The sequence below is a fragment of the Pseudoalteromonas sp. DY56-GL79 genome (assembly GCF_041414765.1).
Taxonomy (GTDB): domain Bacteria; phylum Pseudomonadota; class Gammaproteobacteria; order Enterobacterales; family Alteromonadaceae; genus Pseudoalteromonas; species Pseudoalteromonas piscicida.
Genome location: NZ_JANHZS010000018.1, coordinates 1 through 57671, shown reverse-complemented (window position 1 = coordinate 57671; position 57671 = coordinate 1). Strand labels below are relative to the sequence as shown.

The following is a 57671-nucleotide window of genomic DNA, read 5'->3' as shown; positions in this document are numbered from 1 at the left end:
GTACGTCATACAAACTATGTAACAAACTATCAGGAGCTGTCATCGGATTAAACACACTTTTCTTATACATTGTGGCATTTTGCTCCAAGTACTTACGCAAAGAACTCGAGATATTCAAATGTGATAACTCAGACCAAGTTTGAATGATACCGTTTTTATAATCTGATTCTGGTAAAGAGTGCTTAGATAACTTATCGACATCTTGCCAATCTTGTATTTGGCTCAATAGTAGCCGAGCATCATAGTCGCTTAGTCCCTTATGCGTCAATACTCGCAACCACCTTTGTTCCGATGGATAACTAAGATTGAGCAGCCCTCTTAAATCTTGAAGGCGGATGCTCGCATGATCCCCATAACGAAAATCTTCACCATAAAAATTCCAGACGCCAGTTAGTGCTGGCAGATCATTTGAAAAAGGCGAAGTTGGTGACTTTGACTCTGTTAATAACGCAAAAAGAACCGTTGCTTCAGCATCATAATTATCAACCAGAGCTTGTGCTCTGTTGTCGAATGCAGCTGCTATTTCAACTTGCTGCCGTGCTGTTTTAGTCATGAACAAACCAAGTAAACTAAGCACAGCGGTGATAAGTAAAACTTGTAGTAAAGCTATTCCTTGTTGCATCATAACATCCCACTCTCACTAAAGTGACCTTTCCAACGGCTAGGCTCTCTATCTAGCTGGGAAAAAAGTGTAAAGTCATCAATATTCAATTTAATATACTCTGGCGTTAATCCTCGCTCTTGCGAGCGATAGTTTTCAAACCAGTTTGGCGCTGTGCCTGGCGTTCTACTTGACTTGAGCGTCAAATCCCGCCATCCGAAATAACTTAAATCAGCTCGCTGAAGGTTGCTAAGCAACACTTTACTATTGCTGAAGTCCAGCGATTGCTCCATAGACGTTAATATCGTTTGTTCCAAGGCAATGGCCTGATACACCAACTGAAAATCATTTTTGTTCTGTTGGATCACCAAGCGAAATATTTCAGGTCCACCATTAATCAGGCCATTACTCGTCACCGCCAATAACCTTGATTCAGAACCTACAAAAAAGAAGGTGGGCTCCCCCGTTTTATCTCTAACAACATAGGGAATGACCCCTTTAAGTACCTGCTCAAGCTGTGCTACTACTTTCGCTGTTTGGGCTTGCTGCTGAAAATCACCAAGCTCTTTATCCCATCGACTTGCAAACTGGAAATACGCAAAGGTACCTGTCGCCATTACTAAACTTAATAAAGTAATTGATATCAGCAGCTCAACTAATGTGAACCCTTTTTGCTTAACGGCCACGCCAACTCACCTCTTTAAATTGGTATTGACGGACTATGCCTTGAGCTTCAACCTCAAGCGAGACTTGCCATAACTTATATTGATTGCTCGTTGTTTGTAGTTGGATCGCAATATCTGAGGTACCTGAAATCGAGTCACCTTTTTCCTTAATTGCTGAGGCATCCCAGCGGAATGATACCCCTCCATTAGTGCCTGTACCTTCCAATCTAGTTTGATTAAAAGGAGCATGCCTTATGTCAAATCGTACAGTGTCCAATACTCCCGTAATTGCAGTTGAAAATTGAACATACTTTGATGCTTTCTCTGAACTAATAAATGCACCTCGGTAAAGCATGGAGACTGTAGTGATCACCGCCAATAAAATAACAACTGAAACGAGAAGCTCAACAAGCGTAAAGCCTTTTTTATGGTGCATCATTACCCTGCAACTCAATTTGAAAAGGCTGTCCAAGGTAATGAGTAGTAATGCTGTCGGTTGAGATCATACCGAAGCGATTAAGCGTAATTTCTTGCTTAGGGAACTGTATGTACTTTAGTTGCTTGCTTTCGACTGCTGTTTCGCCTTGAAAAACAATACCGTTATCCTTTTCTAGTACCACCAAATAATCTCTTTGCTCTAGAAATGCTTTATTGGCTCTATTTCGCAACCAGTTTTTTACCTCAACTAATTCCATTTTTGCATCTGAGCGGTTAATTGCTTTTAGAGATAAAGGCGCTACCAAAGACATGATCAAGCCCATAATGGTAAGCACAATTAACAACTCAATCATTGTGAAGCCGCGCATAGTATTCATGCTTAAAAGCCAACATCATTGAGTGAGATCATACTAAGCATCATCACAACCACGACACCACCAACAAAAACCCCCATAAAAAGGATCATCAGAGGTTCTAGAAGCGAAGTGATTCTATCGGTCCAAGTTTCAAAATCTTGCCTTGAGCGACTCGCAATTTCATCAAATACAGTTTCTAATTTTCCAGATTCCTCACCAACTTCTAGTAGGGAAATATAAAAAGACGGATAGAGAGAAGACTGCTGTAGTGAAGGAGTTAATTGATTTCCGCGTTTGACCTTTTTTCGAGCGACTTCCAATTCAGCGTAAAGCTGCTGATTCCGGATATTACCAGTTGCGAGTGCTAGCGCTTTATCAATTGGTACCCCAGCCTTTAGCATTAAGCTTAAACCGGTATTAAAACGGATCCTTTCAACCGTTTTTACCGCAGTACCACAAATGGGAAGCTGTAATACAATTCGATGCCACCAAGCAATTATACGTTCATTCTTACTGGCAAAATAAACTCCCGCAAAAGCAGTAACGAGTCCTAGAAATAGTAATGATTGATTTTGGTTAAACCATGCACTAGTCCCGAGCATTGCTTGTGTGTACCAAGGTAGTTGCTCAATATTCGCGAACATATCAGCCATTTTGGGAATGATCACATTAAAGATAAATAAAATACTGAGTACACAGACAAAAAAGATGACGACAGGATAAGTAATCGCGCTAACAATTTTTTTTCTAAGGTCACGCTTAAACTTTAAATCCTGAGACAGCCCTGCGAACGTACCAGCGAGATCTCCAGATGCTTCGCCGAGTTCAATCAAATTGCAATAGAGACTATCGAAAACTTTAGGATGTGCTCTGCAGGCTTGAGAGAGACTACTGCCTTTTTTTAGGCTTTGACTAAGATCAGACAACAGCTTAGCTAATACAGGCTTAGCCTTCGTTTTTCGAATAATGTCCAGGCCTCGGTCGATCCTGATACCTGTTGCCAGTAGTAAGCTCAGTTCAGACGTTACAAACTCCAAATCAGCTAAACTGACGCGTTCTTCAAAAAAGCGGTTTCCCTGACGTGATGATTGTTGCTCTTTCAACTCATAGGGGAGTAAACCTTCTTTTTCTAGCTGTAACTGAGCTGAGGAAAGGCTATCCGCTTCGATAAGGCCATCACACTTTCCTCCCATAGAGTCGAAAGCCTTGTAGCTAAACGAAGCCATTAGCCAGCAACCCTCACAACTTCATCAATGGTAGTTTGACCGAGGATCGCTTTATAAAGACCATCCTCAAGTAAAGTGCGCCGGTTTCTGCTCGCGTTATGCACCTTTGCTTTTTGAATGAAATCAGCATCTTTTGGAGTACTCTTAATAGTATCATCACATGCTAAGTATTCAGTTATAGCTAAACGCCCTTTGTAACCTGTATGTGCACATTTCTCACAACCAGTACCACGCTGTAGATTAATTTTATCTAAGGAAAATTTGGTCGCAATATTGTCTAGATCGTATTGTTTGATTAACTCAATACTGTCCGGATCGCTTGTCGCGCAGTGTTCACAAACCTTGCGTGCTAAACGTTGGGCAACCACAGAGATTAATGCCGCATTTAGCAAAAACTCTTCAACTCCTAAATCTAGAAGACGAGTATATGCGCTCGCCGCATCATTCGTGTGTACCGTTGAAAACACTAAATGCCCAGTCAATGCGGATTGTAATGCAATTTGTGCAGTCTCTTTATCCCGGATCTCACCTAGCATAATCACATCTGGGTCTTGACGAACAATTGAGCGAAGACCAGCAGCAAAATCAAAACCTATTTCACTATTTACCTGAACTTGGTTGATACCTTCAAGCTGATACTCAACAGGATCTTCGAGTGTTATAATTTTAACGTCATCATTATTTAGTGCGTTCAGGAAAGTATAAAGTGTTGTCGTTTTACCCGAGCCCGTAGGTCCCGTTAACAAAACAACCCCCGCGGTCTTCTTTATATCTTCTCGGATACTTTGTTCTATATCTTGAGATAACCCTAATACAGACATTTCATATCTGACACTTTCTTTCCTAAGAAAACGCATTACGATAGACTCACCATCATTAAGTGGTAAAGCCGAAACCCGAATATCGATGTCTTGATTAGCAATCTTCATTTCAATCTTGCCATCTTGCGGACGCCGACGCTCAGCAATATCCATACCTGATAAAATTTTCAGCCTAGTAACTATGGGTAACTGTTTGCTAGCGGGAATAACCTCTGCTTCGTGCAATACCCCATCAACACGAAACCTTGCTCGATAGCGCCCCTCATATGGCTCAAGGTGCATATCAGAAGCTCCTTGTCGAAGCGCTCGGCTTATTAACGAGTTTAGTAAGTTAACTGTCGGCGCTTCCGTTGCCAACTCTTTGAGCTTTTCTTCTTCTGCGCTGAAAATATCTGATTCAACTTCTTCAGATGTATCAAGTTTTGATTTAAGTAAGTTAATATCTGATGCAGAAGCTAAGATGATATTAGGGTTAATCTTATGCTTGAATAGCCATTGATTCATGAAAGGATCTAAAGGCTCTAGTACCGCAAAACTCCAATTGCTTTCATCAGTGCTTAGCGGTACCCAATTATGCTCGAGACAAACCTCAATATCTGAAGAAATTTTTATTTCTTCACTATCGAAATCATTAAGCTGCTCCGAAGTAATCATTGGTAGATTTAGATACAGCGCATATAGGTCGAGTAACTGATCCTCTGGTAAACTACCCATATTAACCAATATTTGTTCAAGCCTACCGCCATATTTTTGTTGGTAGCTTAACGCTTTTTCAATATCACTAAAATTTACGTCAAAGCGTTCAGTTAGAAGTTGATTAAGTTCCATAAAATTACTGATGAACAATATCTGCGTTAGTTTCTTCACCACCTTCTTGGCCATCAGCACCCAGTGACTTCAATAAGTAGGGCGCGCCATTATCTCCAGGAACTTTATAAACATATGCGTTACCCCAAGGGTCCATAGGGACATCTTTTGGTAGATACGGTCCATCCCACCTTGCCACATCACTGCTTCTCAATTCCTGCAATGATTTTGGATAGCTACCAACATCTAGTCGATAAGTATCAATTGCAGTTTCAAATGATGACATTTGAGCAGCTGCTATTTTACGCTCTGATGAACTCAACCTTTTGAAAAAGTCAGGCGCGACTAGTGACATTAACAAGCCTAAAATTACGATCACAATTAACAACTCCATCATGGTGAAGCCGTTATGTTTACTCTTTGTCTTCATATTGTTTGTCATTGAACTACTCTTTAATTCTGTTTTTGATAAAGACGTGCTTTCTTAAAAACCGTGCTACCTTCCATGCATGTTGAATACAAGCAGAATAAGCAACAAAAATACCGATAAATAAGACTAACATAAACCAATGGGGAATACCTATCAACTCTCCAACAATCCCTATCGACGCAAGAAATACAGCCAACATTGATATCGTAATTAAGGCCTTTCTGGAGCTAAAACCTATACGCATAAAGACATGATGTAAATGATCTCTGTCTGCTTTGAATGGAGAATGGCCTTTTTTAACACGCCTAATGATAATTGCCATCATATCCATCAGTGGAATAGCAATTATCCAAAGCGCAGTAACTGGACTAAAAGCGTTATCTACTTCTGATTGAGTAGCTATCATTAACAACCAAATGACGCTCAGCCCAATGAACATAGAGCCCGCATCACCCATAAATATTTTCTTATTTCGGTGACCCAATACGCCTAGGTTGAAAGCGAGATAGGGAACTATGGTTGCAATAATGATTAACGGTAAAACCGATAACTGACCACCATTAACTCCCATTAATATTAAAATGGCTGCAAACGTTGTAATACTCATGGCACCAGCTAGGCCGTCTATACCATCAATCATGTTAAAGGCATTTATAGCAGCAATAACAGCAATGACTGTAAAAGGAATACCCAACAACCCTAAGTCAATAGACCCAAATCCAAACAAATTGCCCAAGTTATGAATATACGCGTCGGAGCCCCACATCATAATGAGTGCAACTAAAGCCTGCACACCTAAACGGATCTTGACTCCTAATTGGCGATAATCGTCAATTACCCCAAGAAGGACGATAGCAGCAGCGCAAATTAAGTAAACTATCAGCTTTTTCTCAAGTGGCAAAAATACAATGATTGAAGCCAACACTGCCACAAAAATCGATACACCACCGATAAGCGGAATAGCACCCACATGCTTTTTTCGGCTACAGGGTACGTCAACTAAGCCAAAACGCTCAGCGACAGGCTTAATCATAAAAATTGAACAGTACGATGCTAAAAATGCAAAGAAAATGACCATAAAGATCCACATGCTTCCATCATTATCTAATTAACGCGCCATTGTAATAGAAATTAAATTTAAACTAAATTGCCAATAACACTAAATAACAACTCTATACCCTACCCAAAAATTACTTTCTGAGCACAAAATGTCTAAATAATAACAGAACAAACGCAAGCACGCTGCCTAGGAAAGTAATACCAAGACAAATCAATGCACGCTTTGGTCCAGCTTTTTGGATCGGTAGAATGGCAGGATCAATTGTCTTAAACACATATTGCGACTGTGTTTGCGCTAGCATCTTTGTCTGCTCTTGTTGCTCGATCAGCTGGTAAAATATCTTCTGCATATCTGCAACCGATGTTTCCGCTAATGCCTTTTTCAAATACTCTATTTTTACATTGGACTCTGCTACTGCCTCTGCTTTCATGTAATCGTTAATTTCCACAACGATGTTTTCCACCATTTCCTTCGCTAAGTAGGGGGAATAATGAGTCATTGCAATAGTAATTAGTCCTTTTTCCTTTTCTTCTATCACAGCTAAATTTTGTGCTCTGATATGTTCAAAGACTTCTTGAATGCCTGGTTCAGGCTTAAAAGGTGCTGCAACATCTCTGAGCCAAATACCTGCTTCTTTATCATAAACTTTAGCGTTATATATCAGCTGATTACTGCCCAGATCCCACCCCTCAGTAGCCATCAGCTTTGGCTTTAACTCATATTTTCCAACAAAGTTATTTAAAAACGAGCGGCTTTGCATTACTTGAAGCGCAAGTGCTGATTTATCGCCCTTTCCTCCACCTAAGTTCACCCCTGCCATTGCAGCTAAGCCGCCAAACTCCGATTTCAAATTTGAGAGCATGCCGCCTTGAGTATCTTCAACAGGTGAAAGTAATACTGTCGCTTTATAAGTATTAGGTAGAGAAAGTGCAAAAAACACACTGGATACAGCAAATACAGCAGTGATTAATATAATTAGCCACTTTCCCCTCCAAAGCACTGACAAAATTTCAGTCAAATCAACTTCATTTTTTTTAATGATATCAGCTTCAGTCATCTGTTTATTGTTATCCATTATTTGTTAAGCGTTGCAATTGAAGCCGCAGCTAAGCCAAGCTGATAAATAATCTGTGTCGCTGTACTCCACAGTGTCAAGCTATCAATATGTTGAGCGTCTAGAGGTACAACGATCGTGTCGCCTGGCGCTAGTTGGCCTCCATGGCTGCTGACTGCAAACCATGATCCTGAACTTGGTAATTCAACTGAACCATTGGCTTTAATGATATAAATACGCTCATCATCCGCTTTTTGCTTTAATCCACCGCTAGCTTTAATGTAGTCATCAACAGACTTGGATGAATCGAATAAGTGCGTTGCAGCCAGATTAACCTCACCAATGACACTAACAGAGTCTTGCATCGCTGGGATATATAACGCATCACCATCTTCTAACTGCAAAGATTGGGTTGAACGTTTATCAAGATCAATAACCAAACGTCCTAACGCTTCAACCTTCGATAAATCCTTTAATATTTGATCCATATCTTCATATGGCATAGAAGTATTTGCAGTGGCACTTTTTTGGAAAGTATTAGTAATGATATCGCGTCTTAACTCTTGAGTTAGGCGTTGAATTTGAGAGGTTTCTTTACGCTTGATAGATTCACGCGTAAAAATTGCTGCTTCTTTATGTGCAAATTGATTAAAACCACCAACTCTTTCTAGTAGGCTATCAAGTGTCTCACCACGCTTAATGGTGTACGTCCCAGGGAACTTAACCTCACCAACAACCTTAACTTGTAGCCTTTCTTGCCAATTAGGTCTAGGGAAAATGTTAACAGTATCTTTGCTCGTCAGTATTTGAGTTGGATTAGCCAACTCGTTCAAACCATTGAGTTGGATGTGTTCAACCTGTTTACCATCATTATAAACAACACGAGTTAGCTCAACCTGCTCGAGATACGCAGCTTCTAGAAATCCACCGCCAGCTTGCACCGCTTTTTGGAAATCTGCATTTTCAGATAATGGATAAACACCAGGAAACTTAACTTGACCGTTTACTGCAAACAATTTTGCAGGTTCGCTAGGTGTTGCCTGCCTCTGTAGCTTAGCGACAATTGGCGCAAGTAGCTTTTGACGACTAAATACCGCATAGTCTTCTTCTTCTACTTCTTCAGGCTCTTGAAAAAGTGCATCAATACTTGTGATTAATTTAACTTCTTCCTCAAGTTCAAATAGTTCATCTTCTTTCAAACCAATATATTTTAAGAACTCATCACGCTCAAATTGCTCCCATAACTTCACGTTTTCACGTAGTTTCAGTTGCTCTTTGTTATACGCGAGGTCTTCTAATAACTGTTCTTCTTCTTCTTTAAGCTGATAACGGCTAAATACGACGATTGTATCGTTAGACTCGAGCTCTATATCCCCCGCTTTACCGTTAAAAATATCTTGTAAAGAAAACTGATGGATAGCGATATCGCCTTCAAAGTTAACTTCACGAATAATCAATGAGTAGCCAAAATCTGCAATGGATAGCAAATCTTCACGTGGCGCACTGAAGATATCTTTGAGTGTCTTACCCTGATGCCATTCATAATGACCTGGGCTGGTTACCGCACCAACAACAGTAACAGTATTTTGAAAACGAGTTGAAGCAGCGTTGACTGAAATCTCATCACCGTTTTGTGGTTTGTAGCTTGTGTTTTCAGTAAAGTTGTAGTTTAGGGTAATGCGCCTTCCATCACCGTTGTAGCGTGAGACAACCACTTTCGATTTATTCGCATTAGCTTTGAAGCCTCCTGACATAGCCATCACACTCTCAAGCGAGTCTGATTCTTTAAGCTCAAAGATAGCTTGACGGTTAACTTCACCTTTTACTTTTATTTTCTTAGCTGCTGGCGGAATAAATACAACATCGCCAGGCTTTAAAACTACATCATCAGAGCTATCACCAAATAGCAATAAGTCATAGAGATCGAAGGTAGTAACTAGCTTACCAGCCCTTTTGACTTGGATTTTTCTCAGCGAACCATTATCACTCACTCCACCAGAAACAAACAGAGCGTGTGTGACAGTGGCGAGAGGAGACACTGTATAGCTACCAGGCTTATAGGCTTCACCTACTACCATAATACGCATAGGGTTAAGCTCACCCATCGAGACGAAAGCTTGAACACCGATCATTTCCTCAGAGATTTTTTTCGAGATCAGTGCTTTCAATTCCTTAAATGATAAACCAATTACATGAATTGGGCTTAGGTTAGGAATTGCGAGACGCCCTTCACGGTCGATTTGTACTTCGTGCTCTTCATTGGTTTTACCATACAGGTTGATTTTTACTGTATCTCCAATCCCAAGCAAGTATGTATCTGGAATAGCAGCCAACTCAGAAGGAATGAAAGTCGTAGGCTCACCAGCAAAGAGCTCATAACCAAAAGGCTTAAGCTCTTCTAACTTTGGTTTGAATTTATCCTCTTCCTCTTCCTCTTCCAGTAACCCCTTTTTGTCACGTGGTAAAATCGAAGATTCCTTCTCTTCGTTCTTTTTATCACCTTTTTTGTTGTTATCTAACACACTTACATCAAAACCATAACGTTTTGCTAAGGCTTCTTGTTGTGCTTTGGGGAGCTTTTTAAACTGCTCTATTTGCTGTTTACTGGGTGTTACCGCTATTGTTTGATGTGAGATCAAAAAAAGCATTGAGAGGAGTAATAGTCTGAGGAACTTCACGTAAATCTCTTCCATTGTGGATTTTTGTTAAACTTCAGGCATTCTACCGAAGTTTGGAAGAATTAAAAGGGCACTGAGGTGCCCTTTGACAAGATACTTGTTAGAAACTGTAAACCAAAGTAAGTGAGGTTTCTGTATCAGTATTTTCTTTATCGTCTGCTACGTCTGAGTTGTGGATGATGTTGTATGCCACTTTCATCTGTAGAGAGCCGTTGATTTTAGTCAACAATGCTGTTTCAGACGTTGTCTTGGTGTTGGTATCACCATATTCAATCGCGATAAGCTGTGTAAAACGTGCGTTTTCTGAGATCTGCCATTGATAATCTAGTTTACCAACACCGATGAATTCGCTTTCAGAAGTACCAGCTAGTAATTCACCATCATCGTCAAGTTCAGTACTATCGTCTTGATGCTCAAAGCGCTTTACACCGGGACCGATTTCAGCGTTAAGATACATGTCGTCGTTTTCGAATAAACGTTGACCGTAACCCACTGAAATAACTGCTTCACTGCGGTAAGCACCAAAGTAGTCTGAAACATAAGAGCCAAACACGAATAAATGGCTGTTATCTTCATTTAACTTGTAGTTACCTTGAACTGATGCTGAGTATTTTTCGTTAGTACGAGATGTAACATCTACACCCGCATCGTTTTCACGCGTGTCTTCTTTGTAGAAGCCCTCTAACTTGTACTCGTTATTCCAGTTAGTTAGGTTGTGCTTAGCTTTGATCCCACCTTTTAGGGTTGTTGTTTCTGTATTACCACTGGTGATAATCGCACCCACTTCACTGGTTACATCCCAAACTTTCTTTGGCTTCTTAGCTTTGCCTTCTGCCGCTGCATTAGCGCTTGCTGCAACAAGAATACAACAGGTTAAAACCTTTAATTTCATTTCTAACTAACCTTTTACTGATCTTTGTGTAGGTGAACATCCATTTGCGGGAATGGAATGGTGATATCGGCTTCGTCTAGCGCAATTTTAATATTCTCCACAAGTGTGAAATACGTTGGCCAGTACTCTTCTGTTTTAACCCAAGGGCGAACGACAAAGTTAACACTTGAATCCGCAAGCTCTAGTACCGCAACATTGTACGCAGGTTCTTTAAGAATTCTTGGTTCATTATCTAGTACAGACTTTAATACTGCTTTTGCTTCTCTTAGATCTGCGTCATAGCCAACACCAATAACAAGGTCAATACGACGTGTTTTTTCACGCGAGTAGTTAACGATCGCACCGGACATAATGGCAGAGTTTGGCATTACAATTACTTTGTTATCAGGAGTACGAAGCTCTGTAGAGAAGATTTCTATCTTTTGTACACTACCGGCTTTGCCGCCAGCTTCAATATAGTCACCTGACTTGAACGGACGTAGCATAATAATAAGTACGCCAGATGCAAAATTAGAAAGTGAACCTTGCAGCGCGAGACCAACAGCCAAACCGGCTGCACCTAGAATAGCAATGAATGAGGTGGTTTCGATACCAACCTGAGATAATGCCATAAGCAGTGTCGCGGCAAACACAATCGCATAAGCAATGTTGGCAACGAATGAGCCTACCGCTTTATCTACTTTGCGTTTACCAAATGCTTTTTCGGTGAGATCAGCACTGAGCTTAGCTAGTTTTAAGCCAACGAAGAAAATTATTAGTGCTATAACGCCTTGAAGCACATAGTGTAAGATTAAATCTGAGTTCTCATTAACCCATTTCCAAACAGCTTCCATACTCATCCCCCTTTTTATATTAAGCAGTTATTTATCATTAGATCGGCTGGATCATACATAGGATATATGAATATTTGCTGTATGCGGAAATAATCTCCGAAAAAAAACTTTTATTAAGTTTTTTCGATATTTCCCTTTGCATTTGCAAAAAACTTATGTATTATGCGCGCCACACCAGACAAGGTGTTCAAGTCTTTTGTGGCGGCTGTAGCTCAGTTGGTAGAGCCCTGGATTGTGATTCCGGTTGTCGTGGGTTCAAGTCCCATCAGTCGCCCCACTCTTTCTATAAATGTATTCCACATTTTTTATTTTTACACACATCGACCCCTACACACTAAATAGCAAGCATCAGACATCTGCGTAGCAGCGATTTTATATCGCAACTAAGAATAAAACCCTCGCTACATAAAGTAGCTCCTACACGACGAACACCAAGCAACAAGTACCAGATATCAACGTAGCAGCGATTTTACATCGCGACTTAAGAGTGAAACCCTCGCTGCATAAAGTAGCTCCCACACAATAAACACCAAATAACGAGCACCAGATATCAGCGTAGCAGCGATTTTATATCGCGACTAAGAATGAAACCCTCGCTACATAAAGCAGCTCCAACACGACAAACACCAGACAATAAGCACCAGACATCTGCGTAGCAGCGATTTTATATCGCGACTTAAGAATTAAACCCTCGCTGTATAAAGCAGCTCCTACACGACAAACACCAAATAACAAGCACCAAACATCTGCGTAGCAGCGATTTTATATCGCGACTTAAGAATGAAAACATCGCTACATAAAGTAGCTCCTACACGACAAACACCAGATATCAGAGTAGCAGCGATTTTACATCGCGACTTAAGAATGAAAACCTCGCTACATAAAGTAGCTCCTACACGACAAACACCAAATAACAAGCACCAGATATCAGCGTAGCAGCGATTTTATATCGCGGAAAAGATCTTGGCATTGAGGCGGTTTTGCAGGTAGGGAGTGATTTAGACATAAAAAAATGCCACCTTATTCAGGTGGCATCACACACGGGATTATTTCTACATACATAGAAATGCTTTACATTTTCTTGCTACGCTTTCTTTTTGATCTTATGACCTTTCACAGCGTAGAAGATTATAAATAGATAGCAAGGTAACATTACAAGGTGTGCAATTTGCTGTGATTCCACCGTACCTGAGGTGCCCTTTGCTAAACCTAAGAACACGGGACCGAATGCACCACCGGCAATACCCATAACCAATAGACCAGAGCCTACACTGGTTAGCTTGCCAAGTCCAGATAATGCGAGCGGCCAAATAGCTGGCCACATAATGGCATTTGCTAAACCTAAAATAGCGACCATCAATAGAATATCAGGCAACGCTGATAATCCAAATAGATTTGAAATGACAAATGAGTCTGGGCTACCAAATGAAATTGCGAGCGTGAGAAGCACACCAAGCACGGCAGATGCTGTTAACGCCCTCTCCTGCGATATTATTCTCGGGATCAATATAATACCCAAAATATAGCCCGTAACCATACAAGCCATAGTATAAGACGTCATCACACTATATTTTTCAACACCCAGCGCTAACGCAAATGAACCAATCGTATCACCAGCGATCACTTCAACCGCAACATACAAAAACAGTGCGATCACACCTAGTTTTAGATTAGGATGAGATAGCGCTTCTCTCACCGAGCCATGCTCTTCTTCATCATCTTTTTCTATTTCAGGTAGTGGTGCAAACTTAATACCCAAGGCAAAAATACCAATAAATGCAGCCAAACCTAAATATGGGCCGATAAGACCGTTTGCCATTGCATCGATATCAGCTTGAGTCAGCTCTTTACCTGCCATATCAGTAAAGTTACTCAGCACCAACGCGGTAAATACAAGCGGTGCAACAATACCAGCACCTTTATTCAGTATACCCATAATACTTACGCGTACAGCTGCTGACTCTTCAGGCCCAATACGCACCACGTACGGGTTTACAGCTGTTTGTAATAATGTTTGTCCAATACCCATGGTAAATTGAGCAAACAAAAACAATGCAAACATTTGTGTTTTAGCCGCTGGAATATATAGCAACGCCGCACACATCATCATTGCAATTGCGATGGCCATACCATTTTTATAACCCACCTTGCGGATAACTAGAGCAGAAGGAACCGCGGTAAATGTCACCGCAATATAAAAAGAGAAAAGAATAAATGAAGATTGGAGAGGAGTTAGTTTTAATACTTGCTCCAAGTATGGCATTAGCGACCCATTAAGCCAAGTCACAAAGCCAAGAATAAAAAACATGGCGGCGACAATTGCCATAGGGATCGCGTTACTTCGTTTTGTTGTATTCGACACGGTAGCTTCCATAAACATTACTCATCGTTTATTGTTTGTATGGCTTTTTGCCTTGTTATTTTTTGCTTTGCTCACTGCTTTTTTACAAAAATGACAGCGCTGACATTTAACTTTACGTTAAAATCTATTTCATTACCAGTTAGAATTTGAGCAAAATTATCACCAAAAAAGGGCCATTGCCCTTTTTTGCGATAAACTGAATACGAGGGTTTATTTCAACTCTGTGACACGGCTCGTATTTTTTTCTCCGGCTCGCGTTCTCAACAATACCTTACTTTCATCTGAGATACTCATCTGATCAGTATAAGGCTGCCAAGATTCACCATTGTCTAAGCTCACTTCGATTGCAAGATAAGGGAAAGCACTATTCGCTTCAAGTTTACCCAGCACCACTTTGGCACCAGGAACCGGAAGGTTTGGTTTAATGCCATCGTTTTGCAATTTTGCAATCTCTTTTAAAGACAAGGCTGCAGCGAAGGTTGAGAAGTCCTTGTTTAACTCTTTTTGGTTAATACGACGCCCTTCCCAATCCGCTTTATGCCAAGCGCGCTCTGCAAGCGAAAGCAAACGAGGGAAAATCAATCGTAACACTTGGTCTTCCGAGCGAATGGTCTCACTCCATATTTGCCCTTGCATACCAAGGATATTTTGCGGTCTTTTAAGCGCGGGCAACTCTCGACCAACTAAGGCTTCTAGGTTCACGATAGGCTCACGGTTTCGCGTGAAGTCCGCATTTGCATAAATATTATCTGGCATATACGAAAATGCTTTTTTCGTATCTGTGTAACGAGTTGCCCAATAATAGCCGCGCTCTTCAGGGTGCGCTTCGTAAGGGTGATCAAAGTACAAATGTGTACCGTGAGACAAAATAACTTGGTAATTGTTGTTTGCAAAGCGGTGGGCCCTGTCTGCAACCCCCCACTCCCAAATGTTATCCCAAGTATTTACCAAAAACTGTGGATTTGGGAATTCATCACGTTTAAAGGTCGTCGTGGTGTTATACATTAAACCATCTTCCCAAGCGGCTGGGGTGATCCCACGTTTAGCAAGTAATTTTGCAACTTTTTGAGTAAAGTATGGTTTTAAATCATTGGGTCCAGCCACTCCGTTGTCAGCTACCGCAAATAGATCATTACATGCTGGTGATTCAGTCCATGAGCCCTTTCCAACCTCATCGCCACCAAAATGGACTGTCGTTAGCATAGTGCCAGCATCGCGATACATTTCTTGCAGCTCATATACCACCTTCTCCATAAAGGCATAGCTTGAGTCCAAGCAAACATTAATAGAGTTATCAGTATAGAGTTGCACGGTTAGATACTTTGAAGTGTCATTAATATCGTTCAGAAGATAGGCTTTGGCCTCTTGCGCTTTACCTGCTTCCATCAATTTGTGATAACGCGCCTCCATCGACTTAATCGCAGCACGAGCATGCCCTGGGCTTTCGATTTCTGGAATGATCTCGATATGACGCGCAGTGGCAAATTTAAGTAACTCGACAAAGTCCTCGCGAGAAAGGTAACCATTTCCACTTCCCGTTTTGAAAGGACCTGTGCCCAACTGAGTCAGTAAGCACTCACGCTCTTGTAAATCAAAACAACGGAATGCGCCGACTTCTGTTAACTCAGGGAGCCCAGGGATCTCCAAGCGCCAGCCTTCATCATCTGAAAAGTGCCAGTGGAACTTGTTTAACTTATAACGCGCCATCTGTTCAATTAATTTAAATAACGCATCTTTACCATGATAGTTACGGGCATTGTCGTAATGCATGCCACGCCAGCTAAAGCGCGGAGAGTCTTTGATCTCTACGTGAGACAAGGTAATTTCATTGTTACTATCGGCTGGAAATAGCGCTAGCAAACTTTGAATACCGTAAAACACACCGGCGTTATCAATACCCGTGATTTCAATCACGTCATCATCAATATCTAATGTATATGACCCTGCTTGGTTGTAGTCATAATCGCGCCCTAGACTTTTCGCAACTTTAAGGCGGATCGTCGGGATATTCCCTTCAGGCACGTGATTAGCTTCAGCTTTTAAATCCAGTCCATACTCTGATAAGTCTTCTTGAAAAACGGCAACTTCTGACTTCAAACGTCCAGCAAAGCGGATCTGCCAGTTTTTGTTAAGAGTGATTTCGCCACGACTAAAGTCGATGTGCTCAGGCTTTGGAATGATACGTCTTAGCGCATCTTCTTTTGAGACGGAAATATTGCTTTGATTACGTTCAAAACGCAGCGCTGCGTTCGCTATCTGCGTGTAATCGGTCGGTGTATTGTATCTTTTCAGCTGGTTCTCACGCTCAAATGGCGCAACGAATTGCGTCATATCTTCTGTATCAGTATTTGTAAAAATGACCGGTTTATTTTTACCTGACACAATAAAGGCACGCGGCATAAAATCGCTGTATGCAGCAACCCAAGCCGAACCATCAAAAGCTAACTTGAGCTTTTCACCGGCTTTTAAGCCAGCAAACGAATCGGTAGGGGTGATACGATGAAGGTCGCCATTAATATGCTCAAAGCGCAGACCTTCAGCTGTTTCCGTTGAGATATGACGAACTGAGTGCAAATAGATTTGCCAATCGCTTTGTCCTTTTGGTAGATCAACTTTTGAATTGTTAGTCAGTGTAATAGCACCGCTAAAGCCCCCAGCACCATTACTGAAGTTATTTTCTACCGCAAATTCAAAATGCGTGTCACTTGCAAACTGCGCTAACTGCTGCTGCGTGAATGATGCTTGTGTATAGAACGAGCACCCAGCAATTATCGCCCCAAGCAAAGTCGTTTTTATTCTCATCTTTTGCTCCCAGTCTTCATGTTCAATTCAAAATGAACATCATTTAATCACTTATTGTTCCTAAACATCATATAAAAGTTAAAATGACAGCGCTATCATTATTTTTTCATATCCTTGTGTTAGACAAAATGAAGCTACTCTGATTTGGCTGTAAATACCATCAAATAGCGATGAACTTGCCTTGGAAATAGCGAGTGCTTGCAGAAAGTGCTGAATTGAGTGTGATATTTTGTCGGAAGTTCAGAGGGTTGCAATTGGATGTCGTAAAAAACGGCGGCTTTACTGAAAAAACACAATAAAACCGCCACGAATTCAAAATGTGAAATTACCAGATTTTCACTCTGTCTTCTGGTTTAAGATACATCTTATCGCCTTCTTTCACATCAAATGCCTTATAGAACTCTGGCATATTCGGCAGCACACCAATCACTCGATAATGACTTGGTGAATGCGGATCTGTCATCAGACGATTACGCAGCTCTTCATCGCGGTATTTGCGACGCCAAATTTGTGACCAGCCCATAAAGAAGCGCTGCTCTCCAGTGTAACCGTCAATAACCGGCGCTTTTTGATCGCTTAGTGAAATGTGGTACGCTTTATAAGCGACAGTTAATCCGCCTAAATCACCAATATTTTCACCCAGTGTCAGTTCACCGTTTACACCAGCATCCTCAAATGGTTTAAAACCATTAAATTGCTCAACCAGCTTTTGGCTACGTGCTTCGAATTGTGAAAGGTCAGACTCACTCCACCAATTACGTAGGTTACCATCACCATCGTACTTAGCACCTTGGTCGTCAAAGCCATGGCCTAACTCGTGACCAATAACCGCGCCGATTGCGCCGTAGTTTACTGCATCATCCGCTTCTAAGTTAAAGAATGGTGGCTGTAAAATCGCAGCAGGGAATACAATCTCGTTATTCACTGGGTTATAGTACGCGTTCACCGTTTGTGGTGTCATCAACCACTCGCTACGGTCCACAGGCTTACCTAATTTATCGATCATTTCCTGATTAGCAAATTGGCTATAGCGTACATAGTTACCAACAAGATCGTCAGGGCTTATCTCAAGTGCTGAGTAATCTTTCCATTTGTCAGGATAACCAATCTTCGGCGTAAACTTATTGAGCTTGTCTTTTGCTGCTACTTTTGTTTCAGCACTCATCCACTCTAGACCATCAATTGCCTGATCAAACCCTTTAATAAGGTTAGCAACCAACTCTTCCATACGCGCTTTCGCTTCTGGTGGGAAATAAGACTTTACGTAAATCTTGCCTAACATTTCACCCAGTACAGAATTACTTGCATCTACCGCTTTTTTCCACGTTGGTGCTTGTTCCTCTACACCCGTCAATGTTTTACCAAAGAACCCAAATTTAAGGTCAACTACATCTTTACTTAGTAGCTCTGCGTAGTCATTGGTGAAGTGGAACGTTAAGTAGTCTTGCCATGTCTCTAACTTTGAATCAGCAATGATTTTTGATAGCCCTTCAAAGAAACTAGGTTGGCTTACAATAAGTGAATCTGCTTTGATACCAAGCGCAGTTAGAAATGCTGACGTATCAAAGTCTGGCATTAATTGATTAAACGCATCATTGCTTAGCTTGTTATAGGTTTTAGTCGCGTCGCGGCTTTCAACACGTGTCCATTGCGCCTCGGCAATTTGCTTCTCTAACGCTACAATATTCAGTGCAGCTTGGCCTGGATTTTTATGACCAGCCTTTGCCAACAACTGTTCAATGTAAAGCTGATACTGCTCACGGATCTTACTGAATTTTTCGTCATCTTTCAGATAGTAATCGCGATCTGGTAAACCAAGCCCTGACTGGAACATATAAAGTGCATTTTCGCTTGAATTTTTGGCATCATTATTAACGTACCAACCAAACGGTGTACTTGCGCCCGTTAAACGCATTTTAGCAAAGATAGCTGGTAGCTCCGACTTACTCTTCAAGTCTTGAATTTCTTTCAGATAAGGCTTAACTGGGTTTAAGCCCAGCTCGTTTCTCGCCCCCTCATCCATATAGCTTTGATAAAACGCCCCCAGCTTCTGCTCATCGCTACCCGCTTTTGCAGATGCATTATTTGCAGCATCTTCCAGTACTTTACGCAGTGCTTTTTGCGACTCATCATAGAGCTGCGAGAAAGAGCCATAATTTGACTTATCTGCAGGGATTTTAGTTTTTTCTAACCAGTGACCATTCACATGAAAATAGAAGTCATCTTGTGGGCGCACTGATTTATCAATATTTTCTAATTCGATACCAGAATTCAAAACTGCCTTTTGTGCTTCGGCTTGTTCCGCTGGTTTTTGTTGTTGTGTTTGCGGTTGTTCACTACAACCAATCAATCCCAATGCAAGTGCAACACTTGCAGCGGTCAGTGATAATTTCTTCATTTTATTCCCCTGATAGAGTTTCGCTTGTAAACGCCGAATTCCATTCATCTAGATAAAATAATGCTTAAATTACTTATCCAAACCTCAGGTTAAATAATCAAGCAAGTCAATTGCATATAGGTGAATGTAATATAGACATAACCTTTATGGCTTGAAAAGAATTCCTTCTAACTGTGTTTCCTATCAAACCTCAGAGTAACGAGAATCGTTGGCTGATGTTTATTTACACGTAAGCGGTCATTCACTAGTCTACCTATGCACATAGTGAATGACTATGACTCTGAGTGCTGAATTTAGTAACAAAGTTTGTCACTAACTTTGGCGCGCTTGCAATAATTCCACAATTGCTTTGTTGGCCTCAGGAAACGCGAGTTCATGCAACTGCTCAACTGCAACCCATTTAGAAGGCTGCCCTTCTGCACCATGAGCTTCACCGGAAAAATCCTCAACATGATGAATGTATAAGCATACGGCTTTATCAGCATAGTCATGCTCAATACGCATTAGCTCAGATGAGTTATAGATCTCAATGCCAACCTCTTCTTGCAGCTCACGTTTCAATGCCGAAAAGACATCTTCACCCGCTTCCATTTTCCCGCCTGGGAACTCCCAAAGCCCACCTTGGTGTTGATCTTCACCTCTTAAACATACAAAGATTTGCTGCGCCTTTTCAATAACACCAACAGCGACTTCAACACGTTTTTTTTGCATCATTTACTCCATAAAAAAAGCGACTTAGCGTCGCTTTTTATACCAATTTAGATTTAGGGCCTGTTATTTTAGTTTGCCACAACACTGCTTAAACTTCTTACCTGATTGGCAAGGGCATGGCTCATTGCGACCAACTTTAGGCTCTGTGCGCTCAGCAACAACCGCACCCTCAGGCGTTTCGCCGCCCACGCGCTCAACTTCTTCGTGTTGATATTCACGCGGTGCTTGCTCACTCTTACGATGTTGTTCTTCAACCTTCTCAACATCTTCCTCAGCACGAACCTGCACTTTACTTAGTACGCCAACAACGTCAATCTTCAAGTTTTCAAGCATTTGTGAGAATAACTCAAACGACTCACGCTTATATTCTTGCTTCGGATTCTTCTGCGCATAACCACGTAGATGAATACCTTGGCGAAGATGATCCATTGCCGCTAAGTGATCTTTCCAATGCTGATCTAGGCTTTGTAACATAACCGCTTTTTCGAAGTGACGTAGCACATCAGGGCCTACCATCTCTTCTTTTTGCTTGTACGCTTTATCCACGTCCTCTACGATACGATCGCGTAGCATTTCTTCATATAGCTTGCTGTCTTCTTCAAGCCATTTAGCGATCGGAAGCTCAACATGGAAGTCATTTTTCAAGCGTTCTTCAAGTGCTGGGATGTCCCACATTTCCGCCAGACTTTGCGGTGGAATATACTGATCAATAGTCGCATTCAGTACATCTTCACGAATAGCCGTGATCGTCTCTGAGATATCGCCTTCTTCAAGTAGTTCGTTACGTTGTTCGTAAACCACTTTACGTTGATCGTTCGCAACATCATCGTATTCAAGTAATTGTTTACGAATATCAAAGTTACGCGCTTCTACTTTACGCTGTGCGTTTTCAATGGCACGGTTAACCCATGGGTGCTCAATGGCTTCACCACGTTGCATACCTAGCTTACGCATCATGTTAGTCATACGCTCACCAGCAAAGATACGCATCAATGCGTCATCCATCGATAGGTAGAAGCGGCTTGAACCTGCATCACCTTGGCGACCTGCACGTCCACGTAGCTGGTTATCGATACGACGCGATTCGTGACGCTCTGTACCAATAATATGTAAACCACCAGAAGCTAGTACTGCATCATGACGCTCTTTCCAAGCGGCTTTAATTTCTGCTACTTGCTCTTCTGACGGATTTTCTAATTTTTCAACATCCGACTGCCAGCTGCCGCCCAGTACGATATCGGTACCACGACCAGCCATATTCGTCGCAATCGTTACTTTGCCCGGTAGACCCGCGTCCGCGATGATATCCGCTTCTTGCGCGTGGAATTTAGCATTCAGTACGTTATGCTCAATTTTTTCTTTGCGAAGGAAGTGAGAAAGATACTCTGAACTTTCGATAGATACCGTACCCACCAACACAGGCTGACCACGTTCTTGGCAAGAACGAATGTCTTCAAGAATGGCTTCAAATTTCTCTTCTTGCGTCAAATATACAAGATCCGCACGGTCATCACGCACCATAGGTTTGTTGGTTGGGATAACTACCGTATCTAGGCCATAGATTGACTGAAATTCGAACGCTTCAGTGTCCGCTGTACCTGTCATACCTGCAAGCTTGTTATATAAACGGAAGTAATTCTGGAATGTGATTGAAGCCAAGGTTTGGTTTTCGTTCTGAATACGAACCCCTTCTTTCGCTTCAACGGCTTGGTGAAGACCCTCAGACCAACGACGTCCTTCCATCGTACGACCAGTGTGCTCGTCAACGATGATAACTTCGTTATCTTTTACAACGTAATCAACGTCTTTTTGATATAACTTGTGAGCACGAAGTGCTGCGTAAACATGGCTAAGTAATGAAATATTACCTGCTGAGTAAAGTGAGTCACCTTCTTCAATCAAACCACGTTCAGTCAGTAATTCTTCAACTTTGATTTGACCACGCTCGGTAAGGTGAACTTGTTTACCTTTTTCATCAATGGTGAAATCTCCATCGCCTTCCACGCCTTCTTCATCTTCTTTTTCTTGTTGCACAAGATCAGGTACAATTTTATTGATTTCGGCATAAAGCTCAGAGCTATCTTCAGCAGGACCTGAAATGATAAGTGGTGTACGCGCTTCATCGATTAGGATTGAATCCACTTCATCCACAACCGCATAGTTAAGTGGACGTTGTACACGTTCATCGACACTAAACGCCATGTTATCGCGCAAGTAATCGAAGCCGAACTCGTTATTGGTGCCGTAAGTGATATCCGCAGCATAGGCTTGCTTTTTCTGCTGTGGCATCATGCCTGGTACGTTACAACCTACAGTAAGGCCTAGGAATTCAAAGAGTGGACGGTTGGTCTCAGCATCACGCTTAGCTAAGTAGTCGTTGACGGTAATAACGTGAACACCCTTGCCTGAAACCGCATTTAAATACGCAGGCAATGTTGCTGTTAGTGTTTTACCTTCACCCGTTCTCATTTCTGAAATACGACCTTGGTGAAGCACCATACCACCAATCATTTGCACATCGAAATGACGCATTCCAAATACGCGCTTAGATGCTTCACGCACCGTAGCGAACGCCTCTGGTAATAAATCATCTAGCGTTGAACCTTGCTCAATACGCTGTTTAAATTCAGCCGTTTTTGCTTTCAGTTCCTCATCGCTTAATTTGCCGTATTGTTCTTCTAACGCATTGATTAAAGCGACTGTTTTTCTTAGGTTTTTGATGGTGCGATCATTACGACTACCAAAAATTTTGGTAAAAATATTTGCTAACATGTTTAAACCGTTTCACTCTGTGTATTGGCTGACCCATCTCTCTAAGCCAATGTGGTTAAGGTTGGGTCGCGCTTGTCCTGTTGGCGACAAAAGCCTTCCTAAATTACGGTTTTCATTTTGCCAATTTAGGAGTGAGCATTTTGTATCTTGCCGAGTTAAAATTATGCCCTATCATACCAGACTCTTTGTTTCTGCAAACCTTATTGGGTAAATAATACCAAGTTCAATTGCAAGAAATCTTTACTGTTGGGCGTAAGCGTACCGTTGCAAGTGATAAAGTTTAGTTAGCATCTAACTCGACTCATTTATTCGAGTACAGAGCTAAGCGCTTTCGACAACAAATGTTGGTACTTTTGGATTTCTCAAAAATTTGTCTCTGATATACTTAGAAGACTGAGAAACCACCAGTACGGAGTAATTTGACTCCGTATTATCCCGATATGGCGGTTATTTTTTATTTTTCAACCTATGGGAAGTAAGTCATTGGCTAAAAATCGCTACAATCCAAAACCGCTTGATGAAGTGATGGGTGGGTGGTCAGACAAGCTCAATCAATATGGCCAAAAAAGTGCCCAAGCGGCACAGTTACAGAGCTGTTTGGAAGACACTCTAGGCCCTATCCTGAGTAAGAAATGCCGTGTCGCTCACTACAAAGAGGGGACACTGACGATAGAAGCGGCTTCAGCAACGCTTGCTACTCGGTTAAACTTTTTGAAAATGGATATTCTCAGTGCATTTAGAAAAGTTGGCTTACATGACTGTGCATTGGTTAAAATTACCACCAATCCAGAAGCCCAACAGCGTCTTACCAACAAGGTGGAGTCCCAATCTTCGACCTATCAAACCAATCGAAGTATGAGCCAAGCCACTGGCGAGCATTTGCTAGCGCTAGCGCAATCCGCTCCACCGTCGCTTAAGGCGAAACTAGAAAGACTCGCTAAACACGCAAACACTACGCAAAAAAAATGACGCCTTAGCGTCATTTTTTCTCAAACTGTATTAGCCTAAGAGGCTTATGCCGTTGCGGTATTGATACCCGCTTCCATTCCTGGCGCTGGCATACTGACTGGCTCTTCGAATGTTGCCCACTCCCATGCTGACTCAGTTGCCATGATTTCACGAAGCAACATGTTGTTTAGGCCGTGGCCTGATTTGTAGCATGAGATCTTACCTAAAATGTTGTGACCTGCCATAAACATATCACCCACACAGTCTAAGATCTTGTGTTTAACAAACTCATCCGCATAGCGCAGGCCATCTGGATTTAATACTTTAAACTGGTCTAAAACAACCGCATTATCCATGCTGCCACCTAAGGCTAGGTTGTTTGCATGCATGTATTCGATATCACGCATAAAACCAAAAGTACGAGCTCGACTGATCTCTTCAGTAAAGCTTTGAGCGGTAATATCTAATCCAATACGTTGGCGGCTAGCATTGATCGCGGGGTGATTGAAGTCGATTTCAAAGTCGATGTGGAAACCATCGTAAGGCTCAATTTCAGCCCACTTGTCGCCATCTTCAACACGCACTTTTTCTTTGATGCGAATAAAGCGCTTGGCAGCGTTTTGCTCTTCAATACCGCCTTTTTGAATTAAGTAGATGAATGGCAATGCACTGCCATCCATAATAGGCACTTCGGCGCTGTCTAGCTCTACGATGAGGTTATCAATCCCAAGCGCAGCTACCGCGGCAATCAAATGCTCGGTAGTAGACAAGCGAACGCCGTCTTTATTTGTTAAACACGTACACAGTTGCGTGTCGCCCACAGCTTCCGGTGTTGTTTCAAAATCAACAACAGGGTCTAGATCAACGCGGCGAAATACAACACCTGTATTCACACCAGCTGGTCGGAGAGTGATCGTGACCTTTTCACCTTTGTGTAAACCTACACCTGTGGCTTTAACGACTTGTGCAATCGTACGTTGTTTAATCATATATTCGCCCACTTAAATTCTAGATAGGCGGCGGAGTATAACATAGTTCCACCAAACTGCCAATCTCTGTTTGTTTTTTATACCAACTTTAGTCTGACTGCTTACGTAAAAAAGCCGGAATATCGAAGTAGTCACCTTTTTCTTTACTGTCGTTGCCTTTTGCGCTTGCTGAGCTAGAAGCTTGTTGTGGCTTCTGTTCTTGCACTTGTGGGGCAGGCGCTTCAGCTGGCTGCTCAGGTTCTGCCGCTGATGTTTGTGGTTGCGTAAAGCTTGGCACATACATGCTCGTTTGTGAGCTAGTTTGTGTTCCACCTACCGCATCTGAGCCTGAGGCTTGTCTAAAGCCATTGTCTACAATACCAAATTGCGGACGACGGTCACCACCTAAGCCGGTGGCAACCACGGTCACTCTTAGCTCTTCGCTCATTTCAGGATCAATAACAGCACCCACTACCACAGTCGCATTCTCTGACGCTAACGCTTTAACATGGTTACCAACGACCTCAAACTCTTCGATAGTAATGTCCATGCCCGCGGTGATATTAACCAAAATACCTTTCGCGCCAGTTAGGTCAACATCTTCTAAAAGCGGGCTAGAAATCGCGGCTTCCGCAGCTTCTTGTGCACGATCAGGACCTGTTGCCGAAGCAGTCCCCATCATTGCAGTACCCATTGCTGACATCACGGTTCTAACATCCGCAAAGTCAACGTTGATTAGACCTGAACGTGTGATCAATTCTGCAATACCTTGTACCGCACCATAAAGTACGTCATTTGCTTTTGCGAAGGCATCTAGCAGTGTAGTCCCTTTACCAAGAACTTTAAGCAATTTGTTGTTTGGAATTGTAATAAGTGAATCTACAATTTCTGACAACTCAGCAATGCCTTGCTCAGCCGCAGCCATGCGCTTTTTACCTTCAAGATCGAAAGGACGCGTTACTACAGCCACAGTCAAAATACCTAGTTCTTTTGCTGCGCGTGCAACAACAGGTGCGGCACCGGTACCTGTACCGCCGCCCATACCGGCTGCGATAAATACCATGTCTGCGCCTTCAAGGCTGCTCTTGATGGTTTCTAGATCTTCTTCTGCTGCGCTGCGGCCCACTTCTGGGTTTGCGCCAGCTCCAAGACCAGAGGTAATCTGAGTACCTAGCTGTACGGTAATATCCGCAGACGAACGACGTAACGCTTGTGCGTCAGTATTCGCTACGATAAAACGTACGCCTTCAATTTCTTGGTTTACCATGTGTTCTACGGCGTTACCGCCGCCGCCACCGACACCGATGACTTTAATGACAGCTTCTTCGCTGTGCTGTTCCATAATATCAAACATCTTCACTCTCCGACTTGAGTATTAAAACTCGCCTTGGAACCATTTTGTAACACGGTTCCACCAACTCCCCTCTGCATCTACTTTCGACTTCTGTGCATTCATCGATTGTAGTGAACGGCCGTATTGTAACAAACCTACCGCCGTTGCATATGCAGGGTCATCCACATAATCTGTTAACCCCTTAATGCCAATTGGTTTCCCTATTCTTACTGGCATTTGGAATATATCTTCTGCGACTTCTTGTGCACCTTGCATCTTGGCACTGCCGCCCGTGATAACAAGACCTGCCGCAATTTGATCTTCAAAACCTGAGCGACGCAATTCTTCTTGCGCAAGCTCAAACAGTTCTCTAAATCTTGGTTCTACCACTTCAGACAAAGTATGACGAGACATTACCCGAGCAGGACGTCCACCAACACTTGGTACTTCGATGGTTTCTTCGCTTGATGCCATTTGGCTCGACGCGAAGGCATATTGTACTTTCAGAGACTCGGCATGCGAAATAGGTGTTCTAAATATTTTTGCTATATCGCCAGTGACCTGATTACCCGCAACCGGGATCACGGCAGTATGACGCAGCGCCCCATTCACATAAATCGCAATATCCATGGTGCCACCACCGATATCTAATACCGCAACACCAAGCTCTTTTTCATCTTCAGTCAACACCGAGTAACATGACGCCAAGGCGTTAAACGTTAATTGGTCTACCTGTAAACCACAGCGTTCAACACACTTTTCAATATTTTTTGCCATGTCATTCGAACACGTAATGATATGTGCTTTCGCTTCCATCCTTACGCCACTCATCCCCAGAGGGTTTTTGATCCCCTCTTGCATGTCGATGCTATATTCTTGCGGCAATGAGTGCAGCATTTTTCGTTCAGCAGACATAGGCACAGAACGTGCAATATGGATAACATTGGCAATATCATCGTCTGTGACTTCAGCATTGTTAATTGCCACCACGCCACTTTCATTTTGACACTGAATATGTTTGCCTGAGATCCCCAAATAAACCGAGCTTATTCTGCAATCAGCCATTAGCTCTGCTTCATCTACAGCGCGTTTAATAGACTCAGAAACGAGGTCTAAATCGTTTACCCCGCCCTTATCCATGCCGTGAGACTCTTGGCGTCCGACACCGACAATACTAAGTTGATTGTCCACAGTGATCTCCCCAACTGTGGCGACGACCTTTGATGTGCCAACATCTAATCCAATCACTAAGTTTCTTTCTGCCGACTTTGTCATGCTTCACTCTTGTTATTTTGTTGTTCTTGCTGCTCAGTAGGTTCTTTCCAACTCACTGCCAGTCCCGTGTCGTAGCGTAAATCAATGACATCGATTACTTTTCCTTCAGGGCGTTCCATACGTGGATACACGTCGATAAAACGTTGTACTCGTTTGGCTTTGTCTTCACGCCCTAAATTTAAGCGGATCCCATTGTCCAGCCATAGCTGCCAAGCAAATCGTTCCGAAAGCGCTAAACTTTCCAACGTAAACTGATTTACCGCCAACAAGGCTTTAAACTGCTTAAATGTTTGCCATGCTTCTTCAGCACTCCCTTCAGGGCCGTATAATTCAGGCAGCCCTTGCGGCAATTTGTTACTACTCGCTTGGAATACTTCGCCATCATCATTGAGTAATGAATCGCTATTCCAATGCGCAACCGGCTGATGTTCCACTACATAGACTTGCAGCGTATCCGGCCATTGTTTTCTGACTGACACTGTCGCAATCCAAGGCAAAGACTTTACCGCCTTGTGGACTGCTTTTACATCAAGCTCAAAAAAACTATTTAAATCTGCGGTTTTAATTGCCGCCACAATGTCATCTTCATTGGTATAATGCGGTTTACCGAGCACTTTGAGTGTTTTTATTTGCGCATCATGATGTGCAACTAACCAATCACTTACCCAGTATGTTCCTCTTACCAATGTAAAAATCACCACAAAGAAGAAGCTAAGTCCCCAAAAAAGGGGCCAGTTCACTCTTGAACCGATCAGCTTCAACCCTGCCAAAAATGCTCGCATATTAAAGCGTTTGCTCCAAAATGCGAACAACTAATTGTTCAAAACTTACACCCGTTGCTTTTGCTGCCATCGGCACCAACGACTTTTCAGTCATACCAGGTACAGTATTTACCTCGAGTAGATAGAAATGACCTTGCTCATCTTGCATGGCGTCAACACGTCCCCAACCAGTGGCACCAACCAATTCAAAAGCGTGCTTTGCCATCACTTGTAATTGCTCAGTGTGTGCAGCGCTAATATCCGCCGGACAATAATACTCGGTACTGTTGACTTGGTATTTCGCTTCATAATCGTAAAAACCACGAGGCGTACGCATTTCAATAACAGGCAATGCCTCTTTACCAAGCATAGACACGGTAAACTCACGTCCAGTGATCCATTGTTCAACGAGAACTTGATCGTCAAACTTAAAGGCATTATTTAATGCCGCAGTCAGGGTTTCTTCGCTGTCTGCCTGAGCCATACCTATGCTTGAGCCTTCGTGACTTGGCTTTACCATGACTTTGCCAAACTCAGCGATTAGCGCCTTAGCATCAAAACCCGTCTCTTTGCTTACAACAGCATAAGGTGCCGTACTTAACTTGGCAGACTGAAAAAGATGCTTACAGCGGACTTTATCCATTGCAAGCGCACTACCAAGTACACCGCTTCCTGTATATGGTATCCCCATAAACTCAAGCGCACCTTGAATAGTGCCATCTTCACCGCCACGGCCATGCAGTGCAATGAATACGCGATCCACACCTAGGTCTTTCAGTTGCCATAAATTACGTTCTGCTGGATCAAAAGCAATCGCATCAACACCTTGATTGACGAAGGCATTTAACACTGCATTACCGGATTTTAGCGACACCTCTCGCTCTGCTGAACTACCGCCAAGTAATACGGCTACTTTTCCAAACTGACTACTCATAATTCACTCTGTTTTAACTGCGCTATCGATAGCCCGGTAGCGGCTAACTGCTTCACGATCTGACCTATATTGCCGGCCCCTTGCGTCAACACTAAATCACCATCTGCCATGGTGCTTGCCAACACTTTCGCCAATTCACCATGGTCACTGATATGGATCGGCTCAACGCCACGTTGACGGAGACTACGGCACAAACTTTTACTATCCGCACCAACGATGGGCGCTTCACCGGCACTATATACATCTAACAGCAGTAGTTTATCAACATCGCAAAGCACTTTTACGAAATCTTCATATAAATCGCGTGTTCGACTATAGCGATGTGGCTGATAAATCATAACCAAACGCTTATCAGGCCAACCAGACTTAGCTGCTTTTATCGTCATCGCAACCTCAGATGGGTGGTGACCATAATCATCAACCAACATCACCTCTCCCACTTCATTATTGAATGAGCCGTAATGCTGGAAGCGACGTCCCACACCTTCAAAATTGGCTAATGCCTGATAAATCGCTTCGTTTTCAATATTGTGATCTTTTGCAACCGCAATAGATGCCAAGGCGTTCAATGCATTGTGCTTACCTGGCATATTTAGCCTCACTTCAAGTAGCTCACCGTCTTTGGTTCTGACTTTAAAGTGTGATTCACTTTGTGTTTGCTTGAAGTCCAGTAACTGATAATCCGCGTCGTTAGCCTCACCATACGTGATTGTTGGCCTTGCAAAGCGTGGTAATAATTCTCTCACGACTGGCGAATCGATACACACCACCGCCAGGCCATAAAATGGTAAGTTATGGATAAACTCGATGTAGGTGTCTTTCATTTTTTCGAAGTCACCATCGTAAGTATCCATGTGGTCTTCTTCGATATTTGTTACCACCGACACCATCGGCTGCAAATGCAAAAACGATGCATCACTCTCGTCCGCTTCTGCGATAAGGTATTCACTGCTGCCGACTTTGGCATTACTGCCAGCACTATTGAGCAAACCACCAATAATAAAGGTTGGATCCAGCTCAGCCCGCGCAAAAATACTCGCAATCAGGCTCGTCGTTGTGGTCTTACCATGTGTTCCTGCCACCGCAATCCCGTGACGAAAGCGCATCAACTCAGCGAGCATTTCGGCGCGACGAACGATTGGCGTACGGTTTGCCTTCGCCGCTTGGATCTCTGGGTTTTGGTCATTGATTGCACTCGATACCACAACCACATCGGCCATTTTTACATTTTCAGCCTGGTGGCCGATAAAGATCTCGGCGCCCATATTTGTTAGTCGCTCTGTCATCGTACTTTTGGCGATATCTGAGCCTGTAATTCGGTAACCTTCAAAGGCCAGCACTTCTGCAATCCCACCCATACCAGCACCACCAATTCCGATAAAGTGGATGGTGTTGATACGTCGCATTGCTCTTCTGCTTGAAGCTTCCATTTAATATCCTAGTTCGATAATTCTGTACAAATTTGGGCAACTTTCGCTGTTGCCTCCGACTTGCCGCATTGTCTCGCTTTTGCTGCCATCGTCGCAATTTTTTGCGGCTCAATAACAAGTGGCTGCAGTGTAGTTGCTAGCGTTTCTGGCGTCAGTGCTGTTTGCTGCAATATAAAAGCAGCTCCAGCAGACACTAAAAATTGCGCGTTAGCCGTCTGGTGATCGTCAACTGCATGTGGGAAAGGCACAAAAATCGCCGTTTTCCCAGCTGCGGCTATCTCACTTACGGTCAACGCACCGGCGCGGCAAATAACCAGATCAGCCCAAGCGTATGCGGCGTCCATATCATGAATGAACTCGCTGACCTCAGCATTAATGCCCGCACTTTCATATCGTTGTTGTGTATCGTCTTGGTTATGTTTACCGCTTTGATGACGAATATTTAATCCGATACTGGCCACCTGTTGCTTTAGTAACTTGAGTCCTTCTGGTACGGTTTCATTCAGTGCCTTTGCTCCCAATGAACCACCGACAATTAATAGATTTAACGGCACTGAAACGGGTTTATCGCTAATTTCAGCAACGCTTGCACGTACCGGATTTCCCACAACCTGAGCGAGCTTTTCACTGAATGCGCCGGGAAAACCCGCCAATACGCGACTTGCAATTTTCGCCAGCAACTTATTACTCATACCCGCAACTGCATTTTGCTCATGGATCACCAAAGGGATCCCAAGCAGTTTCGCAGCAACACCTACAGGGCCAGTTACATAACCGCCCATGGCTAACACCACATCAGGTTTACGCTGTTGTAAAATACGCTTTGCTGCAAGTACCGCTTTTAAAACCATAAATGGTGCGGTTAGTAATCGTTTGACCCCGTTACCTCGGACGCCTTTCATGGCAATAAAATCAATTTCAAAACCGTAACGCGGCACCACATCGGCTTCCATTCGGTCCGCAGTGCCAACCCAGCTCACTTGCCAAGCCTGCGCTTGTAAAAATTGTGCCACTGCAATACCTGGAAAAATATGTCCACCTGTACCGCCCGCGACCACTAGAAGACGTTTAGTCATCGTCTACCTCCACGGGATGTTGCCTGTCTTGTCGACATTTTTGTCTCAAAGTCTATGCGCTGTAAAATACCTGCCGCAATTGTCATAACCCAAAGACTCGACCCACCGTAAGAAACAAATGGCAGTGTTAAGCCTTTAGTAGGTAAAATGCCGGCGCTCGCACCAATATTAACGACTGCCTGAAAGGCAAACCAAATACCAATGCCCAGGGCAAAATACCCTTCGTATTCTTTGCCTGCTTTAAGGGCCTTTTGCCCGATAAAAAGCGCTCGAGTAACTAATATTCCGAGTACAATAATAATGCTAAATACACCAATAAAGCCCAGTTCTTCGGCAATTACAGCGAAAATAAAGTCATTATGTGCTTCCGGCAAATACTGTAGCTTTTGTATGCTATTACCCAAGCCTTGACCAAACCAGCCTCCTTGGCCGTATGCCATTAGGGATTGTACCAATTGATAACCGGCACCAAATGGATCTTCCCAAGGGTTTAAAAAGCCCACGACACGCTTCATACGATATGGCTCAATGATGATAAGCAGTACCACCAAAGAGACACCGGTAAGCATTAAAGTAAAAAACTGCCAAAGCCTTGCACCGGCTAAAAACAACAGGCCAACGGTCGTCACAAACATAACCACCACAGTGCCTAAATCCGGCTGCATCAAAATTAAGAACGCATACACCGCAAACACAATCATTGGCTTGGCAAAGCCTTTGATGTTTTCTTGTACTTCATCGCGTTTACGTACCAAGTAGCCGGCAATATAGCTGAAGAAAAATAGCTTAGATGCCTCCGCTACTTGCAAACCAAAAGGACCAAGCGGGATCCAGCGCCTTGCACCATTTACTTCGCGACCAATAATGAGTACCGCCACTAACAGTACCAAACCAAAAAGCAGCAAATATGGATTACTGCGTTTCCACCAAGTCATTGGCACACTCGTCGCAAACCAAAAGAGAATAAACGAGCCCACTAAAAAGATAACGTGGCGAATAGTAAAGTGAAAAGGATTATCAAATAGTCGCTCGGCAACTGGCATAGAAGCGCTTGTCACCATTACAAATCCCACTCCAATAAGCATGAGCATGCAGTACATCAAAGGTACGTCAAATAAGCTCTCGGACTGGCGAGGCGTTAGCGCCTCTTTGATATCAGCGACATTAATCAAGCATGTTCCCCCACTAAACGGACGAACTCATCCCCTCGCGCCATATAGTTTGGATACATATCTATGCTGGCACAGGCTGGTGCTAATAGCACAATATCGCCATTAGTCGCTATCGTTTTTGCCGCCAACACGGCTTCTTCCAGATTGTGGACTTGATGGCTATTGCGCAGCAGTGGCATAAACTGTGCGCCGTCTTGTCCGAAACAAAATAGCGCTTTGCAATGCGTAGTGAGTGGCGTCTTGAGTGGTGAAAGATCTGCCCCTTTCGCATCACCACCCACGATCAAAATAATATTTTTGCGACCTGAAGCTAAAGAATCAATGGCGGCGACCGTCGAGCCAACATTCGTTGCCTTTGAATCGTTGAAGTAACGAACCCCTGCAACATCGGCAACTAACTGACAACGATGAGGTAACCCCGTGAAACTCGCAAACGCGCTGGCAAATGCCTGCATAGGTAATTGCATCGGCGCTAATAACGCTAATACCGCCAAGGCGTTAAATTGATTATGTCGCCCCACCATCGCCAACGTTTTTACCGCTAGCAGTGGTGTTTGTTTGTGTGCAAAATGCGGCTCACCGTCAAAGGTCATTAAGTGATAATCCCCCTCAGTGAGGGATACACTGCTGCCTTGCCCATGCTGCGCAAAGGTATAATGATCTTCAGCATTAAAGACAATATGCTCAACATGCTGGTAAATACGCTGCTTCGCTTCAATATAAGCTTGAAAATCAGGATAGCGATCCATGTGATCTTCAGTAATATTGAGGATCATTGCCGACAAACAAGCCAAGCTATGAGTGGTTTCAAGCTGAAAACTAGACAGCTCGAGCACATAAACATCATGCGGCTGCTCTAACAACGACAACACAGACGTGCCAATATTGCCGCCAAGTCCAACTTTTAAGCCTGCGGCTTTCAATACTTCTGTCGCGAGCGTAACAACGGTGGACTTACCGTTAGAGCCCGTAACGGCAATTACTGGACGGGTATTAAGGCGTGCAAATAGCTCGATATCGCCGATGACTTCAACGCCTTCGGCAATGGCTGCGGCAACGCTCTGTTCAAATAACGGGATCCCTGGGCTAATGATAATCAGATCCGTTTGCGCTAAAGCGGCATCAGCAAGATTGCCAAATACCGCTTCACATTCAGGTGCGTTGTGACTTAGCCAGTCCGAGCCCGGAGGCACTGGACGACTATCAACCACTTTTGGATTAATACCGTGCGACAGCAGAAAACGCACAATCCCCTGTCCTGTGACTCCAAGTCCCAGTACTGTGACATGCTTTTTCTGTAATTGCTCAATATACGTCATTATCTAATCTTCAACGTCGCAAGGCCGGCCAAAACCAAGATAATCGAGATGATCCAAAAACGGACTATCACGCGCGGCTCAGGCCATCCTTTTAATTCGTAATGATGGTGAATAGGGGCCATTCTAAAGATCCGCTGACCTCTGAGTTTGTAAGACCCTACCTGTAAAATCACGGATAATGCCTCCATCACAAATACACCGCCCATAATGATAAGCACTAACTCTTGGCGTACTAAAATAGCGATGATCCCGAGTGCACCACCCAACGCCAATGAACCCACATCGCCCATAAAAACTTGTGCCGGATAGGTGTTGAACCATAAGAAACCAAGACCTGCGCCGACAATCGCAGTACATACCACAACCAATTCACTTGTGAGTGGTAAATGAGGAATATGAAGGTAGCTTGAGAAATTCGCATTACCGGTAACGTAAGCAATAATAGCGAGTGCTGAGGCAACCAAAATGGTCGGAACAATGGCAAGACCATCCAAGCCATCTGTTAGATTAACTGCGTTTGACGTACCCACAATCACAAAGTAGCTCATGACCAAATAGAACAAACCAAGTTGTGGTAACACATCTTTCAAAAATGGCACGACTAGCGTGGTTTCCGCAGCGCTGGTGGACGTAAAGTACAAAAATGCCGCGGTAGATATCGCAATGACCGACTGCCAGAAGTACTTCCAACGTGCAATTAGGCCTTTACTGTCTTTTCTGATCACCTTACGGTAATCATCAACAAACCCAACAATACCTAAGCTGCCAATGACAAATAACGTCACCCATACATATTTGTTGCTAAGGTCGCCCCACAGTAGCGTACTGGTAAAGATCGCAGCCAGAATTAAGAGTCCACCCATGGTTGGCGTACCCGACTTAGACAAGTGCGATTCAGGGCCATCATCACGTACGGTCTGACCAATCTGCATACGCTGTAATGCAGCGATGAGTTTAGGACCAAAATACAACGAAATCATTAACGCCGTTAAAATGCCTAAAATCGCCCTCAGGGTAAGGTAAGAAAATACGTTAAACCCAGAATAATATTGGGTAAGATACTCGGCTAGCCAAACTAACATGATACTTCTCCTGTCTCGCTATCCGACTGGCCAGCGTTTACTAATTCTTCAACGAGCAGTTCCATCCGCGCACTACGTGATCCTTTAACAATAACGGTGCATTGCCCTGATTGCTCGGCCAATACAACCCGTAACGCCTTCATTAAATTCTCGCGAGTCGAGAAATGACGATTTGGCTTTTCAAATACATTGCTAGCGCAACTACTCAGCACCCCCAATGAAAACAATTCATCAATGCCTTGCTGCTTAGCATACTCGCCGACTTCACGGTGATATTCGCGGGCATCTTCACCCAGCTCTGCCATATCACCCAACGCCAATACTTTATAGCCAGACATAGACGCCAATAAATCAATCGCCGCGTTGACAGACTTCACGTTTGCATTGTAGGTGTCATCGACCACACGCAGCGTATCCGAGACTTGGATCATGTTGACACGGCCCTTTACTTCAGCCATTTGTTCAAGACCCGTTGCCACCTCACTTAAGCTTGCGCCCAGTTCAGTTGTCAATGCTGCCGCAATCAGCGCATTGCCAACGTTGTGCTGGCCACTAAGCGGTAAACTAATGGTGGTACGCTCTTCACCCTGGCATAGCGTGAAGGTAGGGCGAGCTAGCTCATCCAACTCAATTGCTTCCACCCATATATCAAGCTGAGCATTTAAGCTATAACGTTTCACTTTAGAAACAGCTAAGCTTTCCTGCCACATCTGAGCATAATCACTATCCGCATTGATGACTGCGACACCGTCAGCTTTTAGGCCCGAGAAAATCTCACCTTTCGCTTTTCCTACGCCATCAATTGAACCAAACCCTTCGATGTGGGCTGGTGCGACATTACACACTGTCGCCACGTCTGGGCTCACTAATTCTGTGGTATAAGCAATTTCACCCAAGTGGTTAGCGCCGAGCTCTATCACCGCGTATTCATCATCTTCACTTAAGCGCAATAGCGTCAACGGTACCCCGATGTCGTTATTAAAATTACCTTTAGTAGCAAGGACTTTGCCTTTTTGCGCCAAAATCGCTGCACACATTTCTTTCACTGTGGTTTTACCGACACTGCCAGTAATTGCAATGGTTTTAGGGGCAACGGTTTCAATTACTGCTCGACCAATTTGGCCTAAAGCAATGCGCGTATCTGCAACAACAAACTGTGGTAAATCGATATCTTCATCGTGCTCAGAAACAATAGCTGCAATAGCACCTTGCGCTTTGGCCACATCCAAAAAGCGGTGGCCGTCAAAGTTAGGCCCTTTAAGTGCTAAGAACACCTCACCAGACTGTATTGTTCTGGTATCAGTATTAATATTGGCGACTGCCAAATTCTCCCCGTCGTAAGGGGTTTTTAAGACTGCTGCAAGCCAAGAAAAATCCATCTTGATCATGCCTTTTCCCCTCGTAAAATCGCTGCAACGCATTGCCTATCACAAAAATCAATGCGCTCAGTACCTATAATTTGATAATCCTCGTGCCCTTTCCCCGCTATTAGCACCACACTGTTTTCATCAGCTAGGTCTATCGCGTGTTGAATGGCTAGCCCTCTATCAGGCTGGCAGACAGCATACTCAGGGTGGATGAGTCCTGCCTTAACGTCATCAATGATTAAATTAGGATCTTCACTTCGTGGATTATCGCTGGTGATCACCAGTTTATCTGCATATTTCTCCGCAGCTCGCGCCATTTCAGGACGCTTACCTTTATCTCTATCACCACCGCAACCAAACACACAGATAAGATTACCCGGTACATGTGCTCGCAAGGCTTGTAGTGCAAGTGCCAAAGCGTCTGGGGTATGGGCATAATCAACAATACAGGTAGGCTTTTCAGGGGCACTAAATGGCTGCATGCGGCCTGCAACTGGCGCGAGCTGGCTGCAAGCTTCGCTTAATGCATCAAGACTTGCACCTTGCAATAGTAAAGTCGCAATCGCAGCAACTAAATTATAAAGATTAAACTCACCATACAGTGGCACATTGACTTCACATTCACCCCAGCTGGTTTTTAATGTCGCTGTTAAACCGTTTGGGTGTGCCGACACGGCATCAAAGAATACGTATTGTTGGTAGCTATGCGCTTCACTCCAGCGACCGTAAACAACCACGGTGTCGTCATTGAATTCAGCAGCCCAACTAGCCCCCACTTCATCGTCAATATTGATGACTTTGTGAGTTGGCGCACAGCGAGTAAATAGTAGTTTCTTGGCTTCTGCATAGCTTTGCATATCACCGTGATAATCTAAGTGATCGCGCGTCAAATTGGTGAAAACAGCCACATCAAAGTCGCACTCATCAACTCGACCTTGCACCAAACCATGGGAAGAGACTTCCATCGCGACTTGCTCATATTGTTGCTGTAAAAACGCCAAAATACGTTGTAAATCTACGTTTGACGGCGTGGTGTTTGCCAGCGGAATAAGGCTGTCTGGTTGACCATAACCAAGCGTACCTATCACAGCACCAGCACTACCGGTTAGGCTAGCTAAATTGGCAATCATCGCTGTCGTGGTAGATTTACCATTGGTGCCAGTAACGCCTGTGAGTTTGAGCTTTTTACTCGGGTATGCATAAAACTGCGCTGCAATTGCCGCCAACTTATCAGCAAGATTGTCGATAAAAATCGCTTGCTCCGGGGCAATATTAAGCTCGCTTCCCGTTTCTGCAAGCACACATTTAGCGCCTTGCGCAACGGCACTAGCGGCATATTTAGCACCATCTTGGGCATGACCTTGCAGTGCAACAAAACAATCACCCGGCTCAATCGCTCGACTGTCTATGCGTAGGTGCTCAACCTCAACAGCGGCAATATTGACACCATAATCACTGAGTACCTGAGCCAGATCACGCATCGTTATCTGCTCCCGAAATATAAGCTACACGCTCTTTATCAGGTGCTACGTTTAGAATTCTCAGTGCATTAGACATAATTTCAGCAAAAGCAGGCCCTGCGGTTTGACCGCCATAGTAAACATCTCCCGCCGGTTCATTAACCATCACCACAACCGCAAGCCTTGGGTCACTTACCGGTGCAACGCCCGCAAAGTAACCAACGTACTCATCACCATAACCACCCGCCACGGCTTTTTCTGAAGTACCTGTTTTACCAGCGGCACGGTATCCATCAACTTTTACGTTGTGGGCTGTACCACCACGTTCAAATACTGACTCCATCATCTCTACCACGGCATGTGTATCTTGCTCGCTAAAAATACGCTTACCTTCAGGAATTTCATCTTGCTTCACAATTGTGAGTGGTCGCAAGATACCACCGGCTCCAAACATGGCGTAAAGTCTCGCCATTTGTGCGGTACTTACTGATACCGCATAACCATAAGAAAGTGTTGCAATTTCAAAGTTAGACCAACGGCGGTTTGGATAAAATAAACCTGCGCTTTCACCAATCATGTTTGAGCCCGTTGGCTCACCAAAGCCCACTTGTTGGTATAGATTGATAAAATACTCTTTTGGCAGCATCTGCGAGATCTTCGCAACTCCCATGTTACTGGAGATTTTAAGGATCTCTCTTAAGCTCAGCTCACCATTGTTGCGAGTGTCTTTCACTAAGCCACCGCTTAAGTTCATCCAGCCCGGATAAGTATCTATCGTGTCTGTTGCCTTAACTGCACCATAATTTAAACCAGCCAATACCGCTAAAGGCTTTAAGGTTGAACCGGGTTCAAATAGGTCAGTCATAGCACGATTACGACGTTTATAAGGTGCAGCAGTACTTAGGTCGTTAGGATTAAAGCTTGGGCTATTCACCAAAGCTAAAATCTCGCCAGTGTGTACATCAACAACTATCGCCGAACCAGAGGTAGCTTTATAGCTCAGTACCGCCGACTTTAACGCGCGGTAGGCAATGGCTTGGATCCGTAAATCAATACTCAGGTAAACATCTTCTGGCTCGACACGCTGTTCTTCTGAAAGTACTTGTACTTCACGACCTTGCGCATCTTTTCGAATGGTGCGTTTACCAGCAGTACCGGTTAATGCAGAGTCGAACATACGCTCGACGCCTTCGATACCTTTGCCATCAATATCGGTTACGCCAATCATGTGCGCCGTTACTTCGCCGCTTGGGTAAAAACGTTTGGACTCGTCAAGCAAGTGCACGCCCGGCAGGCGCATTTGACGAATATAGTTGGCAACAACCGCCGTCACTTGACGCTTCAAATAGACAAAACGACGGCTTGGGTCTCCCCTAAGCCGTTCATCGACATTTTCTGGTTTAAGTCTGAGCACATCTGCAAGCTCTTTCCACCTGAGCTCATCATCGTACCAAGCTTGTTTCCGTATTTTCAGCTCAGCATCGTTTTGCTCTAACGCTTTATAATCTTCACCTTCTTTACGGGCTTTACGTAACACTTTTTTGGCAAGTGCCTTATCAATGGCAAGGGGATCTGCATAAACGCTCACAACCGGCACACTCACTGCCAGCTCTTTGCCATTACGGTCGAAGATCATGCCTCGTTGGACATTGAGTTTCTCAACCCGTACGGTGCGCTTATCATTTTCTTCAATGGCCTTATCAGGCTCAATTACTTGCAAAAATGCAGCGCGTGCAACCAGCGTCATAAAAACGGTGAGCATCACGCCGCAAACTAGAGCAAAGCGCCAGGTGATAATAGATTGAGTTTTTTGCTTTTGTTTATTCATGGCAGCACAATCACCTGTTCATCTTTACTGGTTGGGCGTTTCATCTCTAACTGCATCTTGGCTATCTCTTCAATCCTTGCATGCTGGGAGTAAAACTCTTCTTCCACAACGAGATATCGCCATTGTAGGTCTAGCTCATCGCGCTGTTGCAATAACTCATCCTGCTGTATCAATTGCTGGCGAGTTAAATGGGTAATTTGCACTACCGCGAGTGCAGAAATCAAAATCGTAAGTAGCAAGAATGCCGTCAACTTATTAGCAATGATGTAATAGCCTATTTCTACAAATAGATTCGGTTGACGTTGCTTACTTGCATTCATTAGAGCTTCTCCGCCACTCTTAATACTGAGCTTCGCGAGCGTGGATTTTGTGCAATCTCTGCATCGCTAGGCTTAATGGCTTTACCCACTGCCTTTAAGGTGAGATTTTGTTTAAGTTGTTCATCCGTTAAAGGCAGACCTCTGGGTATCGCCTCTCCCTTACTCTGCTTCTTAATAAACTGCTTTACAATGCGATCTTCTAGAGAATGAAACGAGATCACCACTAACCGACCACCAGGTTTTAATACCTCAAGTGACGCTTGCAATGCAGTCTGAATTTCTTCTAACTCACTGTTAATATAAATACGAATAGCTTGGAAAGTACGTGTTGCAGGATGCTTGTGTTTATCTTTGACAGGCACAGCTTCATCAATCAGTTGTGCTAATTGCGCTGTCGTAGTAATCGCGGTGTGCTCGCGCACTTCAATGACTTTACGAGCAATACGAGTAGCAAACTTTTCTTCGCCATACTTTTTGATCACGAATACCATTTCTTCAAGCTCTGCTTCAGCTAGCCACTGTGCAGCGCTGCGACCTGAATCAGGATCCATACGCATATCTAGTGGCCCATCTTTCATAAAGCTAAAGCCACGGTCTGCATCATCAAGCTGAGGGGAAGACACACCAATGTCCAACAAGATGCCATCAACCTGTCCTAAGATACCGGCTTGTTCCGCGACAGATTTAATTTGCGAGAAGCGGCTTCGCGCTATAGAGAAACGCGCATCATCGGCAAACTTTTCAGCCGCCTTAATTGCTTGAGGATCTTGATCTATGGCTTGTAAACGCCCAGTCGACAATCTTTTGAGGATTTCACCTGAGTGCCCACCACGACCAAATGTCCCGTCGATATATATACCTTCAGGGTTAATTGCTAGGGCATCTAGGGTTTCGGTCATTAATACCGAAATATGCTTAAACTCTTCGCTCATTAATTTGTTTACCCCTACAAGGAAAAGTTTTCCAGTTCAGGGCTTTCCTCAAAGTTTCCTGAGTGTTCAATTTCGGTATCTGCCTGCATTTGCTGATACCAGCGTTCTTCGTCCCAAATTTCAAATTTATTGAGTAACCCAACTAGCATGATCTTTTTGCCTAATTGCGCATGGGATCGCAATGAAGGCGCCAATAAAATCCGGCCATTCTTGTCTAGTTGGTATTCTGTAGCATGACCTAGCAACATCCGCTGCCAGCGTCTCACTCTGGGATTGGTATTAGAGATGCGACTTAGTTTGGTCTCAATTTCTAGCCATTCGGAGAGTGGGTAGAGCCACAAGCACGGTTCGTTGATCGCAATAGTACAAATAACAGTTCCCTGATCTTCGGACAGCAGCGGTTGACGGTACTTAGTCGGTACCGCAAAACGCCCTTTGTCATCCAAAGCTAGCGAACTTGCACCTCGAAACATGCGTGATCCTATTTCTAAGTTGGTTGATCCAGTTTGATCCACTAAAACCCACTTTTTACCACAGAAGAACAGTCTAGGGCTTGACAAGCACTTTTGTCAAGCTCAGTCGGTACCTTTAACGCCTTTGAAAGCCAGAAAAATCGCGGGATTTGTGGAAGATCATGAATTTTGTGGAAAAAAGTGGAGAGATGAAAAAATGCCATTTTTTTTGGCCAGATAATCACGTCATACTTTCAAATTAGAAATTAAAAATTCCATTTGTTAACCCTTGCTTAAGGATGCTTTTGCAGCTGAATTATTTATGCAAATTTGCTTGGTTGTCCCTACTCGATTCGGTATCATTCGCGCTCTCTGATCAGCTCCATAGGTGGGATTATTCTGAAATCTTCAATACAGTTTCGATTTTATCGCTTACTCGTTCTACTGTGCTTGCCATGTCTGATCATTATTTTAATTCTATTATGTGAGCAACGTCAGCAGGCATTAACACAACAGTCACAACAGGCGCTGCATTATGCCAAACAAGTTGCGGCGATCCAGCAGGTAGAGCTCGCAGATACAGAACAAGTCTTACAGCAACTGTCGACCCGTATTGATCATCTTACGGTAGAGCACGGTAAGTGCCCGCCGCTGCTTTATCACGCGATGCTGCTCAGCCCCAACCTAGCTAACCTTGGCATAGTTGACGCACAAGGGAACGTACTTTGTACGACGCATCAAGCAGATCAACGCGAGATCAATATCGCCGATCGTGGTTACTTTAAAACCGCAATACGCACTGCCCAGTTCAGTATTGGTGAGTATCAAATTGACCGCAGCATGCAGCGTGCAACGGTCAACTTCGCGCTACCAATTTACGATGATCAGCAACAATTTTTATTTATGCTTGTTGCGGTAAAAGGCTTAACGCATTGGAGCCAGACCCTTGCAAAGCTGCCCCTTCCTGTAGGTACTCGGGTAATGATTGCCGATGCTAAAGCGCAAATCATTGCGCAATATCCAGCAGCAAATGCAGAACTTGGCCGTGCTGTTAGCAGCTCTTGGCCAAGCAATTTAAGCACACAGGCGACACTACTAAACACCCCAGAAGGCAATCGCTTGGTGTATGTAAAGCAATCACTCAATAACAGCAACCGAGCGTTACAAATCTACTTTAGTTTCGACTTTGAGTCCCAGTTGAGCAGTATAGATAAGCGTTTTGCACTCTTTTTAGGGATCTTCTTTGTGCTTGTGTGCATTTTGTTTTGGCAAACCCATTGGCAACTAAAGCAACAACTTTTAAAACCGCTAAGCGCACTAAAGGATGCTATTGCAGCACTTGAGTCAGGTAAACAAGATTCTCGTTTTAACGCAGCCAAAGTCCCTAGCGAATTTGAGCATATCGCCGAGCGCTTTGCTCATATGGCGCAAACACGCCTTGCCGCTGAAGACAATGCAAATCATAGACTTGCCGTTGTAAAAGCCTTGATTAATGCACTCCCCGATAGCTATGTGCGCTTAGATCAGCAGGCTCAGATCTTATCTCGCTATGGTGATTATACCGATAAGGCACAAACGCTGAGAGAGTTACTCCCAGAACATATCTATAAGCGGATCCGAGCAGAACTTGCTCTGCTAAACGATAAAACCTATGTGCAACTCGAGTTTTCTCCAACCAGCAATCAAGTGGTTGAATGTCGCCTGTGCGCCATTGAATCCCATCCTCAGGCGTTGTTGATTTTCCGCGATATTAGCCAACGTAAGCATCAAGAAGAGGCATTAAACCTTGCAGCATTGGTGTACAACAATAGTAGTGAGTGCATGATCATCACGGATGCCAATGGCTTTATCTTGGACGTCAACCTCGCCTTTACGCGTGTAACTGGTTACTCACGCTCAGAGGTGCTAGGTAAGTCCACTGCCATGTTAGGATCGGGTCAACACGACCGTAGCTTTTACGAGTTAATGTGGCAGCAGCTTAACGAACATGGCCGTTGGCAAGGTGAGATTGTCAACCGTAAGAAAAATGGCGAGCTCTACACCGAATGGCTAACTATTGATAGCGTTTATGATAGCAACCGTGAGATCTATCGCCGCGTCGCGATCTTCACCGATATTACCGAAGTTAAGCGTAAAGATGCGCTGATCTGGAAACAAGCACATTTTGATGAATTAACCGATCTTCACAACCGTGTAGGACTTAAAAAGCACTTAAAAAAGCAGGTTGCCAGCGGACAACAACAAACCGCCGTGCTGTTACTCGATCTCGACAACTTCAAGGATATTAACGACACTTTAGGCCATTATTACGGCGACTTACTATTAAAGTTAGTCGCACAACGTTTAAAGAGTATAGCTCCGCATGCGTTTTTATCCCGCATTGGAGGTGATGAGTTTGTCTTTGTGTTGGAAGATGATGAACACAAAACAACATGCAAAGCATTGGCCTCCCAGATCCAATCTGCACTCAAACAACCATTTGAGATCAAAGATGAGCAGTGCCATATCACGGCAAGTATGGGGATTGCCACCGCACCAACAGATGGTAATGGTGCAGAAGCCCTATTAAAGGCCGCCGATCAAGCAATGTATCGAGCAAAGCAACAAGGTCGCAATGGCTATGTGATTTTTGACGATACCTTACGCAAAGTCGCGGAATCTAGAATGCAAATGCTCAAAGGTATTCGCACTGCACTGCATAACAATCAATTTGAAATGCACTACCAGCCAATCGTGTCACTTGACGACAATCGCGTCGCCAAAGCCGAGGCCTTGATCCGCTGGCGACACCCAGAGCAAGGCATGGTGAGTCCCGCTGAGTTTATTCCGTTAGCCGAAGAAACCCAGCTCATTCATCATATTGGAGATTTAGCCTTTGCGCAGTCTGTTGACACGTTGACGCAACTACAGCACTTAGGCCATGCAACACAAATTAGCATCAATGTGTCACCGGTCCAATTTGCCGCTAAAAATTGCACCTTAGCAAGCTGGAGTGACAAACTCACGACGCTTGCGATCCCCGCTGAGCACGTGGTTTTAGAAGTTACGGAGGGAATGATGATGCACAATGATAGCCGCACTAAACAACGAGTTGAACGGTTAAAGCAGCAAGGCTTTCAATTTGCGTTAGATGACTTTGGCACGGGTTACTCGTCACTTGCGTATCTAAAACAATTAGATTGTCACTTTGTGAAAATTGATAAGCGCTTCGTCGATGGCATCGCAACCAATGCAGACGATTTAACCCTGTGTGAAACCATTATTTTGATGGCCCACCGCCTTGGCTTAAAAGTCATCGCTGAAGGGGTTGAGACTGCGACCCAGCATCAGCTATTAAAACAGGCTGGATGTGATTTTGGTCAAGGTTATTACTATTCAAAACCGCTACCACAACGCGAGTTTCTGACCTTAATGACGGAAAAAAGCCACATTGCTGTGGCTTAACTGAAGTTACTTAAATCTAGGTGCTTGGTTTATTCAGTTAAACCAAGTGCAGTCATCATTTTGTTTGCAACATCCACATGGTGCTGCATGGTTGAGAACTGCTTAGTTACGCCCGCAGGACCGAAAGTATAAACCGGTACTGGCGCAGCCGTATGCGTACCAGTACCCCACACTACGCTTTGCTCTGAGGCAATCGCGCGAGCGATTTTTCCAGTGTAGTCTTCTTTGGCGTATACGTAGAAGTCACCGAAGTCCTCAAACGCAGGGATCATCGTTGCATCTTTATCGTCATAGACACTTTGACCAACCTTCTCTGCATTATCTAGCGTCACCGTGTAAGCCGTCATATCTTCAATGGTCGCTTTCCAAGTTGGACCCGATACATTCTCATAGGCTTCATCAGGCGCAGCTTCAGCAAGAATATCGAAGAAGGTGCCTGTTTGCGCGTAGAGCTTGTCTAGTTGCGCAAGTGGACCAAAGTTAAATTTAGGATGATATTCTTTAGCAACACCATTTACATACATACCATCGCCAGACAGCGTTTGTGCTTCAGGACGCTCATGCTTTGAATAACTAAAGCCAAAACTACCCGTTTCATGGTCCGCAGTCACAACGACTAGCGTATCGTTACGGTCTTTTACCCACTCATGAACAGCTTCAACGGCTTCATCAAATTTAAGCAGCTCGTTTAGCATCCAACCTGCATCGTTTGCGTGACCCGCCCAGTCAATTTGACCACCTTCAATCATCAAGAAAAAGCCATCTTCATCTTTTGACAAGATATCAAGCGCTTTCACCGTCATTTCTTTTAATGAAGGCTGAGTACAGCTGTTGCTTTGTTGACAAGCTTTGTAAGCAATTGCGTCACTCATACCAGAGTTTGCGAATAGACCTAGTACTTTTTCGCCTTCAAAACTGCTTAATTGTGCTTTATCAAAAGCAAGGCCATAACCATGTTGCTCTTTTGCTTCAACAACTAGGTTAGTTTCATCTCCACGCTTTGAACTTTTATATACGCTACTAGGCATGCCAAGTGCGTCAAGTTGTGCTTTTACTTCAGCATTGTCAGACGTGCTCTTTGGTACAAATACGCGAGCGCCACCAGATAACATCACGTCAACACTGCCAGAGCGAACTAATTGCTCAGCGATTTCAGCTTCGTATGAACGGTGCGGCATATGAGCAGCAAATGCTGCTGGCGTCGCATGCGTAATACGTGTATCTGAAACAAGACCCGTCGCTTTACCCGCGGCTTTGGCTTTTTCTAAGATAGTCGCTACTTTATTGCCATCGGCATCAAGGCCTATCATTTCTGAGCCTGCAGCAAGGCCGGTTGCTAATTGAGTTGCCGAACAAGCAGAGTCAGTCACTAGACTGCCAGTTGCGCCATGTGGTGCGTTCATGGAAAGGCCTAAATGACCACCCGCAGCAAGTTTAGAAAGCGCAGTTTGATTGCCTTTGTTTTTATAAGTTGAGTTTGGCGCGCGCTGAGCATACTCTTCAAGTAAGCCAACTTGCTGTGGTCCCATACCGTCACCGATCATAAGGATCACATTTTTTACTTGTGTCACTTCTTGCACTGGTACTTCTTTGATGACTTCGACTTCTTTGATCACCTCAACGGTTTTTGTATCGTCATCACACGCGGTGAGTAGAATTGCAGAGATAGCAACTGTAAGTAACTTTTTATTCATTGTACTGTTCCTGAAACGTAATATTTGTCTGTAAGGCGGGCACAGTCTAGGCGCGTTACATGACTTTTTTATTTCAGCAAAGTGACAAAAAATATTTTATTTCACAACAAGTTACAATATAACAGTACAATTCAGATACGAAATCATACGCTATACCAATTGTGATTTAGAGTAATCACTCTCGACCAGAAGCACTGGTAAATAATTTAGAAATGGGTCGACTAGATAATCCAAACACAAAAATGCTCAACAGCACCGTTGCCATTGCCACTTGAGTAATTTGCAAACCATTTGGCAACTCTTCGCTAAGTAGCATTAAGGTTAGCACCACCGAAGCCAATCCCTTGGGGCCAAACCAAGCTAACGTAAAGCGCTCTTTGGTTGTCAGTGCACCACCTAACAAACAGAGGAATACCGGGATCAATCTAAACATGGCAGTTGCTAACACTGCGTACACCCAAACCTGCCATTGGGTAACATTTAGCAGCACTACACTGGCCGACAAACCAAACACAATCCAGATCATAAAAGCCGCAAATTCGGCGAGATGCTCCCCTTCTTCGATAAGCTGATCTTTAAACTCATCACGATAATATTTATCAAACAGCAAACCGCTGACAAATGCAGCAATAAAGCCACTGCCATGCAAAGCTTGAGTTACCGAGAAAACTAAAAAAGCGATACCAACAAAGAGAAAAGGGCTGGTTTTAGACGCAAAGTAATGATGTTGATAGGCGCGTTTAAGTAACCAAATGATCACCCCAGTCAGTAACCCCGCGACAACGAGTGCAATCCCTACTTCACGTATAAAAATCCAAGCAAATGATTCAGTCGTCGCTTGCATTCGCTCAGCTAATACGCCCAGTAAAAACAGAAATACCGGAATACACAGGCCATCATTCAAGCCACTTTCCACATTAATTGCCTCACGTAATCTGGTGGGCACAGACTTATCCTGAATGAAGGTTTTGCATAAAGTAGCATCGGTTGGGGTGATGATCACCGCAATTAAAAAGCAAGCCAACCAAGATAACTGGAACAGCTCATGGGCCACCCAAGCGCCAAATACCATAGTTAATGGCAGCCCGAGTAACAACTTAACCGGTAACTGGAAGCTGTGAGATAACACCCGTAATCGCGTTTTTGCAGCATCGGAAAATAAATAAATCGCAAGCGTTAGCTCAATAATCGGCAACCAAGTTTGTAGGCCATTAATATCTACTGCTAAAGCTTGTTGCCCCCCTTCAATATTACCAAGCACAAAGCCTATCGCCCCGCCCGTTAGCACAAACCACATAGGTGCAGTGAGCTCCGCCCTATCTAATTGTCGAGCTGTGATGCTATAGATAAAAAGAGAAAGTCCAATCGCCGCAATCAAAGCATAAATCACGTTGCCATTCCTTTACTGAAAACCTGCCGCTGATAACGCGAGTATGACAAATCTTATTCAGTTAAGCCAAACATCTAGCAACATCCACCTATCTCCTATAAAACGAATTAAACAACAAAGAGCAGTAGGCGCTAGTTAATTTTTCACCTTTGTGTCATCGGAATGTAAAAAACCGTCATTACTCTATCTGCAACAAACTGGACTAGACCAGAAAACTTAACCCAAACTTTTGAGAAAAGAGCAATGAAAAAACTAACCCAAATCGCTGCTGCCGTGTTACTCGCCACCAGTCCCAGCTTATATGCTGCGACAGGTAAACTCGTTGGTGTTGTAAAAGACCCACAAAGTAATCTGTCTGGCGCTGTTATCTCAGTAAAAGGCCAAGATGTATCCACAGTATCTGATTATCGTGGTCGCTTTGAACTACCAAAACTGGATGCCGGTCGCTACACCCTAGTCGTGAAATATATGGGTTATCAGGAAACTGAACTTCAGGTGGAAGTAACTGATGGCAAAGTCACTACCTTGTCTCCAATCTTATTAAACCACCAACAAGCGATGGAAGAAGTAGTCACGGTTGGGCAAATCTTCCGTGGCGAAATGGCAGCAGCAAATAACCAAAAAAATGCCAGTAATATCAAAAGTATCATTTCTGCTGATGGGATTGGTAAGTTACCAGATAGAAATGCCGCTGAAGCTGTGCAACGTATTCCAGGTGTGTCGATAGAGCGTGACCAAGGTGAAGGCCGTTTTGTTGCAGTGCGTGGTTTACCGTCACAATGGAGCTCAGCCAGCATCAACGGTAACCGCCTTCCAACCGCAGAAGAGGAAACCACCAGCCGCGCCACTGCGTTCGACTTTTTTCCAAGCGAATTGATTGAATTTGTGGAAGTGTCTAAGGCTATCACCCCTGACATGGAAGGTGATGCGATTGGCGGTAATGTTAATTTCGTGACCAAAAAAGGCGCTGATGATTTTATCCTCAAAACCAACTTTGCTGTGGGCCAAAACGAACTGGCCGATGGCACAAACTATTCTGCCAATGTAGTGTACGGCGACCGTCTACTCGACGACAAGCTAGGTTTTATCATTAATGCCACAGCTTGGCAGCGAGATTGGGCAACCGATAACTATGAGCCACGTCGTGGTAACGATAGCTTAGGCATTTACCGTTTAGAGCTGCGTGATTATACGGGAACCCGTGAAACTTATGGCTTAAATGGCTCACTGGAATATCAACTTGAAAACGGCACGCTCAGCGCCAGCGCGCTGTATGGCACACTGATTGACGATGAAACCCACTATAAGCACAGGCTGCGTTTTGATAAAGACCGTGCTGAGCTGCAGCATATTCGCAACGAACTCATCACCGAAATGCAAGGCTTTGAAATTGCAGGTGAACATGACTTTGGCTTTGATAAGACGCTCTCTTGGCAACTAGCGACCTACGAAAATGAGTTTCGCTATGGCGACAAACCCAACAGTGAAGACAATAGCTATTTTGTCGCCCGTTTTGATCAAAAAGAGGTTGGATATGTTGGACTTGAAGACCGCGATACCGGTAAAAATTATGCCTACAACCAAGTAGACGGCGGCAGTGACCCTTGGAACGCCATTAGCAATCACTTCCCCTCGGGCTTTACACTCGATCCAAGCAAAATGGGTTTGTCTTGGGTTGAGCTATACAAAGTCTACGTCAACGAAAAAGACAGACTGGTAGCCAATGCCGACTTTGACTGGCAATACAATAACCAGCTAGCCGTTAAGTTTGGGGCAAAATACCGCGATAAAGTCCGTAAAGCTGACTTTGCCGATGAGTTTTACGCGTGGGACAGCGAACAATTTGGCGCAGCGCCAACGCTTGCAGACTTTGCTCTAAGCGATCAACCTGGTCGCAGCGATTACTTAAGCGAAGCCAAGTTTGATTATCGCACGCAGTTGTCGCAGGTGGCTTCCACCGATGCTCTTGCTCAGTTTTGGACGCAAAATCGCAATAAGTTCAAGCTAGATGCGGGTGAATCAGCACTCATCAGCAATGGTGGAGCGCTGGGCAGAAACTTCGATGTTGAAGAAACCCACACCTCGCTCTACGGTATGGCAACTTACCAAGCCAGTGACAACTGGGAAGTATTAGGTGGCTTACGCGTTACCCGCACCGATACCGAAGTGTCTGGTTACACTTATTTAGCCGACGAAGACAAAGTTGTTGATACCACCAACAGCAATGATTATTGGTCAATATTACCTGCACTACATGTTACCTATCGTGCCAATAACGATACCAATTATCGCCTCGCACTCACTCGCACCTTTGCCCGTCCTGACTTTGGCTCGTTAACACCAGGCGCAACTTACCTTGAGCAGGACAACCAGCTTAATTCAGGAAACCCAGCGCTCGACCCTACCTACTCAAATAATCTCGACTTGATGGTGGAACATTACTTTGACCGCGTTGGTTTGGTCTCTGCGGGGGTATTCTACAAAGATATCCAAGACCCAATCTTCCAAGCCACCAGCGTTGGCAATTACAACAACAAGCAAGGCGTGACCATCATCCGTCCTGAAAACGGCGATAGCGCTTGGCTTGCGGGTATTGAGCTGGCATTTAACCGCGACCTTGGTTTTATTTCTGACAGTTTGAGCAACTTTGGGGTAATGACCAATGCAACCTTTATGGATTCTGAAATGCAAATTCCAGAGCGCACAGAAAAGGTTGCCATTCCACGTCAGGCCAATGAGCTTTACAACTTTACGCTGTATTACGACGACACCCGCTTTGCAGCTCGAATAGCACTTAATCATAAAGGTGCTTATATCGAAGAGCACGGCGGTGATAGCCAGTCGGATAGCTACTATGGTGCCAATACCAGCGTCGACTTTACAACGTCATACCAACTTAACGAACAAACGTTAGTTTACCTAGAGCTGAGTAACCTCACCAATGAAGCATTGCAGTACTACCAAGGTGAGGAAGGTCGTCCATTACAGGTGGAATACTATGGTATCCGCGGCATGGTCGGCATTAACTACCAATTTTAATACCAATTCACTTGATTAAGCCGATTGGTATACACCGGTTGACGGGCAATCCACGAAGGATTGCCCTCGAATTACCGAGGATCCTATGATGTTGCAGATCACCCTATTTAACGCCCGCCCGCGCTGGCTAAAAGACGCCCAAGGTATCGGCTTTGTGCTATTTGCCGCGACCAGTGCGTTTATGACTTACTTTTGTATGTACGCCTTTCGTAAGCCATTTTCGGTCAATACCTATGAAGCCTTTGATGACCCGAGCTGGGTTGTTAGCTTTAAAATTGCCCTGATCCTTTCGCAAGTGTTTGGCTACCTATGCGCGAAATTTATCGGCGTTAAAGTGATTGCTGAAATGCAGCATCATTATCGCGGTCGTGCGATTTTGGCCATGATTTTAGCCGCCGAGCTCGCACTGGTGCTATTTGCCATCACTCCCACGGGCTGGAATTTGGTTTGGCTGTTTGCCAATGGCCTCTCCCTTGGCATGATCTGGGGTTTGGTTTTTAGCTTTTTAGAAGGTCGTAAAACCACCGAAATCTTAGGTGCGGTACTCAGCGTGACTTTTATTCTTGCCTCTGGATTGGTCAGAACCGTGGGCAAATGGCTGGTGAGTGAACTCAATGTGCCTGAACTGTGGATGCCAGCGGCAACCGGAGCGATTTTTCTGCCGCTGCTTGTACTTAGCGTAGCTTGCCTTAATAGTATTCCTGAACCTACACAAGAAGATGAACAATTACGACAAAAGCGCGCGCCAATGGATGGCAAAGCCCGGTTGGCGTTTTTTAAACAGTATTGGTTTGGAATAACCGTACTGGTGCTTAGCTTTTTACTCTTTACTGGCTTTCGTGACTTTAGAGATAACTTCTCAGCCGAGATCTGGCAGGCCTTAGGTTATGGGCAAGAACCCGCGATTTTTGCTTATGCCGGGATCCGCATCGCCTTTATCGTGCTCATTGCGCTTGCCGCTTTGGTGTTAATTAAAAATAACCGCATCGCATTTTTTGCCAACCATGGCTTTATCTTACTTGGGGCTTTACTACTGGCTGGCAGCACCTATTTATACCAAACCCAAAGTCTCGATCCTAAAACTTGGATGGTGCTGCTGGGGGCTGGTCTTTATATCAGTTATATCCCCTATAACTGCTTTTTGTTTGACCGCATGATCTCAGCGGTTGGATCGACTGCGAACGCCGGTTTTTTGATTTATCTGGCGGATTCGGCGGGCTACATCGGCTCAGTGGGCATTTTGCTCTATAAAACTTTTGCCACACCTGAGCTCAGCTGGCTGCACTTTTTTACCATGGCCTGCTATTGGGTCGCGTTTATCGCAAGCACCCTCGTAGTGAGTTCAATTATTTATTTTGCCGTGAAATTAAAGCGACCACGTAAGGCGTCAACGCAAGTACGCGCCACGGCACTTTCATCACATATTTCCTAGCTAGGAGTCATAACAACATGAAACACATTGAAGCGTTAATTTTGGATTGGGCAGGTACTGTGGTCGACTATGGTTCGATTGCCCCCACCAGTATTTTTGTTGAAGCATTTAAGCAAGCGTATCAATTTGATATTTCCTTGGCTGAAGCGCGCGGTCCGATGGGAATGGGTAAATGGGATCACATTAATACCTTGCTACAAATGGAGAGCGTGCGCACCCGCTGGATAACGCAATTTGGTCAGGCACCGAGTACGGCAGATGTTGATCATATTTATCAAACCTTTATGCCGCTCCAACAAGCAAAAGTCGCCGACCGAGCTGCCCCCATTCCGGGCGTGCTTGCGGTGATCAAACGCTTGCAACAACAAGGCGTTAAGATTGGTAGTTGCTCTGGGTATCCCAAGCCTGTGATGGACGTATTAGTGCCTGCCGCTGCCGATTATGGTTATCAGCCAGATTGTGTGGTTGCCAGTGATGAATGTGCGGCAGGCTCTCGCCCAGGCCCTTGGATGGCGTTAGAAAACGTGCAAAGACTTGGGATTAATCGCGTGTCTGGGTGCGTAAAAGTCGATGACTCCGCGCCGGGAATAAGCGAGGGATTAAATGCCGGCATGTGGACAGTTGGACTTGCTTTAACGGGTAATGCGGTGGGGCTTAGCGAAGAAGAATGGACGGCACTCGGTCACGAAGAGCAAAGTGCACACTCACTGAGTGCTTATCAGCAGCTTGGCGAAGCCGGTGCGCACTATGTGATTGATTCACTAGCGGACATCGAAATGGTTTTGGTGGATATTTCTGCTCGTATCGCCCGTGGAGAGCGCCCGTAATGCGCTTTCAGCCTTTTTGGTTTGATGAAGCAATCACTCAAGCCGATATTAAAGCCGCAGCCAGCGCGCCGCCTCATGGCGCGTTGGATACCCAAGTTTGTATCATAGGTGGCGGCTTTACTGGCCTTTGGACAGCCATAACGCTGAAAAAGCAAAAACCTGAGCTGAATATTGCCATTATTGAAAAAGACCTCTGTGGACAAGGTGCTTCAGGTCGAAATGGCGGAGCTATGCTGACATGGTCGACTAAGTTTGCCAGCTTAATTAAAGAGTTTGGCTTAGAACAAGCCTGCTTTTTAGTGCGTCAGTCAGAGCAGGCCGTTCATGACATTAAAGCCTTTACCAATAAACACGGGATTGAATGTGACTGCCGCGTTGATGGTACTTACTATACGGCTTCAAATCTCAGCCAGCGTAATGCCTTTGGCCCCATTACCACCCTACTCGAGCAACACCAGCTTAATGCGTGGCAAACACTAACTAAAGCGCAGTTACAAGCAACCGGCTCTAATGCCAACCTTGCTGGAATTTACTCCCCCCACGGGGGTAGTGTTCAACCCGCCAAGCTTGTGCGTGGACTGATGAAGGTGGCAAGAACCCTTGGGGTCAAGGTATTTGAACACACCCGCTACTTAAAGCACCAAGGCCAAGACACGCTAACCATCACCACAGACAAAGGCGAGATCAGAGCCAATCAGCTGGTATTTGCCGTTAACGCTTGGCTGCCAAGCTTATTACCGCAATTTTCTCGCAGCGTAGTGTTGGTTTCGAGCGATATGGCGATCACCACACCGGCACGTGAAAAGCTTGAAGCAATGAGGCTGAACCACGGTGCTCCGGTGATTGATGCACGCATTTTTGTGAATTACTACCGCACCACCTCAAGCGGTCGATTAATGCTTGGCAAAGGTGGAAATTATTTTAGTTTCAATAACCGAGTGAGAGACTCCTTTCACCGCGCCAGCCGTTATCAAGCCATTCTTGAACGCTCATTTAGCCATTTCTTTGCACACCACCAGCTCGAGATAGAAAGAACCTGGACCGGCCCCTCAGACCGAAGTGTCTCTGGTATGCCTTTCTTTGGTCATTTAAATGGTCAAGCTAATGTGTTTTATGGCAGTGGCTACTCGGGCAACGGCGTGGTGCAATCCTATTTAGGTGGACAAATCTTAGCGAGTCTACTGCTTAATCAACATAACGACTGGCGTCATTGCGCCTTGGTCAACCAAACGCTTAAACAGTTTCCCGTCGAGCCATTTCGCACCGCGGGGGCCTTGATGGTGAGAAATGCCATTCGCCGTAAAGAAAGCGCAGAGGATAACAATACGCCACCGCATAAACTCGATGTTTGGCTAAGCAAGCTTAGTGGCAGCGCAGCGAAATTAGACTCGAACGTAAAGCAGGAGTATATAAAGTGAATGCCATCGCACAAATAAAACAGCTATTCGAGCAATATGGTCATGCCACCTATGACGAGGCATGCAGCCAAATTTACCATGCCGAGCAATGCGCCACCCTAGCGAAAGAAAATGGTTATGATCAAGCGACCCAAATCGCCGCATTTGTACATGATATTGGCCATTTTGTTGCTCAGTCTCAGCATAATCCCGACTTTACCCCGCAAGGATATAGCAATCATGGTGATTTAGGAGCAGATCACTTAACTCAACTTGGTTTTGACCCCGCGGTGACAATATTGGTGCGCAAACACGTAGATGCGAAACGCTATCTCGTCAGTATTGATGAGGAGTATTACCAAACCCTCTCTTCTGCCAGCCAACTGACTCTAGCAAGACAAGGCGGAAAGATGAGCCCCGAAGAACTTACCGCATTCTCCAAGCTGCCTGAATTGGACGCCATTATCGCGCTGCGTCGTTTTGATGATTTAGGGAAAGATCCGAGTTTAGCCGTTTTGCCGAGTAGCTATTGGTTTAGCCAAATAGAAGCCTACTTGGCGAATTAGGCCAATCTGAGTTTACAAGTCTCAAATTATAAATATTTATCCTGTCATAAAACGATAGTAAGCTTGTCACAAAAGGTTTTATCGACTCAATTATGCTGCTTTATCAACGTATTCGAAACCATATCCAAGCGCTGCTCGCCGCTGGCAGCATGACGCCCGGTGCCAAGTTGCCTTCAGAGCGTGCGCTGCAAGAAACATTTAGCTCAACACGGATCACCGTCCGTGAAGCCCTAGCACGACTAGAAGCCGAAGGACTTATCTTTAGCCAAAAGCGTCGCGGCTGGTTTGTCACCCCCGAAAAACTCAAATGGCATCCAGCTAAAAAAGTGAACTTTAACCACCTTGCCATTGAACAAGGCTTTACACCAACAACTCAAGTAGTGGCAATTAATGCCCCTTCCACAGAGCCTGAGTTTAGCCACTCTCATTTTAACGGCCAGCCTGTATATGAATTAACTCGAGTACGCGCGTTAGATGGCCGCGCAATGATGATGGAACAGATCTATTGTGCAGCCGAACGTTTTGCCAACTTGCACAACCAACCATTGGATGGCTCAATCACAGAGGTGATGTCGACTCATTACCAAGTTGAAATCAGCTTTGAACAATGTGTAATAAGCGTCACCGTACTACCCGATAACGTTGCCGAAAAATTAGAAAAGAACAGCGGCGCACCTTGTTTAAAGGTACTGCGCGCCCGCTATGACGCCGAGCAAGCACTGGTGGATTACAATATTGAATATTGGCTCCATGACGCCATAGAGATGATTGTTGAAGGCGTGTAACTCTTATACACGTAGGTCGTGCTTTAGCACGACAACCTTTCCGCATATACCGTCGCATGGTGCGATACAATCATTATATTGAATATCAGCTCCATGACGGCATAGCGATGATTGTTGAGAGTGTACCCCGTAGGTCGTGCTTTAGCACGACAACTTTTCCGCATATATCGTCGCGAGGTGCGACACAATCATCATATTGAATATCGCCTCCATAACGCCATAGCGATGATTGTTGAGAGTGTAGCCCGTAGGTCGTGTTTTAGCACGACAACCTTTCCAGAGCTACTGCCGCGTCAAAAACACCTTCATTAATTCTATATTCTACGTCTAAATGCGAGTTAGTGGTGGAATACTCAAGTGTGCAACGACAACACCTTATTACAAATAATTCTCATTACTTTTATAATGTAATTATGAACCGACAAGAACTATAACTATTAAGTCGTTTCATTCACTCCTAGAAAACCAATCTCGTTTTTGTATTTTTACTGCTGTCTTACTAAAGAATTGCGGTATTTTTCTGCGTGAAATCCATACTCTTTCTCAATTAATACTATGTCCAACATAAGCTTCGTTGGTGGCAATCGTGTGGCTTAAGCTGAAATGAATTGGTGGCGCTAGGATCATATAAAAATAAATATAGGAGTCTTAATATGACCCAAAAAAATAAACCTAGTGACAACACAACCACGGAAAATGACTTTCAAAAAGGCGTGAAACAAGGATTTGTTTCTTGGTTGATTCGAGAGCTGCTAGAAACATTGTTCAATTGAATCTGATCTATCAAATTGCAAAGGCTGGTGAAGCCTTTGCACTCCAAAGGACTATTCCAATACTCCCCTTGATTTACTGACTTAACCTCCTTGTCATTACGCAATTGTGGTCTAATCTATATTGCATTAATAAATATTTAGGTTATGCAATTAAATAAATGTTAAGGCAGATATTCGTAGATAGCGACATAGATTCGCTGATAAATACGGCTTGTACGGGCAAATATGCGCTCAAAGATAGGTATTTAATAAGCCAGCTTGCCTACGTTCCTTTGTCGCTAACAGAGCATAATTTATTAAGGCTTCACCAGTTGATGAATGACAAGGGTGAAGTGTATCGCAAGTGGGTTTTCCCAGCAGCATATAGCCGCAACAAAAAAGACCGTATTATCGAAGTGCCAGAAGTGTTTTGTCAGTCGCTTGAACATTATCTCGATTGGTACGAAAAGCAAGAATTACCAGCAAAGTATAGACATAACCTAAACACTTACAGGGGATTTAGTGAATACGCTCCTGCGCTATTAAATGACCGTCTTAAAGAGTTTGCAATGAGCGAACGTGAAGTGAAGGGCGGCATAAACAAGCAGCCAACGAACCTAAGAACCAAAGTTAACACGCTACTCAAAAAGGCTGGGTTAGAGTGGGCTACCGCGAAAACCTTTGAAGACTCACTAATCATTCACTCGCGAATTCAACTCCGAAGTGCACCACTCGCTAAATTAAGCTGCTTTACGTAATTCATTGAATACTACAGCAGGCTG

At 44.2% G+C, this 57671-nt stretch carries 44 protein-coding genes and 1 tRNA gene (1 of these 45 running past the window's edge); 10 read left to right on the top strand and 35 right to left on the bottom strand.

Going from position 1 to position 57671, the window contains the following annotated elements:
- The 12 genes from NO992_RS14175 to NO992_RS14120 all read right to left on the bottom strand — a co-directional run.
- Window positions 1–622, bottom strand: the 5' portion of a protein-coding gene (locus NO992_RS14175; protein ID WP_119231951.1) for a type II secretion system protein GspK. 230 nt of this gene lie to the left of the window's left edge; the window shows 622 of its 852 coding nt (coding positions 1–622); its start codon is at window positions 620–622; its stop codon lies off the left edge, out of view.
- Window positions 622–1287, bottom strand: a complete 666-nt coding sequence (locus tag NO992_RS14170; protein ID WP_371378162.1) for a type II secretion system protein J — start codon at window positions 1285–1287, stop codon at window positions 622–624. The genes NO992_RS14175 and NO992_RS14170 overlap by 1 nt, the downstream gene beginning before the upstream one ends.
- Window positions 1277–1705: a PilW family protein gene (locus NO992_RS14165; RefSeq protein WP_045987918.1), complete on the bottom strand. Its 429-nt coding sequence runs from the start codon at window positions 1703–1705 to the stop codon at window positions 1277–1279. The genes NO992_RS14170 and NO992_RS14165 overlap by 11 nt, the downstream gene beginning before the upstream one ends.
- Window positions 1692–2081 carry a type II secretion system protein gene (locus NO992_RS14160; RefSeq protein ID WP_045987919.1) on the bottom strand — a complete coding sequence of 130 codons (390 nt, stop codon included), beginning with the start codon at window positions 2079–2081 and terminating at the stop codon, window positions 1692–1694. The genes NO992_RS14165 and NO992_RS14160 overlap by 14 nt, the downstream gene beginning before the upstream one ends.
- 2 nt (window positions 2082–2083) lie before the next feature.
- A complete protein-coding gene (locus NO992_RS14155; RefSeq protein ID WP_371378158.1) occupies window positions 2084–3286 on the bottom strand; it encodes a type II secretion system F family protein in 1203 nt (400 codons plus the stop codon).
- Window positions 3286–4935, bottom strand: coding sequence for a GspE/PulE family protein (locus tag NO992_RS14150; RefSeq protein WP_371378155.1), 1650 nt, complete (start codon window positions 4933–4935; stop codon window positions 3286–3288). The genes NO992_RS14155 and NO992_RS14150 overlap by 1 nt, the downstream gene beginning before the upstream one ends.
- A 4-nt stretch (window positions 4936–4939) precedes the next feature.
- Window positions 4940–5356, bottom strand: coding sequence for a type II secretion system major pseudopilin GspG (gene gspG, locus NO992_RS14145; RefSeq protein WP_371378152.1), 417 nt, complete (start codon window positions 5354–5356; stop codon window positions 4940–4942).
- A 4-nt stretch (window positions 5357–5360) separates the two neighbouring features.
- Entirely contained in the window at window positions 5361–6434 is a 1074-nt protein-coding gene (gene wecA / locus NO992_RS14140) for a UDP-N-acetylglucosamine--undecaprenyl-phosphate N-acetylglucosaminephosphotransferase (protein WP_371378149.1), read from the bottom strand.
- 100 nt (window positions 6435–6534) lie between these two features.
- Window positions 6535–7479 (bottom strand): Wzz/FepE/Etk N-terminal domain-containing protein, encoded by a 945-nt coding sequence (locus NO992_RS14135; RefSeq protein WP_371378146.1) that lies wholly within the window; start codon window positions 7477–7479, stop codon window positions 6535–6537.
- The gene (locus tag NO992_RS14130; protein WP_371378142.1) at window positions 7479–10151 is read right to left on the bottom strand and encodes an SLBB domain-containing protein; all 2673 of its coding nucleotides are present in this window, start codon (window positions 10149–10151) and stop codon (window positions 7479–7481) included. Before NO992_RS14130 ends, NO992_RS14135 begins: the two co-directional genes overlap by 1 nt.
- An 85-nt stretch (window positions 10152–10236) precedes the next feature.
- On the bottom strand, window positions 10237–11028 hold the full coding sequence (locus tag NO992_RS14125) for a YdiY family protein (RefSeq protein WP_371378139.1): 792 nt from the start codon (window positions 11026–11028) through the stop codon (window positions 10237–10239).
- A gap of 14 nt (window positions 11029–11042) precedes the next feature.
- Window positions 11043–11861: a mechanosensitive ion channel family protein gene (locus NO992_RS14120; protein WP_371378136.1), complete on the bottom strand. Its 819-nt coding sequence runs from the start codon at window positions 11859–11861 to the stop codon at window positions 11043–11045.
- 201 nt (window positions 11862–12062) lie between these two features.
- Here NO992_RS14120 and NO992_RS14115 point away from each other — a divergent pair.
- Window positions 12063–12138, top strand: a tRNA-His gene (locus tag NO992_RS14115).
- Window positions 12139–12945: 807 nt separating this feature from the next.
- Here the strand turns inward: NO992_RS14115 and nagP are convergent.
- The 5 genes from nagP to secA all read right to left on the bottom strand — a co-directional run bounded on the left by nagP (window position 12946) and on the right by secA (window position 22906).
- Window positions 12946–14235, bottom strand: a complete 1290-nt coding sequence (gene nagP / locus NO992_RS14110; RefSeq protein WP_371378133.1) for an N-acetylglucosamine MFS transporter NagP — start codon at window positions 14233–14235, stop codon at window positions 12946–12948.
- Between the two features lie 198 nt (window positions 14236–14433).
- On the bottom strand, window positions 14434–17025 hold the full coding sequence (locus NO992_RS14105; protein WP_371378130.1) for a family 20 glycosylhydrolase: 2592 nt from the start codon (window positions 17023–17025) through the stop codon (window positions 14434–14436).
- Window positions 17026–17350: 325 nt separating this feature from the next.
- Window positions 17351–19423 carry a M13 family metallopeptidase gene (locus NO992_RS14100; protein ID WP_371378127.1) on the bottom strand — a complete coding sequence of 691 codons (2073 nt, stop codon included), beginning with the start codon at window positions 19421–19423 and terminating at the stop codon, window positions 17351–17353.
- Window positions 19424–19735: 312 nt separating this feature from the next.
- Window positions 19736–20134 carry an 8-oxo-dGTP diphosphatase MutT gene (gene mutT / locus NO992_RS14095; protein ID WP_017217157.1) on the bottom strand — a complete coding sequence of 133 codons (399 nt, stop codon included), beginning with the start codon at window positions 20132–20134 and terminating at the stop codon, window positions 19736–19738.
- 63 nt (window positions 20135–20197) lie between these two features.
- Window positions 20198–22906 carry a preprotein translocase subunit SecA gene (secA, locus tag NO992_RS14090; RefSeq protein WP_371378124.1) on the bottom strand — a complete coding sequence of 903 codons (2709 nt, stop codon included), beginning with the start codon at window positions 22904–22906 and terminating at the stop codon, window positions 20198–20200.
- Window positions 22907–23389: 483 nt separating this feature from the next.
- Between secA and NO992_RS14085 the strand changes: the two genes are divergently transcribed.
- On the top strand, window positions 23390–23875 hold the full coding sequence (locus NO992_RS14085) for a DUF721 domain-containing protein (protein WP_226899328.1): 486 nt from the start codon (window positions 23390–23392) through the stop codon (window positions 23873–23875).
- Between the two features lie 44 nt (window positions 23876–23919).
- On the opposite strand, the gene lpxC is transcribed toward NO992_RS14085, so the two are convergent.
- The 16 genes from lpxC to mraZ all read right to left on the bottom strand — a co-directional run bounded on the left by lpxC (window position 23920) and on the right by mraZ (window position 41584).
- Window positions 23920–24843, bottom strand: a complete 924-nt coding sequence (gene lpxC, locus NO992_RS14080; RefSeq protein ID WP_010368639.1) for a UDP-3-O-acyl-N-acetylglucosamine deacetylase — start codon at window positions 24841–24843, stop codon at window positions 23920–23922.
- 88 nt (window positions 24844–24931) lie between these two features.
- Entirely contained in the window at window positions 24932–26176 is a 1245-nt protein-coding gene (gene ftsZ, locus NO992_RS14075; RefSeq protein WP_253104152.1) for a cell division protein FtsZ, read from the bottom strand.
- Between the two features lie 21 nt (window positions 26177–26197).
- Window positions 26198–27430, bottom strand: a complete 1233-nt coding sequence (gene ftsA / locus NO992_RS14070; RefSeq protein ID WP_010605798.1) for a cell division protein FtsA — start codon at window positions 27428–27430, stop codon at window positions 26198–26200.
- Window positions 27427–28212, bottom strand: coding sequence for a cell division protein FtsQ/DivIB (locus NO992_RS14065; protein ID WP_010368642.1), 786 nt, complete (start codon window positions 28210–28212; stop codon window positions 27427–27429). The genes ftsA and NO992_RS14065 overlap by 4 nt, the downstream gene beginning before the upstream one ends.
- A 1-nt stretch (window position 28213) precedes the next feature.
- Window positions 28214–29125, bottom strand: a complete 912-nt coding sequence (locus tag NO992_RS14060) for a D-alanine--D-alanine ligase (protein ID WP_017217162.1) — start codon at window positions 29123–29125, stop codon at window positions 28214–28216.
- Window positions 29122–30555 carry a UDP-N-acetylmuramate--L-alanine ligase gene (murC, locus tag NO992_RS14055; RefSeq protein ID WP_253104146.1) on the bottom strand — a complete coding sequence of 478 codons (1434 nt, stop codon included), beginning with the start codon at window positions 30553–30555 and terminating at the stop codon, window positions 29122–29124. The genes NO992_RS14060 and murC overlap by 4 nt, the downstream gene beginning before the upstream one ends.
- A gap of 8 nt (window positions 30556–30563) precedes the next feature.
- Window positions 30564–31631 (bottom strand): undecaprenyldiphospho-muramoylpentapeptide beta-N-acetylglucosaminyltransferase, encoded by a 1068-nt coding sequence (gene murG, locus NO992_RS14050; RefSeq protein WP_253104143.1) that lies wholly within the window; start codon window positions 31629–31631, stop codon window positions 30564–30566.
- On the bottom strand, window positions 31628–32803 hold the full coding sequence (gene ftsW, locus NO992_RS14045) for a cell division protein FtsW (RefSeq protein WP_069020757.1): 1176 nt from the start codon (window positions 32801–32803) through the stop codon (window positions 31628–31630). The genes murG and ftsW overlap by 4 nt, the downstream gene beginning before the upstream one ends.
- Window positions 32800–34122, bottom strand: coding sequence for a UDP-N-acetylmuramoyl-L-alanine--D-glutamate ligase (murD, locus tag NO992_RS14040; RefSeq protein WP_371378116.1), 1323 nt, complete (start codon window positions 34120–34122; stop codon window positions 32800–32802). The genes ftsW and murD overlap by 4 nt, the downstream gene beginning before the upstream one ends.
- Entirely contained in the window at window positions 34122–35204 is a 1083-nt protein-coding gene (mraY, locus tag NO992_RS14035) for a phospho-N-acetylmuramoyl-pentapeptide-transferase (protein ID WP_010368649.1), read from the bottom strand. The genes murD and mraY overlap by 1 nt, the downstream gene beginning before the upstream one ends.
- Window positions 35198–36592 carry a UDP-N-acetylmuramoyl-tripeptide--D-alanyl-D-alanine ligase gene (gene murF, locus NO992_RS14030; protein ID WP_371378113.1) on the bottom strand — a complete coding sequence of 465 codons (1395 nt, stop codon included), beginning with the start codon at window positions 36590–36592 and terminating at the stop codon, window positions 35198–35200. The genes mraY and murF overlap by 7 nt, the downstream gene beginning before the upstream one ends.
- Window positions 36589–38052 carry a UDP-N-acetylmuramoyl-L-alanyl-D-glutamate--2,6-diaminopimelate ligase gene (gene murE, locus NO992_RS14025; protein WP_371378110.1) on the bottom strand — a complete coding sequence of 488 codons (1464 nt, stop codon included), beginning with the start codon at window positions 38050–38052 and terminating at the stop codon, window positions 36589–36591. The genes murF and murE overlap by 4 nt, the downstream gene beginning before the upstream one ends.
- Window positions 38045–39859 carry a peptidoglycan glycosyltransferase FtsI gene (locus NO992_RS14020; protein ID WP_010605806.1) on the bottom strand — a complete coding sequence of 605 codons (1815 nt, stop codon included), beginning with the start codon at window positions 39857–39859 and terminating at the stop codon, window positions 38045–38047. The genes murE and NO992_RS14020 overlap by 8 nt, the downstream gene beginning before the upstream one ends.
- On the bottom strand, window positions 39856–40179 hold the full coding sequence (gene ftsL, locus NO992_RS14015) for a cell division protein FtsL (protein WP_010368658.1): 324 nt from the start codon (window positions 40177–40179) through the stop codon (window positions 39856–39858). The genes NO992_RS14020 and ftsL overlap by 4 nt, the downstream gene beginning before the upstream one ends.
- The gene (gene rsmH / locus NO992_RS14010; RefSeq protein WP_010368659.1) at window positions 40179–41111 is read right to left on the bottom strand and encodes a 16S rRNA (cytosine(1402)-N(4))-methyltransferase RsmH; all 933 of its coding nucleotides are present in this window, start codon (window positions 41109–41111) and stop codon (window positions 40179–40181) included. The genes ftsL and rsmH overlap by 1 nt, the downstream gene beginning before the upstream one ends.
- Window positions 41112–41125: 14 nt before the next feature.
- Complete coding sequence (mraZ, locus tag NO992_RS14005) at window positions 41126–41584, bottom strand: division/cell wall cluster transcriptional repressor MraZ (RefSeq protein ID WP_010368661.1); 459 nt, start codon at window positions 41582–41584, stop codon at window positions 41126–41128.
- A 429-nt stretch (window positions 41585–42013) separates the two neighbouring features.
- Between mraZ and NO992_RS14000 the strand changes: the two genes are divergently transcribed.
- Entirely contained in the window at window positions 42014–45007 is a 2994-nt protein-coding gene (locus NO992_RS14000) for an EAL domain-containing protein (RefSeq protein ID WP_371378105.1), read from the top strand.
- A 29-nt stretch (window positions 45008–45036) separates the two neighbouring features.
- Here NO992_RS14000 and NO992_RS13995 read toward each other — a convergent pair whose 3' ends face one another.
- Together NO992_RS13995 and NO992_RS13990 are read right to left on the bottom strand one after the other, a co-directional pair.
- Entirely contained in the window at window positions 45037–46701 is a 1665-nt protein-coding gene (locus NO992_RS13995; RefSeq protein WP_130164879.1) for an alkaline phosphatase, read from the bottom strand.
- 175 nt (window positions 46702–46876) lie between these two features.
- Window positions 46877–48091 (bottom strand): sodium:proton antiporter, encoded by a 1215-nt coding sequence (locus NO992_RS13990; RefSeq protein ID WP_010605810.1) that lies wholly within the window; start codon window positions 48089–48091, stop codon window positions 46877–46879.
- 243 nt (window positions 48092–48334) lie between these two features.
- Here NO992_RS13990 and NO992_RS13985 point away from each other — a divergent pair, with 243 nt between their 5' ends.
- From NO992_RS13985 to NO992_RS13955, 7 genes are all read left to right on the top strand, one after another.
- Entirely contained in the window at window positions 48335–51130 is a 2796-nt protein-coding gene (locus NO992_RS13985; protein ID WP_371378102.1) for a TonB-dependent receptor, read from the top strand.
- Between the two features lie 85 nt (window positions 51131–51215).
- Window positions 51216–52562 (top strand): DUF5690 family protein, encoded by a 1347-nt coding sequence (locus NO992_RS13980; RefSeq protein WP_371378099.1) that lies wholly within the window; start codon window positions 51216–51218, stop codon window positions 52560–52562.
- Between the two features lie 17 nt (window positions 52563–52579).
- On the top strand, window positions 52580–53389 hold the full coding sequence (gene phnX / locus NO992_RS13975; protein WP_010368672.1) for a phosphonoacetaldehyde hydrolase: 810 nt from the start codon (window positions 52580–52582) through the stop codon (window positions 53387–53389).
- Window positions 53389–54807: an FAD-dependent oxidoreductase gene (locus NO992_RS13970; RefSeq protein ID WP_371378096.1), complete on the top strand. Its 1419-nt coding sequence runs from the start codon at window positions 53389–53391 to the stop codon at window positions 54805–54807. Before phnX ends, NO992_RS13970 begins: the two co-directional genes overlap by 1 nt.
- The gene (locus NO992_RS13965) at window positions 54804–55352 is read left to right on the top strand and encodes an HD domain-containing protein (protein WP_371378093.1); all 549 of its coding nucleotides are present in this window, start codon (window positions 54804–54806) and stop codon (window positions 55350–55352) included. The genes NO992_RS13970 and NO992_RS13965 overlap by 4 nt, the downstream gene beginning before the upstream one ends.
- A gap of 92 nt (window positions 55353–55444) precedes the next feature.
- Window positions 55445–56137: a UTRA domain-containing protein gene (locus NO992_RS13960; RefSeq protein WP_371378089.1), complete on the top strand. Its 693-nt coding sequence runs from the start codon at window positions 55445–55447 to the stop codon at window positions 56135–56137.
- 931 nt (window positions 56138–57068) lie between these two features.
- Complete coding sequence (locus NO992_RS13955) at window positions 57069–57647, top strand: hypothetical protein (RefSeq protein WP_371378086.1); 579 nt, start codon at window positions 57069–57071, stop codon at window positions 57645–57647.
- Window positions 57648–57671 lie beyond the last annotated feature (24 nt).

Excerpts from the sequence above, each read along its gene's own strand:
- NO992_RS14165 (WP_045987918.1), bottom strand. The coding sequence starts at position 1,705 with ATGATGCACCATAAAAAAGGCTTTACGCTTGTTGAGCTTCTCGTTTCA.
- NO992_RS14160 (WP_045987919.1), bottom strand. The coding sequence starts at position 2,081 with ATGAATACTATGCGCGGCTTCACAATGATTGAGTTGTTAATTGTGCTT.
- NO992_RS14155 (WP_371378158.1), bottom strand. The coding sequence starts at position 3,286 with ATGGCTTCGTTTAGCTACAAGGCTTTCGACTCTATGGGAGGAAAGTGT.
- NO992_RS14150 (WP_371378155.1), bottom strand. The coding sequence starts at position 4,935 with ATGGAACTTAATCAACTTCTAACTGAACGCTTTGACGTAAATTTTAGT.
- gspG (WP_371378152.1), bottom strand. The coding sequence starts at position 5,356 with ATGACAAACAATATGAAGACAAAGAGTAAACATAACGGCTTCACCATG.
- wecA (WP_371378149.1), bottom strand. The coding sequence starts at position 6,434 with ATGTGGATCTTTATGGTCATTTTCTTTGCATTTTTAGCATCGTACTGT.
- NO992_RS14135 (WP_371378146.1), bottom strand. The coding sequence starts at position 7,479 with ATGGATAACAATAAACAGATGACTGAAGCTGATATCATTAAAAAAAAT.
- NO992_RS14130 (WP_371378142.1), bottom strand. The coding sequence starts at position 10,151 with ATGGAAGAGATTTACGTGAAGTTCCTCAGACTATTACTCCTCTCAATG.
- NO992_RS14125 (WP_371378139.1), bottom strand. The coding sequence starts at position 11,028 with ATGAAATTAAAGGTTTTAACCTGTTGTATTCTTGTTGCAGCAAGCGCT.
- NO992_RS14120 (WP_371378136.1), bottom strand. The coding sequence starts at position 11,861 with ATGGAAGCTGTTTGGAAATGGGTTAATGAGAACTCAGATTTAATCTTA.
- nagP (WP_371378133.1), bottom strand. The coding sequence starts at position 14,235 with ATGGAAGCTACCGTGTCGAATACAACAAAACGAAGTAACGCGATCCCT.
- NO992_RS14105 (WP_371378130.1), bottom strand. The coding sequence starts at position 17,025 with ATGAGAATAAAAACGACTTTGCTTGGGGCGATAATTGCTGGGTGCTCG.
- NO992_RS14100 (WP_371378127.1), bottom strand. The coding sequence starts at position 19,423 with ATGAAGAAATTATCACTGACCGCTGCAAGTGTTGCACTTGCATTGGGA.
- mutT (WP_017217157.1), bottom strand. The coding sequence starts at position 20,134 with ATGCAAAAAAAACGTGTTGAAGTCGCTGTTGGTGTTATTGAAAAGGCG.
- secA (WP_371378124.1), bottom strand. The coding sequence starts at position 22,906 with ATGTTAGCAAATATTTTTACCAAAATTTTTGGTAGTCGTAATGATCGC.
- lpxC (WP_010368639.1), bottom strand. The coding sequence starts at position 24,843 with ATGATTAAACAACGTACGATTGCACAAGTCGTTAAAGCCACAGGTGTA.
- ftsZ (WP_253104152.1), bottom strand. The coding sequence starts at position 26,176 with ATGTTTGATATTATGGAACAGCACAGCGAAGAAGCTGTCATTAAAGTC.
- ftsA (WP_010605798.1), bottom strand. The coding sequence starts at position 27,430 with ATGACAAAGTCGGCAGAAAGAAACTTAGTGATTGGATTAGATGTTGGC.
- NO992_RS14065 (WP_010368642.1), bottom strand. The coding sequence starts at position 28,212 with ATGCGAGCATTTTTGGCAGGGTTGAAGCTGATCGGTTCAAGAGTGAAC.
- NO992_RS14060 (WP_017217162.1), bottom strand. The coding sequence starts at position 29,125 with ATGAGTAGTCAGTTTGGAAAAGTAGCCGTATTACTTGGCGGTAGTTCA.
- murC (WP_253104146.1), bottom strand. The coding sequence starts at position 30,555 with ATGGAAGCTTCAAGCAGAAGAGCAATGCGACGTATCAACACCATCCAC.
- murG (WP_253104143.1), bottom strand. The coding sequence starts at position 31,631 with ATGACTAAACGTCTTCTAGTGGTCGCGGGCGGTACAGGTGGACATATT.
- murD (WP_371378116.1), bottom strand. The coding sequence starts at position 34,122 with ATGACGTATATTGAGCAATTACAGAAAAAGCATGTCACAGTACTGGGA.
- mraY (WP_010368649.1), bottom strand. The coding sequence starts at position 35,204 with ATGTTAGTTTGGCTAGCCGAGTATCTTACCCAATATTATTCTGGGTTT.
- murF (WP_371378113.1), bottom strand. The coding sequence starts at position 36,592 with ATGATCAAGATGGATTTTTCTTGGCTTGCAGCAGTCTTAAAAACCCCT.
- murE (WP_371378110.1), bottom strand. The coding sequence starts at position 38,052 with ATGCGTGATCTGGCTCAGGTACTCAGTGATTATGGTGTCAATATTGCC.
- NO992_RS14020 (WP_010605806.1), bottom strand. The coding sequence starts at position 39,859 with ATGAATAAACAAAAGCAAAAAACTCAATCTATTATCACCTGGCGCTTT.
- ftsL (WP_010368658.1), bottom strand. The coding sequence starts at position 40,179 with ATGAATGCAAGTAAGCAACGTCAACCGAATCTATTTGTAGAAATAGGC.
- rsmH (WP_010368659.1), bottom strand. The coding sequence starts at position 41,111 with ATGAGCGAAGAGTTTAAGCATATTTCGGTATTAATGACCGAAACCCTA.
- mraZ (WP_010368661.1), bottom strand. The coding sequence starts at position 41,584 with ATGTTTCGAGGTGCAAGTTCGCTAGCTTTGGATGACAAAGGGCGTTTT.
- NO992_RS13995 (WP_130164879.1), bottom strand. The coding sequence starts at position 46,701 with ATGAATAAAAAGTTACTTACAGTTGCTATCTCTGCAATTCTACTCACC.
- NO992_RS13985 (WP_371378102.1), top strand. The coding sequence starts at position 48,335 with ATGAAAAAACTAACCCAAATCGCTGCTGCCGTGTTACTCGCCACCAGT.
- NO992_RS13980 (WP_371378099.1), top strand. The coding sequence starts at position 51,216 with ATGATGTTGCAGATCACCCTATTTAACGCCCGCCCGCGCTGGCTAAAA.
- phnX (WP_010368672.1), top strand. The coding sequence starts at position 52,580 with ATGAAACACATTGAAGCGTTAATTTTGGATTGGGCAGGTACTGTGGTC.
- NO992_RS13970 (WP_371378096.1), top strand. The coding sequence starts at position 53,389 with ATGCGCTTTCAGCCTTTTTGGTTTGATGAAGCAATCACTCAAGCCGAT.
- NO992_RS13960 (WP_371378089.1), top strand. The coding sequence starts at position 55,445 with ATGCTGCTTTATCAACGTATTCGAAACCATATCCAAGCGCTGCTCGCC.
- NO992_RS13955 (WP_371378086.1), top strand. The coding sequence starts at position 57,069 with ATGTTAAGGCAGATATTCGTAGATAGCGACATAGATTCGCTGATAAAT.